The organism is Klebsiella sp. HMSC16A12 (genome assembly GCF_001808265.1).
Taxonomy (GTDB): Bacteria; Pseudomonadota; Gammaproteobacteria; order Enterobacterales; family Enterobacteriaceae; genus Klebsiella; species Klebsiella pneumoniae.
In genome coordinates this window covers 1-57,671 of sequence record NZ_KV792604.1, presented here as the reverse complement: position 1 = coordinate 57,671, position 57,671 = coordinate 1, and the positions used below count along the sequence as shown (strand labels likewise).

50 protein-coding genes are annotated in these 57,671 nt (G+C 58.1%); 15 read left to right on the top strand and 35 right to left on the bottom strand.

The annotated features are described in order from the left end of the window. The first annotated feature begins 99 nt into the window (after positions 1-99). The 5 genes from greB to feoC all read left to right on the top strand — a co-directional run bounded on the left by greB (position 100) and on the right by feoC (position 6,240). On the top strand, positions 100-573 hold the full coding sequence (gene greB, locus HMPREF3140_RS11095) for a transcription elongation factor GreB (protein ID WP_002920503.1): 474 nt from the start codon (positions 100-102) through the stop codon (positions 571-573). 100 nt (positions 574-673) lie between these two features. Beyond that, positions 674-3,004, top strand: coding sequence for a Tex family protein (locus tag HMPREF3140_RS11090; protein ID WP_004150056.1), 2,331 nt, complete (start codon positions 674-676; stop codon positions 3,002-3,004). 412 nt (positions 3,005-3,416) lie between these two features. Then, entirely contained in the window at positions 3,417-3,644 is a 228-nt protein-coding gene (gene feoA, locus HMPREF3140_RS11085; protein WP_002920506.1) for a ferrous iron transporter A, read from the top strand. 28 nt (positions 3,645-3,672) lie between these two features. Continuing rightward, positions 3,673-5,991 (top strand): Fe(2+) transporter permease subunit FeoB, encoded by a 2,319-nt coding sequence (gene feoB / locus HMPREF3140_RS11080; protein WP_032412516.1) that lies wholly within the window; start codon positions 3,673-3,675, stop codon positions 5,989-5,991. Between the two features lie 9 nt (positions 5,992-6,000). Next, the gene (gene feoC / locus HMPREF3140_RS11075) at positions 6,001-6,240 is read left to right on the top strand and encodes a [Fe-S]-dependent transcriptional repressor FeoC (protein ID WP_002920509.1); all 240 of its coding nucleotides are present in this window, start codon (positions 6,001-6,003) and stop codon (positions 6,238-6,240) included. Between the two features lie 88 nt (positions 6,241-6,328). Here the strand turns inward: feoC and HMPREF3140_RS11070 are convergent, their stop codons facing one another. Both HMPREF3140_RS11070 and bioH read right to left on the bottom strand, forming a co-directional pair. Beyond that, positions 6,329-6,598 carry a YdgH/BhsA/McbA-like domain containing protein gene (locus HMPREF3140_RS11070; RefSeq protein WP_002920510.1) on the bottom strand — a complete coding sequence of 90 codons (270 nt, stop codon included), beginning with the start codon at positions 6,596-6,598 and terminating at the stop codon, positions 6,329-6,331. 120 nt (positions 6,599-6,718) lie between these two features. Then, a complete protein-coding gene (bioH, locus tag HMPREF3140_RS11065) occupies positions 6,719-7,492 on the bottom strand; it encodes a pimeloyl-ACP methyl ester esterase BioH (protein ID WP_004174021.1) in 774 nt (257 codons plus the stop codon). 38 nt (positions 7,493-7,530) lie between these two features. On the opposite strand from bioH, the gene gntX reads away from it, so the two are divergent. From gntX to gntT, 3 genes are all read left to right on the top strand, one after another. Continuing rightward, positions 7,531-8,205, top strand: coding sequence for a DNA utilization protein GntX (gene gntX, locus HMPREF3140_RS11060; protein ID WP_004185961.1), 675 nt, complete (start codon positions 7,531-7,533; stop codon positions 8,203-8,205). Between the two features lie 58 nt (positions 8,206-8,263). Beyond that, positions 8,264-8,839 (top strand): Fe-S biogenesis protein NfuA, encoded by a 576-nt coding sequence (gene nfuA / locus HMPREF3140_RS11055; RefSeq protein ID WP_002920540.1) that lies wholly within the window; start codon positions 8,264-8,266, stop codon positions 8,837-8,839. A gap of 336 nt (positions 8,840-9,175) precedes the next feature. Further along, positions 9,176-10,492: a gluconate transporter gene (gene gntT / locus HMPREF3140_RS11050; RefSeq protein ID WP_002920542.1), complete on the top strand. Its 1,317-nt coding sequence runs from the start codon at positions 9,176-9,178 to the stop codon at positions 10,490-10,492. Between the two features lie 102 nt (positions 10,493-10,594). On the opposite strand, the gene malQ is transcribed toward gntT, so the two are convergent. Together malQ and malP are read right to left on the bottom strand one after the other, a co-directional pair. Further along, positions 10,595-12,688 carry a 4-alpha-glucanotransferase gene (gene malQ / locus HMPREF3140_RS11045; RefSeq protein WP_004185965.1) on the bottom strand — a complete coding sequence of 698 codons (2,094 nt, stop codon included), beginning with the start codon at positions 12,686-12,688 and terminating at the stop codon, positions 10,595-10,597. Between the two features lie 10 nt (positions 12,689-12,698). Continuing rightward, on the bottom strand, positions 12,699-15,089 hold the full coding sequence (malP, locus tag HMPREF3140_RS11040) for a maltodextrin phosphorylase (RefSeq protein ID WP_019725404.1): 2,391 nt from the start codon (positions 15,087-15,089) through the stop codon (positions 12,699-12,701). 624 nt (positions 15,090-15,713) lie between these two features. Here malP and malT point away from each other — a divergent pair. Continuing rightward, positions 15,714-18,419 carry an HTH-type transcriptional regulator MalT gene (malT, locus tag HMPREF3140_RS11035; protein WP_002920545.1) on the top strand — a complete coding sequence of 902 codons (2,706 nt, stop codon included), beginning with the start codon at positions 15,714-15,716 and terminating at the stop codon, positions 18,417-18,419. Between the two features lie 15 nt (positions 18,420-18,434). Here the strand turns inward: malT and HMPREF3140_RS11030 are convergent, their stop codons facing one another. The 3 genes from HMPREF3140_RS11030 to glpE are packed head-to-tail and all read right to left on the bottom strand — an operon-like array spanning position 18,435 to position 20,453. Then, a complete protein-coding gene (locus HMPREF3140_RS11030; RefSeq protein ID WP_002920548.1) occupies positions 18,435-19,193 on the bottom strand; it encodes a DeoR/GlpR family transcriptional regulator in 759 nt (252 codons plus the stop codon). 49 nt (positions 19,194-19,242) lie between these two features. Continuing rightward, positions 19,243-20,073: a rhomboid family intramembrane serine protease GlpG gene (gene glpG, locus HMPREF3140_RS11025; RefSeq protein ID WP_004151408.1), complete on the bottom strand. Its 831-nt coding sequence runs from the start codon at positions 20,071-20,073 to the stop codon at positions 19,243-19,245. 50 nt (positions 20,074-20,123) lie between these two features. Next, a complete protein-coding gene (gene glpE / locus HMPREF3140_RS11020) occupies positions 20,124-20,453 on the bottom strand; it encodes a thiosulfate sulfurtransferase GlpE (RefSeq protein ID WP_002920552.1) in 330 nt (109 codons plus the stop codon). Positions 20,454-20,657: 204 nt separating this feature from the next. Here glpE and glpD point away from each other — a divergent pair, with 204 nt between their 5' ends. After that, positions 20,658-22,166 (top strand): glycerol-3-phosphate dehydrogenase, encoded by a 1,509-nt coding sequence (glpD, locus tag HMPREF3140_RS11015; protein ID WP_002920554.1) that lies wholly within the window; start codon positions 20,658-20,660, stop codon positions 22,164-22,166. Between the two features lie 62 nt (positions 22,167-22,228). Here glpD and HMPREF3140_RS11010 read toward each other — a convergent pair whose 3' ends face one another. The 8 genes from HMPREF3140_RS11010 to asd all read right to left on the bottom strand — a co-directional run bounded on the left by HMPREF3140_RS11010 (position 22,229) and on the right by asd (position 33,829). Further along, positions 22,229-22,528 carry a helix-turn-helix domain-containing protein gene (locus tag HMPREF3140_RS11010; RefSeq protein ID WP_002920557.1) on the bottom strand — a complete coding sequence of 100 codons (300 nt, stop codon included), beginning with the start codon at positions 22,526-22,528 and terminating at the stop codon, positions 22,229-22,231. Further along, positions 22,528-22,875: a type II toxin-antitoxin system RelE/ParE family toxin gene (locus tag HMPREF3140_RS11005; RefSeq protein ID WP_016529833.1), complete on the bottom strand. Its 348-nt coding sequence runs from the start codon at positions 22,873-22,875 to the stop codon at positions 22,528-22,530. The genes HMPREF3140_RS11010 and HMPREF3140_RS11005 overlap by 1 nt, the downstream gene beginning before the upstream one ends. A gap of 175 nt (positions 22,876-23,050) precedes the next feature. Beyond that, positions 23,051-25,498: a glycogen phosphorylase gene (gene glgP / locus HMPREF3140_RS11000; RefSeq protein WP_070552986.1), complete on the bottom strand. Its 2,448-nt coding sequence runs from the start codon at positions 25,496-25,498 to the stop codon at positions 23,051-23,053. Positions 25,499-25,515: 17 nt separating this feature from the next. Continuing rightward, complete coding sequence (gene glgA / locus HMPREF3140_RS10995; protein WP_002920564.1) at positions 25,516-26,949, bottom strand: glycogen synthase GlgA; 1,434 nt, start codon at positions 26,947-26,949, stop codon at positions 25,516-25,518. After that, complete coding sequence (gene glgC, locus HMPREF3140_RS10990; protein ID WP_032412520.1) at positions 26,949-28,244, bottom strand: glucose-1-phosphate adenylyltransferase; 1,296 nt, start codon at positions 28,242-28,244, stop codon at positions 26,949-26,951. The genes glgA and glgC overlap by 1 nt, the downstream gene beginning before the upstream one ends. 80 nt (positions 28,245-28,324) lie before the next feature. Beyond that, complete coding sequence (gene glgX / locus HMPREF3140_RS10985) at positions 28,325-30,301, bottom strand: glycogen debranching protein GlgX (RefSeq protein ID WP_032412522.1); 1,977 nt, start codon at positions 30,299-30,301, stop codon at positions 28,325-28,327. Further along, the gene (gene glgB, locus HMPREF3140_RS10980) at positions 30,298-32,484 is read right to left on the bottom strand and encodes a 1,4-alpha-glucan branching enzyme (protein ID WP_004150069.1); all 2,187 of its coding nucleotides are present in this window, start codon (positions 32,482-32,484) and stop codon (positions 30,298-30,300) included. Before glgB ends, glgX begins: the two co-directional genes overlap by 4 nt. 238 nt (positions 32,485-32,722) lie before the next feature. Further along, positions 32,723-33,829 (bottom strand): aspartate-semialdehyde dehydrogenase, encoded by a 1,107-nt coding sequence (gene asd, locus HMPREF3140_RS10975; protein ID WP_002920570.1) that lies wholly within the window; start codon positions 33,827-33,829, stop codon positions 32,723-32,725. A 103-nt stretch (positions 33,830-33,932) separates the two neighbouring features. On the opposite strand from asd, the gene HMPREF3140_RS10970 reads away from it, so the two are divergent. Then, positions 33,933-34,295 carry a hypothetical protein gene (locus tag HMPREF3140_RS10970; protein ID WP_020325126.1) on the top strand — a complete coding sequence of 121 codons (363 nt, stop codon included), beginning with the start codon at positions 33,933-33,935 and terminating at the stop codon, positions 34,293-34,295. Here the strand turns inward: HMPREF3140_RS10970 and gntU are convergent. From gntU to HMPREF3140_RS10945, 5 genes are all read right to left on the bottom strand, one after another. After that, positions 34,292-35,632: a gluconate transporter gene (gene gntU / locus HMPREF3140_RS10965; protein WP_002920773.1), complete on the bottom strand. Its 1,341-nt coding sequence runs from the start codon at positions 35,630-35,632 to the stop codon at positions 34,292-34,294. The genes HMPREF3140_RS10970 and gntU overlap by 4 nt on opposite strands. Beyond that, positions 35,632-36,162 carry a gluconokinase gene (gene gntK, locus HMPREF3140_RS10960; protein ID WP_002920775.1) on the bottom strand — a complete coding sequence of 177 codons (531 nt, stop codon included), beginning with the start codon at positions 36,160-36,162 and terminating at the stop codon, positions 35,632-35,634. Before gntK ends, gntU begins: the two co-directional genes overlap by 1 nt. A 180-nt stretch (positions 36,163-36,342) precedes the next feature. Then, positions 36,343-37,338: a gluconate operon transcriptional repressor GntR gene (gene gntR / locus HMPREF3140_RS10955; RefSeq protein WP_002920777.1), complete on the bottom strand. Its 996-nt coding sequence runs from the start codon at positions 37,336-37,338 to the stop codon at positions 36,343-36,345. A 113-nt stretch (positions 37,339-37,451) separates the two neighbouring features. Next, the gene (locus HMPREF3140_RS10950) at positions 37,452-38,147 is read right to left on the bottom strand and encodes a pirin family protein (protein WP_002920779.1); all 696 of its coding nucleotides are present in this window, start codon (positions 38,145-38,147) and stop codon (positions 37,452-37,454) included. A 121-nt stretch (positions 38,148-38,268) separates the two neighbouring features. After that, positions 38,269-39,306: an oxidoreductase gene (locus tag HMPREF3140_RS10945; protein ID WP_004174013.1), complete on the bottom strand. Its 1,038-nt coding sequence runs from the start codon at positions 39,304-39,306 to the stop codon at positions 38,269-38,271. A 264-nt stretch (positions 39,307-39,570) separates the two neighbouring features. On the opposite strand from HMPREF3140_RS10945, the gene HMPREF3140_RS10940 reads away from it, so the two are divergent. Together HMPREF3140_RS10940 and yhhY are read left to right on the top strand one after the other, a co-directional pair. Further along, positions 39,571-40,224: a bactofilin family protein gene (locus HMPREF3140_RS10940; protein ID WP_015959101.1), complete on the top strand. Its 654-nt coding sequence runs from the start codon at positions 39,571-39,573 to the stop codon at positions 40,222-40,224. 239 nt (positions 40,225-40,463) lie between these two features. Continuing rightward, positions 40,464-40,940 carry an N-acetyltransferase gene (gene yhhY / locus HMPREF3140_RS10935; protein WP_072145336.1) on the top strand — a complete coding sequence of 159 codons (477 nt, stop codon included), beginning with the start codon at positions 40,464-40,466 and terminating at the stop codon, positions 40,938-40,940. Between the two features lie 89 nt (positions 40,941-41,029). Here yhhY and ggt read toward each other — a convergent pair whose 3' ends face one another. Continuing rightward, positions 41,030-42,775 carry a gamma-glutamyltransferase gene (gene ggt, locus HMPREF3140_RS10930; RefSeq protein ID WP_009484082.1) on the bottom strand — a complete coding sequence of 582 codons (1,746 nt, stop codon included), beginning with the start codon at positions 42,773-42,775 and terminating at the stop codon, positions 41,030-41,032. A gap of 123 nt (positions 42,776-42,898) precedes the next feature. Here ggt and HMPREF3140_RS10925 point away from each other — a divergent pair, with 123 nt between their 5' ends. After that, entirely contained in the window at positions 42,899-43,219 is a 321-nt protein-coding gene (locus HMPREF3140_RS10925; protein WP_004185983.1) for a DUF2756 family protein, read from the top strand. Positions 43,220-43,242: 23 nt separating this feature from the next. Here the strand turns inward: HMPREF3140_RS10925 and ugpQ are convergent, their stop codons facing one another. The 12 genes from ugpQ to livK all read right to left on the bottom strand — a co-directional run bounded on the left by ugpQ (position 43,243) and on the right by livK (position 54,077). Further along, positions 43,243-43,983, bottom strand: coding sequence for a glycerophosphodiester phosphodiesterase (gene ugpQ, locus HMPREF3140_RS10920; protein ID WP_032412524.1), 741 nt, complete (start codon positions 43,981-43,983; stop codon positions 43,243-43,245). Further along, entirely contained in the window at positions 43,980-45,050 is a 1,071-nt protein-coding gene (locus HMPREF3140_RS10915) for a sn-glycerol-3-phosphate import ATP-binding protein UgpC (protein WP_004150074.1), read from the bottom strand. The genes ugpQ and HMPREF3140_RS10915 overlap by 4 nt, the downstream gene beginning before the upstream one ends. 1 nt (position 45,051) lies before the next feature. Next, entirely contained in the window at positions 45,052-45,897 is an 846-nt protein-coding gene (ugpE, locus tag HMPREF3140_RS10910) for a sn-glycerol-3-phosphate ABC transporter permease UgpE (protein WP_004145129.1), read from the bottom strand. Further along, positions 45,894-46,781, bottom strand: a complete 888-nt coding sequence (gene ugpA, locus HMPREF3140_RS10905; RefSeq protein ID WP_002920792.1) for a sn-glycerol-3-phosphate ABC transporter permease UgpA — start codon at positions 46,779-46,781, stop codon at positions 45,894-45,896. The genes ugpE and ugpA overlap by 4 nt, the downstream gene beginning before the upstream one ends. 106 nt (positions 46,782-46,887) lie before the next feature. Continuing rightward, entirely contained in the window at positions 46,888-48,204 is a 1,317-nt protein-coding gene (gene ugpB, locus HMPREF3140_RS10900; protein ID WP_002920796.1) for a sn-glycerol-3-phosphate ABC transporter substrate-binding protein UgpB, read from the bottom strand. A 272-nt stretch (positions 48,205-48,476) separates the two neighbouring features. Then, positions 48,477-48,845, bottom strand: coding sequence for a type II toxin-antitoxin system death-on-curing family toxin (locus tag HMPREF3140_RS10895; RefSeq protein ID WP_021312828.1), 369 nt, complete (start codon positions 48,843-48,845; stop codon positions 48,477-48,479). Then, positions 48,842-49,063 (bottom strand): type II toxin-antitoxin system Phd/YefM family antitoxin, encoded by a 222-nt coding sequence (locus HMPREF3140_RS10890; protein WP_004174006.1) that lies wholly within the window; start codon positions 49,061-49,063, stop codon positions 48,842-48,844. The genes HMPREF3140_RS10895 and HMPREF3140_RS10890 overlap by 4 nt, the downstream gene beginning before the upstream one ends. Positions 49,064-49,226: 163 nt before the next feature. Beyond that, positions 49,227-49,940, bottom strand: a complete 714-nt coding sequence (livF, locus tag HMPREF3140_RS10885; RefSeq protein WP_004145133.1) for a high-affinity branched-chain amino acid ABC transporter ATP-binding protein LivF — start codon at positions 49,938-49,940, stop codon at positions 49,227-49,229. A gap of 1 nt (position 49,941) precedes the next feature. Further along, positions 49,942-50,709, bottom strand: coding sequence for a high-affinity branched-chain amino acid ABC transporter ATP-binding protein LivG (livG, locus tag HMPREF3140_RS10880; protein ID WP_002920803.1), 768 nt, complete (start codon positions 50,707-50,709; stop codon positions 49,942-49,944). Next, positions 50,706-51,983 (bottom strand): branched chain amino acid ABC transporter permease LivM, encoded by a 1,278-nt coding sequence (gene livM / locus HMPREF3140_RS10875; protein ID WP_004174005.1) that lies wholly within the window; start codon positions 51,981-51,983, stop codon positions 50,706-50,708. The genes livG and livM overlap by 4 nt, the downstream gene beginning before the upstream one ends. Further along, positions 51,980-52,906 (bottom strand): high-affinity branched-chain amino acid ABC transporter permease LivH, encoded by a 927-nt coding sequence (gene livH / locus HMPREF3140_RS10870; protein ID WP_002920807.1) that lies wholly within the window; start codon positions 52,904-52,906, stop codon positions 51,980-51,982. The genes livM and livH overlap by 4 nt, the downstream gene beginning before the upstream one ends. Positions 52,907-52,967: 61 nt before the next feature. After that, positions 52,968-54,077 (bottom strand): high-affinity branched-chain amino acid ABC transporter substrate-binding protein LivK, encoded by a 1,110-nt coding sequence (gene livK, locus HMPREF3140_RS10865; RefSeq protein ID WP_002920808.1) that lies wholly within the window; start codon positions 54,075-54,077, stop codon positions 52,968-52,970. 422 nt (positions 54,078-54,499) lie between these two features. On the opposite strand from livK, the gene panM reads away from it, so the two are divergent. Further along, entirely contained in the window at positions 54,500-54,883 is a 384-nt protein-coding gene (panM, locus tag HMPREF3140_RS10850) for an aspartate 1-decarboxylase autocleavage activator PanM (RefSeq protein ID WP_032412526.1), read from the top strand. Between the two features lie 145 nt (positions 54,884-55,028). Here the strand turns inward: panM and livJ are convergent, their stop codons facing one another. Together livJ and HMPREF3140_RS10840 are read right to left on the bottom strand one after the other, a co-directional pair. Beyond that, on the bottom strand, positions 55,029-56,132 hold the full coding sequence (gene livJ / locus HMPREF3140_RS10845) for a branched chain amino acid ABC transporter substrate-binding protein LivJ (protein WP_002920812.1): 1,104 nt from the start codon (positions 56,130-56,132) through the stop codon (positions 55,029-55,031). A 257-nt stretch (positions 56,133-56,389) separates the two neighbouring features. Then, positions 56,390-57,634, bottom strand: a complete 1,245-nt coding sequence (locus HMPREF3140_RS10840; RefSeq protein WP_070552987.1) for an aromatic amino acid transport family protein — start codon at positions 57,632-57,634, stop codon at positions 56,390-56,392. Positions 57,635-57,671 lie beyond the last annotated feature (37 nt).

The following is a 57,671-nucleotide window of genomic DNA, read 5'->3' as shown; positions in this document are numbered from 1 at the left end:
AGTATACATTTAATCATAAGACACAGTATTTATCCTGTCGGTATTATTACGCGCTACAAATTGTGCGCAACGACAGACAGTCAGAAGGTTGAACTCACGATGAAAACGCCGCTGATCACCCGCGAGGGATATGAAAAACTGAAGCAGGAGATGGACTACCTGTGGCGCCAGGAGCGTCCGGAAGTGACCAAAAAGGTGACCTGGGCCGCCAGCCTCGGCGACCGCAGCGAGAACGCGGACTACCAGTACAACAAAAAGCGCCTGCGGGAGATCGATCGCCGGGTCCGCTATCTGACCAAATGTCTGGAACAGTTGAAAATCGTCGATTACTCGCCGCAACAGGAAGGTAAAGTCTTCTTCGGCGCCTGGGTAGAGATTGAAAACGATGAAGGCGATATCAAGCGCTTTCGCATCGTCGGTTACGATGAAATTTTTGGCCGCAAAGACTATATCTCCATCGACTCGCCGATGGCGCGCGCACTGTTAAAAAAAGAGGTTGGCGATCTGGCCATCGTCAACACGCCGGCGGGCGAAGCCAGCTGGTATGTCAACGAGATCGAATACGTTAAATAGACAAGAACTTTCCGAGAGACGCCCGGCGCGGCTGGTATTTTTAGCCGTCAGTCCGTATAACTAGTCCCTGTTTTTTGACCCTAAAGATGAATTAAAAGCCATGATGAATGATTCGCTCTGCCGCATTATTGCGGGTGAACTTCAGGCCAGAGCCGAACAGGTAGAAGCTGCCGTTCGCCTGCTTGATGAAGGGAACACCGTGCCGTTTATTGCACGTTATCGTAAAGAAGTCACCGGCGGTCTGGATGACACGCAGCTGCGTAATCTGGAAACTCGCCTCGGCTATCTGCGCGAACTCGAAGACCGTCGTCAGGCGATCCTCAAATCCATCGCTGAACAGGGCAAACTGACCGACGCGCTGGAAAAAGCCATCAACACCACGCTCAGCAAAACCGAACTGGAAGATCTCTACCTGCCCTACAAGCCGAAGCGCCGTACACGCGGCCAGATCGCTATCGAAGCCGGGCTCGAACCGCTGGCTGACCTGCTGTGGAATGAACCGGCCCACGATCCGGAAGCGGAGGCCGCAAAATATATTGATGCCGATAAGGGCGTAGCCGACAGCAAAGCGGCCCTGGACGGCGCGCGCTATATTCTGATGGAGCGGTTTGCCGAAGACGCCGCGCTGCTGGCGAAGGTCCGTGACTATCTGTGGAAAAACGCCCACCTGGTCTCCACCGTCGTCAGCGGTAAAGAAGAGGAAGGCGCTAAATTCCGCGACTACTTCGATCACCATGAACCGATCGCCACCGTGCCGTCGCATCGCGCGCTGGCGATGTTCCGCGGTCGCAACGAAGGCGTCCTGCAGCTCTCTTTAAACGCTGACCCGCAGTTTGACGAGCCGCCGAAAGAGAGCCACGGCGAGCAAATTATTATCGACCACCTGGGCCTGCGCCTGAATAACGCCCCGGCGGACAGCTGGCGTAAAGGCGTCGTCAGCTGGACCTGGCGGATCAAAGTCCTGATGCATCTCGAAACCGAGCTGATGGGCACCGTGCGCGAACGCGCGGAGGACGAGGCAATCAACGTCTTCGCCCGCAACCTGCACGATCTGCTGATGGCCGCGCCCGCCGGGCTGCGCGCCACCATGGGACTCGATCCGGGCCTGCGCACCGGGGTGAAAGTGGCCGTCGTCGACGCCACCGGTAAACTGGTCGCTACCGATACCATCTATCCCCACACCGGCCAGGCCGCCAAAGCGGCCGTCGCCGTCGCCGCGCTGTGTGAGAAGTACAACGTTGAGCTGGTGGCCATCGGCAACGGTACCGCCTCGCGTGAAACCGAGCGTTTCTTCCTCGACGTGCAGAAACAGTTCCCGAAGGTCACCGCCCAGAAGGTGATCGTCAGCGAAGCCGGGGCTTCCGTTTACTCCGCCTCCGAGCTGGCGGCGCAGGAGTTTCCGGACCTCGACGTGTCGCTGCGCGGCGCGGTCTCCATCGCCCGCCGTCTGCAGGATCCCCTGGCCGAGCTGGTGAAAATCGACCCGAAATCCATTGGCGTCGGCCAGTATCAGCACGACGTCAGCCAGACCCAGCTGGCGCGTAAGCTGGACGCGGTGGTGGAAGACTGTGTGAACGCCGTCGGCGTTGACCTGAACACCGCCTCCGTTCCGCTGCTGACCCGCGTCGCCGGCCTGACCCGCATGATGGCGCAGAACATCGTCGCCTGGCGCGACGAGAATGGTCAGTTCCAGAACCGCCAGCAGCTGCTGAAAGTCAGCCGTCTGGGGCCGAAAGCCTTTGAACAGTGCGCGGGCTTCCTGCGTATCAACCACGGCGACAACCCGCTGGATGCCTCCACCGTTCACCCGGAAGCTTACCCGGTGGTCGAACGTATTCTGGCCGCCACCCAGCAGGCGCTGAAAGATCTGATGGGCAATAGCAGTGCGCTGCGCCACCTGAAGGCAGTGGACTTCACCGATGAGAAGTTTGGCGTCCCGACGGTCACCGACATTATCAAAGAGCTGGAAAAACCGGGCCGCGATCCGCGTCCGGAGTTTAAGACCGCGAAGTTCGCCGATGGTGTGGAGACCATGAATGACCTGCTGCCGGGAATGATTCTGGAAGGTGCCGTCACCAACGTCACCAACTTCGGCGCGTTTGTTGATATCGGCGTTCATCAGGACGGACTGGTACACATTTCGTCGCTTTCTGACCGGTTTGTTGAGGATCCGCACACCGTGGTGAAAGCGGGCGACATCGTCAAGGTCAAAGTGATGGAAGTCGATCTGCCGCGTAAGCGTATCGCCCTGACCATGCGTCTCGACGAGCAGCCGGGCGACAGCAACGCCCGCCGCGGCGGTGGTCAGGAGCGCCCGCAGGGAAATCGCCCGGCCGCGAAAGCCGCCAAACCCCGCGGTCGCGAGGCGCAGCCTGCCGGCAACAGCGCGATGATGGATGCCCTCGCCGCAGCGATGGGTAAAAAACGCTAAACTCTCCCTGCCCCTTTTTCAGGGGCAGTTTTTTTTCATGACCAGGCCATCGCCATCACGCGCAAAACAGCTTCAGTTGTTTCTGATAACCTGCTTTTATTCCACGCCTGAAAGGCAGCGAAATTAATATTTTCATTTCGTTAACTTCAGAAACCTTAATTAAACATTAGATCGCCGAAATAATATTTCGCGCATTTTTGATTACAGGCTGACTTTGCGGCATATCAATAAAAAGGTGATTTTCACTTTAAAAATAGCCTGCAGCGCATCATATGTATTGATGATAAAAACCATTCTCATTATCATCGATTACAGAACGTTTTTTCTTTTTTCGTTGGCTACGGTCCCCGGCGCAACTGCCTCCAGGCGTCCGGAAAATTCTTCTTCGGTTAGCGATAGACAAGTAGGCCCTATGCAATTCACACCTGATAGTGCGTGGAAAATTACCGGTTTTTCTCGCGATATTAGCCCAGCATACCGTCAGAAACTGCTCTCCCTCGGCATGCTGCCCGGTTCCTCTTTTCATGTGGTTCGCGTGGCGCCGCTCGGCGATCCTGTTCATATTGAAACCCGACGCGTCAGTCTGGTATTACGCAAAAAAGATCTCGCCTTAATCGAACTGGAAGCGGTTGCACAATAACGGCTGGCCCGGCACAAGAGTCTGAAATATGCAAAAATTAACCGTTGGTTTAATTGGTAATCCTAATTCCGGCAAGACCACCTTATTTAATCAGCTGACCGGCGCTCGCCAGCGCGTGGGCAACTGGGCTGGGGTGACCGTTGAGCGTAAAGAGGGGATTTTCGCCACCACTGACCACCAGGTCACGCTGGTCGACCTCCCGGGAACCTACTCCCTGACCACCATCTCCTCGCAGACCTCGCTGGACGAGCAGATTGCCTGCCACTACATCCTGAGCGGCGACGCCGACATGCTGATTAACGTGGTCGATGCCTCCAACCTCGAGCGCAACCTCTATCTGACGCTGCAGCTGCTCGAGCTGGGGATCCCCTGCGTCGTCGCGCTGAACATGCTGGATATCGCCGAAAAGCAGCAGGTGCGGATCGATATCGACGCCCTCGCCGCCCGTCTCGGTTGCCCGGTCATTCCGCTGGTATCGACTCGCGGACGGGGGATCGAAGCGCTGAAGATCGCCCTCGACCGTCATCAGGCGAACAGCGATATTGAGCTGGTCCACTATCCGCAGCCGCTGCTGCGCGAAGCTGACCTGCTGGCGCAGCAGATGTCAGCGCAGATCCCGACCCGGCAGCGGCGCTGGCTGGGTCTGCAGATGCTGGAGGGCGATATCTACAGCCGGGCCTATGCCGGCGACGCCGCCGATAAACTGGATATCGCTCTGGCGAATCTCAGCGACGAGATCGACGACCCGGCGCTGCACATCGCTGACGCGCGCTATCAGACCATCGCCGCCATTTGCGACGCCGTCAGCAATACCCTGACCGCCGAACCAAGCCGCTTCACCGCCGCGATGGACAAAGTGATCCTCAACCGCTTCCTCGGGTTGCCGATTTTTCTCTTTGTCATGTACTTGATGTTCCTGCTGGCGATCAACATCGGCGGCGCGCTGCAGCCGATTTTCGATGCCGGCTCGGTCGCGATCTTTGTGCATGGCATTCAATGGCTGGGTTACACCCTGCACTTCCCGGACTGGCTGACCGTGTTCCTCGCCCAGGGGATCGGCGGCGGTATCAACACCGTGCTGCCGCTGGTGCCACAGATCGGCATGATGTATCTGTTTCTCTCCTTCCTTGAGGACTCCGGCTACATGGCGCGCGCCGCCTTTGTGATGGATCGCCTGATGCAAGCCCTCGGCCTGCCGGGGAAATCCTTCGTCCCGCTGATTGTCGGTTTTGGCTGCAACGTGCCGTCGGTGATGGGCGCCCGCACCCTTGACGCGCCGCGCGAGCGTCTGATGACCATTATGATGGCGCCGTTTATGTCCTGCGGCGCGCGGCTGGCGATCTTCGCCGTCTTCGCGGCCGCCTTCTTTGGGCAGAACGGCGCGCTGGCGGTCTTCTCGCTCTATGTGCTGGGCATTGTGATGGCCATCCTCACCGGCCTGATGCTGAAGCACACCATTATGCGCGGCGAAGCCTCGCCGTTCGTGATGGAGCTGCCGGTGTACCACGTCCCGCATATCAAAAGTCTGATTATCCAGACCTGGCAGCGCCTGAAAGGCTTTGTGCTGCGCGCCGGGAAGGTGATCGTCATCGTCAGCATCTTCCTCAGTGCGCTGAACAGTTTCTCACTGAGCGGTAAGGTCGTCGACAACATCAACGACTCCGCGCTGGCCTCGGTGAGCCGGGTCATTACGCCGGTGTTTAAACCGATCGGCGTGCATGAAGATAACTGGCAGGCCACCGTCGGCCTGTTTACCGGCGCGATGGCGAAAGAGGTGGTAGTGGGTACGCTGAACACCCTCTATACCGCCGAAGATATCCAGAATGAGGAATTCAATCCGCAGACCTTCAGCCTCGGCGAAGAACTGCTCGCCGCCGTCGATGAGACATGGCAGGGACTGAAAGACACCTTCAGCCTCAGCGTCCTGGCCAACCCCATCGAAGCCAGCAAAGGCGATGGCGAAATGGCCACCGGCGCCATGGGGGTGATGGGCAGTAAATTTGGCAGCGCGGCGGCGGCATACAGCTACCTGATCTTCGTCCTGCTCTATATTCCCTGCATCTCGGTGATGGGCGCCATCGCCCGCGAATCAAGCCGCGGCTGGATGACCTTCTCCATCCTGTGGGGGCTGAATATCGCCTATTCGCTCTCGACGCTCTATTACCAGACCGTTAGCTTTAGCGATCACCCGCGCTACAGTCTGGTGTGTATCCTGGCGGTAGTGTTGTTCAACGTGGTGCTCTTTGGCCTGTTGCGCCGGGCGCGCAGCCGGGTGGACGTCTCGCTGCTGGCCACGCGAAAAACGCCGGCCTCCTGCTGTTCCAGCCCGGCTGGCGATTGCCACTAAGGAGGGACTGTGGCGTCGTTAATGGAAGTCCGCGATATGCTGGCCCTGCAGGGCCGCATGGAGGCGAAACAGCTCAGTGCTCGCCTGCAGACACCTCAGCCGCTGATTGACGCCATGCTTGAGCGAATGGAAGCCATGGGTAAGGTGGTCCGGATCAGCGAAACGAGCGAGGGCTGCCTCTCCGGCAGCTGTAAAAGTTGCCCTGAAGGGAAAGCGGCGTGCCGGCAGGAGTGGTGGGCGCTGCGATGAAAGGAGTCAGGCCAGGTCGCGCAACGAGGTAAAACGAGTAAGACAGCTATGAAAAACGGGCCAGCAGGCCCGTTTTCTTATGACTGGATTATTTATAAACGTCAGCGTTCGCGTGTACGGTTTTTTCGTTTTTCTGCCCGGCAATCACAACAAAGTATTTCCCACCCAGCTCATCGGCTTTTTTCGACAGATCGCGGCGGGCGTCCATCGGCGACGTCGTCCTGGAGGTCGTAATGCTACCGACCTTGGTCAGATTCATCTTCGCCACGTCTTCTTTTTGGATCTCTTTCGCGGCGAATGCGCCGAAAGAGAGGGTGCCTATCACCAGAGATGCAACCATTCCTGTAACAAGTTTCATAGCCTCTACTCTCCATAAGGTTGTTATTGTAGGTCACGGTGGCGGATTGAAATAATCAACCACCGTAACAACCTAAGTATTGCTAGAAATGGCCCTTTTACCATGGCGCGGCAAAAAAAATTACCCCAGCCGCGTCTTCAGCGCCAGCAGCGGCTCGCAGAAGGCCGCGGGATGGGAAACAAACGGCGCATGCGCGGCCTTATCGAAGAGGATTGACTCGCTTTCCGGCCACAGGTCATCCAGCAACGGGACGATCTTGCGCGGCACCAGTCCATCCAGCCGGCCATACAGCCGCAGAAACGGCATCGGCAGCCTGACCAGCGCCTGACGCAGATCGACGGTTCTGAGGATCTCCAGTCCGCCATTCAGCGCCTCGGCGGAAGGCATCGGCAGCGAGAGCACCGCCTGCTTTAACGCCCGCGCATCCTGACGCGCGCTCTCTGTGCCCATGGTTTGCAGGGCGAGGAATCGCTCGACGGTGCGCTGGAAATCGTCGCTCAGCTGCTGCTGAAATCCGGCCAGCACCTCGGGCTTGATGCCGGGCCAGTCGTCACGAGCCGCGAAACAGGGGGAAGAGGCAACCGTCACCAGCGCCTGCACGCGTTCCGGACGCATAATCGCGACCTGGCTGGCCACCAGCCCGCCCAGGCTCCAGCCCAGCCACACCGCCTGTGGAGGGGCCTGCTCCAGCACCCGCTGCGCCATCGCCTCCAGCGACATCGCCCCAAACCCGCCGCTGCGGCCATAGCCCGGCAGATCCACCAGGTGGAGGGTAAAATGCGAAGCCAGCTGCGGCGTGATGCAATCCCATACCTGAGCGTTCAGCCCCCAGCCGTGCAGCAGCACAAGATGACAATCTCCTTCGCCGATTGTTTGCCACCAGATGTCGTTCATCCGTTACCGTTCTCTTTTTACTGGACAGAAGGCCAAATATGCTAACAGCACACAGCTTATGCTGGCTATGCCAAATGCCGCTGGCAGTCGCCCGCTGGGGGATCTGCTCCCGCTGCAGCCGCGCCCTGCTCGCCTGTCCCCCGCTCTGCCCGCAGTGCGGCCTGCCGGCGGCGGCATCCCGTCACCCCTGCGGCCGCTGCCTGCAAAAGCCGCCTCCCTGGCATCGGCTGGTGGCGGTCAATGACTATCGCCCGCCGCTGAGCGGTCTGGTGCAGCAGCTGAAGTTTCACCATCGCCCGGAGCTGGGCCCCGCCCTCGCGCGTCTGCTGCTGCAGCGCCTTCTGCAGCGTGACGATTTGCCGCCAGTAGACGCTCTGGTCGGCGTGCCGCTATGGCATCGCCGTCGCTGGCGCCGGGGTTATAATCAGTGCGACGAACTGTGCCGACCGTTAGCCCGCTGGCGAGGATGCGTCTGGCATCGCGAAGGCCTGACTCGCCAGCGAGCCGGCGCCGTCCAACATTCGCTCAATGCCCGCCAGCGCAGGCAGAACCTGAAAAATGCCTTTCAGCTTGAATTTGCCGTGCAGGGACTCCATATCGCTCTGGTGGATGATGTCGTCACGACCGGCAGCACCGTCGCCGAGATATCCCGCCTGCTTTTGCGAAACGGCGCCGCGACGGTTCAGGTATGGTGTTTGTGCCGTACCTTGTAGACCCCCGCTGATGGGCGTATTATAACCCAGTAAAATAGTCAACTATTAGGCCAACGCTATGATCCGTATTTCCGATGCTGCACAAGCGCACTTTGCCAAACTGCTGGCAAATCAGGAAGAAGGGACGCAAATTCGCGTATTTGTGATTAATCCCGGCACCCCAAACGCTGAGTGCGGCGTATCCTACTGCCCACCGGATGCGGTGGAAGACACCGACACGGCGCTGAAATTTGAACAGCTGACCGCCTATGTCGATGAGCTCAGCGCGCCCTATCTGGAAGACGCTGAAATTGATTTCGTCACTGACCAGCTCGGCTCGCAGCTGACGCTGAAAGCGCCGAACGCCAAAATGCGCAAAGTCTCTGACGATGCCCCGCTGATGGAGCGCGTCGAGTACCTGCTGCAGTCGCAGATTAACCCGCAGCTGGCAGGCCACGGCGGCCGCGTATCGCTGATGGAGATCACCGACGACGGTCTGGCTATCCTGCAGTTCGGCGGCGGATGCAACGGCTGCTCGATGGTCGACGTGACCCTGAAAGAAGGTATTGAAAAACAGCTGCTGAACGAGTTTCCGGAGCTGAAAGGGGTTCGCGATCTGACCGAGCACCAGCGCGGCGAGCACTCCTACTACTAAACCCTTCCTCCGGCGGCAGCCTGCCGCCGGATCGCCGTGATCCATTCTGTGTTACCGCGCAACATCTCCCGCTAAATGACCGGCAAAAACCGGGGAAAGAGTATGACTTAAGTCTCATATTTAACATTTTCCCCCGTCAGGTGATTCTCAACCCTCACATGTTACCCGTATCATCCATTTCAGGCGCCACCGGCAAAAAAATAGCCAGCTATCCTTTCTCTGGGTAAGGATAATGCAAGCGTTTACGGTGCCAGACTATTTTGCTCCCTGACGGAGCGGATGCTCTACAGGTTCGAACTTTGACGTTACCCATAACAAATTAAGGCCAGGTAAATCATGCCATTAGTCATCGTTGCTATCGGGGTTGCCCTGTTGTTGCTGTTAATGATCCGTTTCAAAATGAACGGCTTCATTGCGCTGGTTCTGGTGGCGCTCGCCGTCGGATTAATGCAGGGTATGCCACTGGATAAAGTGATCGTCTCCATCAAAAACGGCGTTGGCGGCACCCTTGGCAGCCTCGCGCTGATCATGGGCTTCGGCGCTATGCTCGGTAAGCTGCTGGCAGACTGCGGCGGCGCCCAGCGTATCGCCACCACGCTTATCAATAAGTTCGGTAAGAAGCATATTCAGTGGGCGGTGGTCCTGACCGGCTTCACCGTTGGCTTCGCCCTGTTCTATGAAGTGGGCTTCGTGCTGATGCTGCCGCTGGTGTTCACCATCGCCGCCTCGGCCCGTATTCCGTTGCTGTACGTCGGCGTACCGATGGCAGCCGCGCTCTCCGTCACCCACGGCTTCCTGCCGCCGCATCCGGGTCCGACCGCGATCGCCACCATCTTCCATGCCGATATGGGCAAAACGCTGCTCTACGGCACCATTCTGGCTATCCCGACGGTTATCCTGGCGGGACCGGTGTTTGCGCGCTTCCTGAAAGGGATAGATAAGCCGATCCCGGAAGGCCTGCATAACCCGAAAGTGTTCACTGAAGAAGAGATGCCAGGCTTTGGCGTCAGCGTCTGGACCTCGCTGGTTCCGGTGATCCTGATGGCGATGCGCGCCGTGGCTGAGATGATCCTGCCGAAAGGCCACGCCTTCCTGCCAATTGCCGAGTTCTTCGGCGACCCGGTGATGGCCACCCTGATTGCGGTACTGATTGCCTTGTTCACCTTCGGTTTGAACCGCGGCCGCTCCATGGAGCAGATCAACGATACCCTGACCTCTTCGATTAAAATCATCGCCATGATGCTGTTGATTATCGGCGGCGGCGGCGCCTTCAAGCAGGTGCTGGTGGATAGCGGCATGGATAAATACATCGCCTCTATCATGCACGAATCGAACATGTCTCCGCTGTTTATGGCGTGGTCTATCGCCGCGGTGCTGCGTATCGCGCTGGGTTCGGCGACCGTGGCCGCCATCACCGCGGGCGGGATCGCCGCGCCGCTGATCGCCACCACCGGCGTCAGCCCGGAGCTGATGGTTATCGCCGTTGGCTCCGGCAGCGTTATCTTCTCCCACGTCAACGATCCGGGCTTCTGGCTGTTCAAAGAGTACTTTAACCTGACCATCGGCGAGACCATCAAGTCCTGGTCGGTGCTGGAAACCATTATCTCAGTCTGCGGCCTGGTGGGCTGTCTGCTGCTGGGGATGGTGGTGTAAGGTCACTCCCGCCACAGAAAAAGGCCGGTCCGCGTGAAGCGGGCCGGCCTTTTTTATCGGACATGCTCTTCGCCGCGCAGAGGAGCGCGCGGCAGGAAGTTATCAGGAGGCGGCTTTCTTGCTCGCGGCCTTGCGCCGTTTATCCAGATCCTTAATCAGCTTATTGACCCGTTCATCGGCAAACATCTGCTCCAGGGTGACGGACAGCTTCCGGCGCCAGTTCGGGTACTCGGTGCTGGTGCCCGGAATGTTAACCGGCGTCGCCATCTCCAGCCAGTCTTCCGGCTGCAGGCCCAGCAGGGCGCTATTGCTGTCGGCAATATAACGCTGCATCCCCCGGTTGAGGATCCCCGTCATGCTCATCAGCGAGGCCTTATGGCCGGCGCGCTTGGGCAGACAGCCGTACTTATGCAGCGCGTCCAGCAGCCCTTGTTTCGCCAGCTCGCGGTCCTGGTACAGTCCGCGCAGCACCACCTCATCAGGATAGAGGCCCAGCGCTTTACCTAACGTCAGATCGCCGCTTTCCCAGTAGCCGCGGAGAGTGGGCAGGTCGTGCGTCGTCGCCACAGCCATTGATTGCTCCGGGTACAGCGCCGGCGCGCGGAACGTTTTCTCTGCATCACTCTCAAAATAGAGCACCTTATAAGAATAGACGCCGCTGTTGCGTAACTTGCTGACGATCTCCACCGGTACCGTGCCCAGATCTTCACCGATCACCATGCAGCGATGACGCTGGCTTTCCAGCGCCAGAAGCGACAGCAGATCGTCGACCGGATACTGAACGTAAGCGCCATGGTCGGCGGTTTCACCATACGGGATCCACCACAGACGCAGCACAGACATCACGTGATCGATGCGCAACGCGCCGCAGTTCTGCATATTAGCGCGCAGCAGGTCGATAAACGGCTCATAGGCGCGGGCGGCAATGATATGCGGATCCATCGGCGGCAGGCCCCAGTTCTGGCCCAGCGGGCCCAGAATATCCGGCGGCGCGCCTACGGATGCTTTCAGGCAGTACAGTTCACGATCGCACCAGGTTTCCGACCCGCCCTCGGCGACGCCCACCGCCAGGTCGCGGTAGAGGCCGATCGGCATGCCGTCACGCTGGCTGGTTTCCCAGCAGGCGGCAAACTGACTCCAGGCCAGCCACTGCAGCCAAAGATAGAAACTGACGTCATCCTCATGCTCGACGCAGAAGGCTTTCACCTCCGGGCTGTCGATATCCTGAAAGGCCTTCGGCCAGGCCGGCCAGCCCCAGCGCAGCGGGTCCTGTTGTACCTGCCAGGCGTGCAGCGCATCGAAAGCCGCCTGCCAGTAGAGGCTTTCCCCTTCGCGCAGAACAAACTCGCGGAACGCTGCCATCTGCTCATCTTCACGACGAGAGAATTGTTTCCACGCCATACGCAGCGCGGTCATTTTCAGCGTAGTGACGGCGGTATAATCCACGTCGTCCGTTTCCCGCGCCGCCTGCAGTGCCTGCTGCGTTGCCGGAGACTGCCACCACGCCTGCGCCTCTTCGCTACGCTGGAAATCTTCAACCGCGTTGACGTCGATATAAATAACGTTCAGCCAGCGACGTGAAGACGGGCTATAGGGGCTGGCGCTCTCCGGGTTCGCCGGATAGAGGGCATGAATCGGGTTAAGGCCAATAAACGACCCGCCGCGGCGGGCGATTTCCGGCAGCATGGCCCGCAGATCGCCAAAATCGCCGATCCCCCAGTTTTTCTCGGAGCGCAGGGTATACAGCTGCACGCAGGTGCCCCACAGCTTTTTCCCCTCTTTCAGCGGCTGCGGCTCATAGCAGCGGGCTGGCGCGACGATAGTCCGGCAGTGCCAGCGCTCCCCCTCCTGGGTGAGGGTCAGGGAGTGGTACCCCTCCGGCAGTTTGGCCGGCAGCGGCAGCGTCTCGCCGCCGCGGGTTTTCCCTTGATACTGCTTACCATCCTCAGTAGTCAGGATCCACTGATACTCACCGCGTCCTGCCACCGGCAGCGACATTTTTTTGCCGTGAGTGAAAATTTTCACGTTCGGCAGCGGGTTAACCGCCACTTTCGTGGCGGCGGTAGAGCGATGCATCGCATCCAGCAGGCGCTGTTTGGTGACAGCCGCGATAGACTGCGGCTTGCCGTGCGCGTTGATATAGCTGGGGCTGATGCCCGCCGCCAGCGCGGCATTATCGAGGCGTTTACTCTCCATAGGCCTTCCTTTAGCGTTTCGCCTGCCAGATACGTTGCTGATAATCGCGGATCGAGCGGTCGGAGCTGAACATGCCGCAGCGCGCGGTGTTGAGGATAGCCGCGCGGGTCCAGGCCTCCTCGTCGCGATACAGCTCATCTACCCGTTTTTGCGCCGCTACGTAGGCTTCGAAATCGGCCAGCACCAGGTACGGATCGCCGCCCTGCAGCAGGCTGTGCAGCATCTGATCGAAGGCATGCTTGTCGCCGTTGCTGTAGGTGCCGTTCTCCAGCTCCTTAAGCACCGCATCGAGCAGCTTGTCTTTTTTACGCCATTTCAGCGGATCGTAGCCTTTCGCTTTCAGGGCTTTCACCTCTTCAACCGTGTGGCCGAAGATAAAGATGTTCTCCTCGCCCACCTGCTCAGCGATTTCCACGTTAGCGCCATCCAGCGTCCCGACGGTCAGCGCGCCGTTCAGCGCCAGCTTCATGTTGCCGGTGCCAGAGGCTTCTTTACCCGCGGTGGAGATCTGCTCGGAGATATCCGCCGCCGGGATCAGTTTTTCTGCTGCCGATACACAATAGTCCGGCAGGAAGACCACCTTCAGCTTATCGCCGACTTTCGGGTCGTTGTTGATCGCTTCCGCTACCTTATTGATGGCAAAAATAATGTTTTTCGCCAGATAGTAGCCCGGCGCCGCTTTCGCGCCGAACAGGAAGACGCGCGGTACGCGGTCGGACTGCGGGTTTTCGCGGATCTCTTTGTACAGCGCAAGGATATGCAGCAGGTTAAGGTGCTGACGCTTATACTCGTGCAGACGTTTGATCTGGATATCGAAGATCGCCTGCGGGTTGATCTCAATCCCGGTACGCTGCTTCACAAACTCAGCCAGATGAACTTTGTTGGCCTGCTTGATATCGCGATAAGTCTGACGGAACGCCGCATCGTCAGCATATTTTTCCAGGTTGATCAGCTGGTCGAGGTCATTGGCCCACTCTTTTTTCAGCGTCTCATCCAGCAGCGAGGCCAGCGCCGGGTTGCACTGCTTGATCCAGCGGCGCGGCGTGATGCCGTTGGTCACGTTATGGAATTTGTTCGGCCACAGCTGGTTATATTCCGGGAACAGATCTTTTACCACCAGATCCGAGTGCAGCGCCGCCACGCCGTTGACAGCAAAGCCGCCCACCACGCACATGTTGGCCATCCGAACCTGTTTGTCATGCACCACCGCCAGCTTCGCCCAGACCTGCTTATCGCCCGGCCAGGTTTTGTCCACCAGCTGTTTAAAGCGGTCGTTGATCTCTTTAATGATCTGCATATGGCGCGGCAGCAGCGCTTTTACCAACTTCTCATCCCAGCATTCCAACGCTTCCGGCATCAGGGTGTGGTTGGTGTAAGCAAAGGTTTTGCTGGTGATCGCCCAGGCGTCGTCCCAGCTCAGCTGGTGCTCGTCGATCAGCACGCGCAGCAGCTCCGGGATGGCGATGGTCGGGTGCGTATCGTTCAGCTGGATCACTTCGTAATCCGCCAGCTCGGCCAGCTTGCGGCCTGCCAGATGATGACGGCGCAGGATATCGGCCACTGAGCAGGCGCACTGGAAGTACTGCTGCATCAGGCGCAGTTTTTTACCGGCCTGATGGTTGTCGTTCGGGTACAGCACCTTGGTCAGTTTTTCCGCGTCGATGCCCTGCTGCTCGGCGCGCAGGAAATCGCCATCGTTGAATTTGGTCAGGTTGAACGGATGAGCGTGTTTGGCCTGCCACAGACGCAGCGGCTGGGCGACGTTGTTGCGATAGCCAAGCACCGGCAGGTCCCAGGCTTCGCCGGTAATGACGAACGCCGGCTGCCATTCGCCTTTTTTGCTGACTTTCCCGCCGATACCTACCTGGACATCCAGCGCTTCGTTATGACGGAACCACGGGTAGCTGCTGCGCCCCCAGTCGTCAGGGGCTTCCATCTGCTGGCCATCGTCAAATGACTGGCGGAACAGGCCATACTGGTAGTTGAGACCGTAACCGGTCGCCGACTGCCCCACCGTCGCCATGGAGTCGAGGAAGCAGGCTGCCAGACGTCCCAGGCCGCCGTTACCCAGCGCCGGGTCAGTCTCTTCTTCCAGCAGATCGGTGAGGTTGACATCGTAGCCTTTCAGCGCGTCGCTGACGCCCTCGTACCAGCCCAGGTTGAGCAGGTTGTTGCCGGTCAGACGACCAATCAGAAACTCCATTGAGATGTAGTTAACGTGACGCTGTCCTTGCGCCGGTTTCGCTACCGGCTGCGCCGCCAGGAGTTCCGCCAACGCTCCGCTGACTGCGCGCCACCATTGACGCTGTGTCATCTCGGAAGCGGACTGTAAACCAAAATGCTGCCACTGACGCGTCAGTGCAGCCTGAAACTGAGCTTTGTTAAATGTAGTCTGTGACATAATGAGATCCGGGTCCTTTACTAAAACGATGGCGCTAGTGTGCCGACCTCCCGATTCATCGTCCTCATCCTGACGGGGATTAGACAGGGAGGAGTGGCGGGGATGAGCGAAAAGTGTGATCCTGAACACTATAGTGTGGGTGAGAAGGCAAAAATATGCTGTAAAAATCACCGCGATATGACAATTGAGAGGTTACCTCCGGTAGCTAAAAATTTGTTACAGGCCAATACGCGTAAAAAATCTTCCAGTTCCTCGCCACGTTATTAACAAAATAAATAGAGGCCCCTGAAGAAATAAGCACCTTTCATCGCATTGACCCGCAAAAAAGATTACTTCTAAGAAATCGCTGACAATAATTTAATAAAAACAAACAACTACTCTTAGCGTAAAATAAATCCACCCACACTCCGCCAGCTACCGCCTGAAAACCGCGGCCGACCAGTCCTGCCTGCGATTTTTTCCCATTCTCAGCCAATGTCGAAATTTGTGACATAGAGCAAATTCAAGAGCATAAACTTCGGACATAACTTGCAATAAATTTCATAATCACCGACCTTATTAGATATTAATTACGAAGCGCAAAAAAAATCGCAACCTCTCTCTTGCACAGCGAAATGTAGAACTATGTTGATTCCGTCCAAATTAAGTCGTCCGGTCCGCCTTGAACACACTGTGGTTCGTGAGCGCTTACTGGCGAAACTTTCCGGCGCGAACAATTATCGTCTCGTGCTGATCACCAGTCCTGCCGGGTACGGTAAAACAACGCTCATTTCTCAGTGGGCCGCGGGTAAAAACGATCTTGGGTGGTTTTCGCTGGACGAAGGCGACAACCAGCAGGAGCGTTTTGCCAGCTATCTGATCGCGGCGATTCAGCAGGCTACCGGCAACCACTGCGCGGCCAGTGAAGCGATGGTGCAAAAACGCCAGTACGCCAGTCTCTCCTCTCTTTTTGCGCAGCTGTTTATTGAACTTGCCGACTGGCAGCGCCCGCTGTATCTCGTCATTGATGATTACCATCTGATCAATAATCCGGTGATCCATGACGCGATGCGCTTTTTCCTGCGCCATCAGCCGGAGAATATGACCCTGGTGGTCCTGTCGCGTAACCTGCCGCAGCTGGGCATTGCCAATCTGCGCGTCCGCGATCAGCTTCTGGAGATTGGCAGTCAGCAGCTGGCCTTTACCCACCAGGAGGCGAAACAATTTTTCGACTGTCGTCTGACATCGCCTATCGAAGCCGACGACAGTAGCCGGCTGTGCGACGATGTCGCCGGGTGGGCCACCGCGCTACAACTCATCGCCCTCTCCGCCCGCCAGAATAACTCCTCCGCCCAACACTCCGCCCGCCGCCTCGCCGGGATTAACGCCAGCCATCTGTCGGATTATCTGGTGGATGAAGTACTGGATAACGTTGACGCCCGCACGCGCAACTTTTTGCTGAAGAGTTCTCTGCTGCGCTCAATGAACGACGCGTTAATCGTGCGCGTCACCGGCGAAGAGAATGGCCAGATGCAGCTGGAGGAGATCGAACGCCAGGGGCTGTTCCTGCAGCGGATGGATGATTCCGGCGAATGGTTCCGCTATCACCCGCTGTTTGGCAGCTTCCTGCGCCAGCGCTGTCAGTGGGAGCTGGCGGTTGAACTACCGGAGATCCACCGCGCCGCGGCGGAAAGCTGGATGGCGCAAGGTTTCCCCAGCGAGGCCATCCACCATGCGCTGGCGGCCGGCGATGCCAAAATGCTGCGCGATATCTTGCTCAATCATGCCTGGGGCATGTTTAACCATAGCGAGCTGGGGCTACTGGAGCAGTCGCTGGCGGCGCTGCCATGGTCCAATCTGCTGGAAAATCCGCGCCTGATCCTGCTCCAGGCCTGGCTGATGCAGAGCCAGCATCGCTACAGCGAAGTCAATACCCTGCTGGCGCGCGCCGAGCAGGAGATGAGTGTGGAAATGGACACCGCGATGCATGGCGACTTCAACGCGCTGCGCGCGCAGGTGGCGATTAACGATGGCGACCAGGACGAGGCGGAACGTCTGTCAATGGTGGCCCTGGAAGAGCTGCCGCTGGCCAACTATTACAGCCGCATCGTCGCCACATCGGTGCATGGCGAAGTTCTCCATTGTAAGGGGAAGCTGACCAAATCCCTCGCCGTGATGCAGCAGACCGAACAGATGGCCCGCCGTCACGACGTATGGCATTACGCCCTGTGGAGCATCATTCAGCAAAGCGAAATCCTCTTCGCCCAGGGCTTCCTGCAGGCCGCCTGGGAGAGCCAGGAGAAAGCCTTCCAGCTGGTACGCGAACAGCATCTTGAGCAGTTGCCGATGCATGAGTTCCTGCTGCGCATCCGTTCTCAGCTGCTGTGGGCATGGGCGCGCCTCGACGAGGCTGAAGCTTGCGCCCGCCAGGGGATGGACGTGCTATCCACCTATCAGCCGCAGCAGCAGCTGCAGTGCCTGGCGCTGATGGTCCAGTGCTCACTGGCGCGCGGCGATCTGGATAATGCCCGCAGCCACCTGAACCGGCTGGAAAACCTGCTCGGTAATGGTCACTATCACAGCGACTGGGTCTCCAACGCCGATAAGGTGCGAGTGATCTACTGGCAGATGACCGGTGATAAAACCGCGGCGGCCAACTGGCTGCGCCAGACGCCAAAGCCGGAGTTCGCCAACAACCACTTCCTGCAGAGCCAGTGGCGCAACATCGCCCGGGCGCAGATCCTGCTGGGCGATTTCGAACCGGCGGAAATGGTGCTGGAAGAGCTGAACGAAAATGCGCGTTCGCTGCGTTTGATGAGCGATCTCAACCGCAATCTGCTGCTGCTCAACCAGCTGTACTGGCAGTCGGGACGCAAGAGCGAAGCGCAGAAAGCCCTGCTGGAAGCCCTGACGCTCGCCAACCGCACCGGTTTTATCAACCACTTTGTGATTGAAGGCGAGGCGATGGCCCAGCAGCTGCGCCAGCTGATCCAGTTGAACACGTTGCCGGAGCTGGAGCAGCATCGCGCCCAGCGTATTCTGCGCGACATCAACCAGCATCATCGCCACAAATTCGCCCACTTTGACGAAGGGTTCGTCGAGCGACTGCTGAATCATCCGGAGGTGCCGGAGCTTATCCGCACCAGCCCGCTGACCCAGCGCGAGTGGCAGGTGCTTGGCTTAATCTATTCCGGTTACAGCAACGAGCAGATTGCCGGCGAGCTTGACGTGGCGGCCACCACCATCAAGACCCACATTCGCAACCTGTATCAGAAACTGGGCGTCGCCCACCGGCAGGACGCGGTACAGCATGCCCAGCAGTTACTTAAGATGATGGGATACGGCGTCTGACGACGCCGTTGCCGTTTAGCACAGCTCCAGCTGAAGGTTGTTATCAGTGATCACCTTCAGCACGCCGGCCGGCGGCAGCACGTCGGTATAGACCGCATCGACCATACTGATGCTGCCCATGTTGACCATCGCATTGCGGCCAAACTTGGTATGGTCCACTACCAGCATCACGTGGCGTGAATTCTCAATGATCGCCCGCTTGGTACGCACTTCATGATAATCAAACTCCAGCAGCGAGCCATCGCTGTCTACGCCGCTGATGCCGAGAATGCCGAAGTCGAGGCGGAACTGCGAGATAAAGTCGAGGGTGGCTTCCCCAATAATCCCGCCGTCCCGGCTACGCAGTTCGCCGCCGGCGAGAATAATGCGGAAGTCCTCTTTCACCATCAGCGTGTTGGCGACGTTAAGGTTATTGGTCACAATCCGCAGATCGTTGTGATCGAGCAGGGCGTGCGCCACCGCTTCCGGCGTGGTGCCGATATCAATAAACAGCGTCGCCCCGTCCGGGATCTCGCTGGCCACCCGCCGGGCGATACGCTCTTTCTCCGCCGTCTGGGTCGCTTTGCGATCGTGCCAGGAGGTGTTCACCGAGCTGGAGGGCAGCGCCGCGCCGCCGTGATGGCGGAGGATCATTTTCTGTTCGGCTAAATCGTTCAGGTCGCGGCGGATGGTCTGCGGGCTTACCGCGAACTGCTCAACCAGCTCTTCCGTGCTGACGTAACCCTGTTTTTTTACCAGCTCGATAATGGCGTCATGACGTTGTGTTTGTTTCATGAAATATCCCTGGAAAAATGTCGCCTACCCGACCCCTGTCGGTAAGTCTTTATGCGCGTTTTCGCCCATGTAAGGTATCAACAAACGCCATCGCCAGGCCGGTCGCCAGACCAGCCACGTGCGCGCCGTTGGCGATCGCCATGCCGAAAACGTCAAACCAGCCAGCAATTAACCACACTAAAGAGAAGAGTATCAACCCGCGCTGCAGATAAATACCGCTCTGCGGATCGCGCTCGCCCCGCAGCCAGACGTAGCCCATCAGCGCGTAGACCACGCCCGACAAGCCACCAAACCACGGGCCGCTAAACTGGTGCTGCACGAAGCCGCTCAGCAGAGCGCTGATGACGGTGATCACCACCAGCTTGCCGCTGCCGATGCGCTTTTCCACCGCGCCGCCAAGATACCACCACCATAGCAGGTTGAAGAGAATATGCATCAGCGAGAAATGCATGAAAGCATGGCTGAAATAGCGCCAGGCTTCGAACTGCAGCGAAGGATCGTAGGGCCAGGCCAGCCAAATCATCACCGGCTGATCGCCCAGCAGATTTTGCAGGATGAACACCGCGATGCAGATCAGCAGAATCGCCCAGGTGAACGGACCGGCGTTATGCCGCAGCGTGGCAAAGAAAGGAAAGCGCTGATAGCGCAACCCGCTATTGGTCTGTCCGGACTGCCAGCTCGCCGCCAGATAGCGCGGGTCCGCCGGGTTTTCGAGAAAACGCGCCAGCTCAGCCCTGACGCGCCCGGCCTGACTCTCATCAGCCAGCCAGACGTCGCTCTGGGTATGCTGCTGGATGGTCAGGATAATCCCCTGCGTCGCCATATAATCGACAAACGCCTGGGCCACCCGCGGGTTGGCAAAAGAGGTAATCATTAACATGCAGCGAATCGCTTATTCCACACAAAGGGGGATAGTATACCTGCCAGTCGTTAAAACGTCCCGCGCGCCACTTCCGCCGGGAAATGGCGATGCCAGGCGTCGAACCCGCCGTCAACGCTATAGACCTTATCAAACCCCTGCTGCAGCAGATATTGCGCGGCGCCCTTGCTGCTGTTGCCGTGATAGCACATCACCATCACCGCCGTGTCAAAGTCGTTGTCACGCATAAACGCGCCCAGCGTATCGTTGGTCAGATGAAACGCGCCCGGCGTATGACCCATCGCATAGCTTTGCGGATCGCGGATATCGACCAGTACCGCCGTCTGCTGATGCAGTTTCTGGTGCGCTTCTTCAACATTGATGCATTCAAACTGTTCCATGATTCTCTTCTCTTTCTCGTCATGACGGGCGATGGCCGACCCAATTTTACCCTGTAGTGTACCGTCAGGCGGTAAAGAAACGCCAATATGTTACACCCATCACTTCAAAATGTTTTTTTGATGTTACCAAAAGCGCGTTTGTTTGCTATAGTGAGCGATATCGAGCATTTATGAGCTTAAACGAAAGTGTGAGAGGGTAAGAACGTGGAAACCAAAGATCTGATTGTGATAGGCGGAGGCATCAACGGTGCCGGTATCGCGGCAGATGCCGCCGGGCGTGGTTTATCCGTACTGATGCTGGAAGCGCGCGATCTCGCCTGCGCCACCTCCAGCGCCAGTTCCAAACTGATCCACGGCGGGCTACGCTACCTCGAACACTATGAGTTCCGTCTGGTCAGCGAAGCGCTGGCCGAGCGTGAAGTGCTGTTAAAAATGGCCCCGCATATCGCCTTCCCGATGCGCTTTCGCCTACCGCATCGCCCGCATCTGCGCCCGGCATGGATGATCCGTATCGGCTTGTTTATGTACGATCATCTGGGCAAACGCACCAGCCTCCCGGGATCCACCGGGTTGCGTTTTGGCGCAGAATCGGTACTTAAACCGGAAATTGTGCGCGGTTTCGAATATTCCGACTGCTGGGTCGACGATGCCCGCCTGGTGCTGGCCAACGCGCAGATGGTCGTCCGCAAAGGCGGCGAAGTGCGTACCCGCACCCGCGCTATCTCGGCGAAACGTGAGAATGGCCTGTGGGTGGTGGAAGCGGAAGATATTGATAGCGGTGAGAAGTTTACCTGGAAGGCGCGCGGCCTGGTCAATGCCACCGGCCCATGGGTCAAACAGTTCTTCGACGAAGGGATGCATCTGCGCTCGCCTTACGGCATCCGTCTGATCAAGGGCAGCCACATCGTGGTGCCGCGGGTGCATACCCAGAAACAGGCTTATATTCTGCAGAACGAAGATAAACGCATAGTGTTTGTTATTCCGTGGATGGATGAGTTCTCTATCATCGGCACGACGGACGTCGAGTATAAGGGCGATCCGAAAGCGGTGGCCATTGATGATAAAGAGATCAACTATCTGCTGAACGTCTATAACGCGCACTTTAAAAAGACCCTCAGCCGGGACGATATCGTCTGGACCTACTCCGGCGTCCGTCCGCTGTGCGACGACGAGTCGGATTCGCCGCAGGCCATTACCCGCGACTATACCCTGGATATTCACGATGAGAACGGTCAGGCGCCGCTGCTGTCCGTCTTCGGCGGCAAGCTGACCACCTATCGCAAACTGGCCGAGCATGCACTGGAAAAACTGACCCCCTATTACAAAGGGATCGGCCCGGCATGGACCAAAACCGCGGTGCTCCCCGGCGGCGATATCGGCGGCGACCGCGACGACTACGCGGCAAAACTGCGCCGTCGCTTCCCGTTCATCAGTGAATCACTGGCCCGCCATTATGCCCGCACCTACGGGAGCAACAGCGAGTGGATCCTGAAGGAAGCCAGCGCCCTGAGCGATCTCGGGGAAGATTTCGGCCACGAGTTTTATGAAGCCGAGCTGAAATATCTGGTGGAGCACGAGTGGGTGCGCAGCCTGGATGACGCCATCTGGCGTCGAACCAAACAGGGTATGTGGCTGACTGCCGAGCAGCAGGCGCGCATCAGCGAATGGCTGGCGCAGCATGCGGGAAAGTCTGAACTGTCGTTAGCGTCCTGACATCGCGTGGCGCCAGGAGAGAAATACCCGGGCTATGGCTTGCGCTTGGCCCGGATACCTGTTCACAAATTAAACGAGACTTTTTTTCCAGTCGGCAATGTGACATTTATACTGAGTTCTCCCCCCAATGCCGCAATGTAGCGTTTTAGGGTCGAAAGCCGAGGGTCGTTATCTGCCTGTTCCATTTTAGCGATCGTTGGCTGCTTTACCCCCATAGCCGCAGCCATCTCTGTTTGCGACATTTGCAACTCTTCTCGAAGCAAGTTTAAAGCGACAGACTGGCGTATCTCTGCCGCTTTCGCTGCAATACGCTGCTGGCTATCAGGACTCTGTTTCGCCATGAGTTCTTTTAGCGTGGCCATTATCGCTCCTTAGTCAGGTGTTGGCTGAATTCTCTGTCAGCCAGAGTAATCATCTCTTTGTAAAAACGTTTCTCATTCATGCCATCCTTATCGCCCGCACATAAAACGATAGCTTTCCGCAGAGGATCAAAAGCAAAAAAGGCGCGGATGGGGAGCCCATGATGCTGAACCCGCAGTTCTTTCATATTCTGAAACGTTGAATCTTTCACCGTATCAACATACGGGCGCCCAAGCTGCGGAGCAAACTCAGACAGGATGAGCATCGTGGCCAACATATCCTCTTTTAAAGCTCTACTTTGTAATTCGAACCAGGTATCAAACGTATCCGTCGTTTCTACATCCCACATAGGCTATGAACGTAAACTTATTGAGCATTTATCGTACTGCTGGCGAATTCACGACAATAGTATATTCCCGCAATAGCCTGAATCCTCCCCGGCACTTTTCCGAATAAAACGTTCGCCACACAACACAACGGGGCCAAATGGCCCCGTTGTGTTGTGTGGTGTTGCATTGACTGGCTTACAGCCTTACCGGGTCGATATGCCAGATATATTTCGCGTACTCCTGGATCGTCCGGTCAGAAGAGAAGTAGCCCATGTTGGCAATATTCAACATCGCCTTATAGGCCCACTCTTCCGGGTTTTGATACAGCTCGTCGACGCGATCCTGGCAGTCCACATAGCTACGATAGTCCGCCAGAACCTGGTAGTGGTCGCCAAAGTTAATCAGCGAATCCAGCAGGTCGCGGTAGCGCCCCGGTTCTGCCGGGCTGAAGACGCCGGTACCGATCTGCGTCAGCGCCTGGTGGAGCTCTTCATCCTGCTCGTAATATTCGCGTGGTTTATAGCCGCTGCGACGTAGCTCCTCCACCTCTTCCGCGGTGTTGCCGAAGATAAAGATATTCTCTTCGCCCACGTGCTCCTGCATCTCCACGTTTGCCCCATCAAGGGTGCCGATAGTCAGCGCGCCGTTAAGGGCAAACTTCATATTACTGGTGCCGGAAGCTTCAGTGCCTGCGAGGGAGATCTGTTCCGACAGGTCTGCCGCCGGAATGATCAGCTGCGCCAGGCTAACGCTGTAGTTGGGGATAAAGACGACCTTCAGCTTGTCGCCAATCTGCGGATCGTTATTAATCACCGCCGCCACATCGTTGATCAGGTGAATAATGTGCTTGGCCATGTAGTAGGCCGAGGCCGCCTTACCGGCGAAAATATTTACCCGCGGCACCCACTCGGCCTGCGGATCGGCCTTGATCCGGTTATAGCGGGTGATGACGTGCAGCACATTCATTAGCTGCCGTTTGTATTCATGGATACGTTTGATCTGCACATCAAACAGCGCCTTCGGATTGACCACCACATTGAGCTGTTGAGCAATATAGCTGGCCAGCCGCTGTTTGTTCTCAAACTTGGCCTGACGCACCGCCTGATTGACCATCGGGTAGTCGATATGCTGTTTCAGCTCATCAAGCTGACTCAGATCGGTCCGCCAGGTGCGGCCGATATGCTCATCCAGCACTTTCGACAGCGGCGGGTTGGCCAGCGCCAGCCAGCGGCGCGGCGTCACACCGTTGGTCACGTTGATAAAGCGCATTGGGAAGATTTTGGCGAATTCGGCAAACAGTGACTCCACCATCAGTCGGGAATGCAGCTCGGACACCCCGTTGACCTTGTGGCTGACCACTACCGCCAGCCAGGCCATCCGCACACGGCGGCCGTTAGACTCGTCGATAATCGAGGTGCGGCTGAGGAGGTCGGTATCGTTCGGATACTGCTCCTGCAAGGTCTTGAGGAAATAGTCGTTAATCTCGAAGATAATCTGCAGATGGCGCGGCAGAATTTTACCCAGCATATCCACCGGCCAGGTCTCGAGCGCTTCGCTCATCAGGGTGTGGTTGGTATAGGAGAAGACCTGGCAGGTCGCCTCGAACGCCTCGTCCCAGCTGAACTTATGTTCGTCGATAAGCAGACGCATCAGCTCCGGTATCGACAGCACCGGGTGGGTGTCATTCAGGTGAATGGCAATCTTGCCCGCCAGGTTGTCATAGGTCTTATGCAACATGTAATGGCGACTCAGGATATCCTGCACCGTGGCCGACACGAGGAAATACTCCTGGCGCAGGCGCAGCTCGCGGCCGGAGTAGGTCGAGTCGTCCGGATAGAGCACGCGGGAGACGTTTTCGGAGTGGTTTTTATCCTCTACCGCGGCGAAGTAGTCGCCCTGGTTGAATTTACCGAGGTTAATTTCGCTGCTGGCCTGCGCGCTCCACAGACGCAGCGTGTTGGTGGCGTCGGTGTCAAAGCCGGGGATGATCTGGTCGTAGGCTTCCGCAATGATCTCCTCCGTCTCAATCCAGCGGGTTTTCTTTCCTTCCTGCTGAATGCGGCCGCCGAAGCGCACTTTATAGCGGGTGTTGTGGCGCTCAAACTCCCACGGGTTACCGTACTCCAGCCAGTAGTCAGGAGACTCTTTTTGCCGGCCATCGACAATATTCTGTTTAAACATCCCGTAGTCGTAGCGGATGCCGTAACCGCGTCCCGGCAGACCCAGCGCCGCCAGGGAGTCAAGGAAGCAAGCCGCCAGGCGGCCCAGACCGCCGTTGCCAAGCCCGGGGTCATTCTCTTCATCGATCAGCTCTTCGAGATCGAGCCCCATCTCCGCCAGCGCGCTGCTCACATCGTCATAAATGCCCAGCGACAGCAGCGCATTCGAGAGGGTGCGGCCGATCAGAAACTCCATCGACAGATAGTACACCTGGCGCACTTCCTGGGAGAGCTGCGCGCGGTTGGAGCGCAGCCAGCGCTCCACCATGCGATCGCGAACGGCAAACAGCGTGGCGTTAAGCCATTCATGCTTGTTGGCGATGGCCGGATCTTTACCGATGATAAACATCAGTTTATAGGCAATAGAATGCTTTAACGCCTCAACGCTCAGCGTCGGTGATGCATAGCTAAAGGGTACATTCATAACAATGACTCCAGTGGTTACATCAAGCGTTGATAAAGTTCGCGATAGGAGTTCGCGGCAACCTGCCAGCTAAAATCCATATTCATCGCCTGACGCTGCACGTAGCGCCAGAGCGACGGGCGCGACCAGAGGACAAAGGCGCGACGGATAGCGCGCAGCAATGACAGCGCATTGCTGTCCTCAAAGACAAACCCTGTCGCCAGACCATCGGCCAGATTCTCCAGCGAACTGTCAGCGACGGTGTCCGCCAGACCGCCGGTGCGGCGCACCAGCGGCAGCGTCCCGTATTTCAGACCATACAGCTGAGTCAGGCCGCAGGGTTCAAAGCGGCTCGGGACCAGAATGACGTCGGCGCCGCCCATAATGCGGTGGGAGAAGGCCTCATGGTAGCCAATCTGCACACCCACTTTGCCCGGGTGTTCGGCGGCGGCGGCGAGGAAACCTTCCTGCAGCACCGGATCGCCGGCGCCCAGTAGCGCCAGCTGGCCGCCCTGCTCAAGCAGACCCGGCAGCGCTTCAAGCACCAGGTCCAGCCCTTTCTGGCTGGTAAGACGGCTGACGACGGCAAACAACGGCGCTTTATCATCGACCTTCAGGCCCATGGCAATCTGCAGCTGACGCTTGTTCTCCGCCTTCTCCTCCAGCGTGTCGCGATCGTAGCGCATCGGCAGCAGCAGATCGTTTTGCGGGCTCCAGATACCGTCGTCAACGCCGTTGAGAATTCCCGACAGCCGACCTTCATGATGGCGCTGGCGCAGCAGCCCCTCCATGCCGTAGGCGTACTGCGGCTCGGTGATCTCGCGCGCGTAGGTCGGGCTCACCGCCGTAATATGGTCGGCGTAGTAGAGGCCGGCCTTGAGAAACGAGATCTGCCCGTTAAACTCGAGGCCATGCATGTTATAGAACGACCAAGGCAGCTCAATGTCATTCATATGCCAGGAGTAAAACATCCCCTGGTACGCCAGGTTGTGCACGGTAAACACCGATTTAGCCGGGCGTCCGCGCGCCGCCAGGTAGGCCGGCGTCAGGCCGGCGTGCCAGTCATGGGCATGCACCACATCCGGGCGCCAGAACGGATCCAGTCCGCTGGCCATTTCACTTCCCACCCAGCCCAGCAGCGCAAAGCGCAGGACATTGTCGGGATAAGCGTGCTGGTTGGTATCGTGGTAAGGGCTCCCCGGACGGTCATAGAGATGCGGGGCGTCTATCAGGTAGATCCCCACGCCGTTAAAGTGGCCGTACAGCAGCGTGATCCGCCCGGCGAAGGTATCCCGGCGGGTCACCACCTGGGCATCCACCACGCCGCGACGGATATCGGGAAACGCCGGCAACAGCACGCGCGTATCGATACCCTCCGCGATTTGCGCCGCCGGCAGTGCGCCGATGACGTCCGCCAGACCGCCCGTCTTTAACAGCGGGAACATCTCAGAACATACATGTAAGACCTGCATTAGCGCTCCTGTTTGTGCCCTAATTTCCGCAGCATGTCGCGGGTCACCAGCACGATACCTTCCTCTGAGCGATAGAAGCGGCGTGCATCCTCTTCCGCATTCTCACCAATCACCATTCCTTCCGGGATAACACAGGCGCGGTCAATCACGCAGCGACGCAGGCGGCATGAGCGCCCCACCCAGACATCTGGCAACAAGACTGCCGAATCAATGTTACAGAACGAATTCACCCGCACGCGCGGGAACAGCACCGACTGCACCACCACCGACCCGGAGATAATGCACCCCCCGGAAACCAGCGAGTTCAGGGTCATGCCGTGGCTACCGGAGCGGTCCTGCACGAACTTCGCCGGCGGCAGCGATTCCATATGGGTGCGGATCGGCCAGTTCTGGTCGTACATATCCAGCTCCGGCGTGACTGACGCCAGATCGAGGTTAGCCTTCCAGTAGGCTTCCAGCGTCCCCACGTCGCGCCAGTAAGGTTCGGCGTTCGGGTCGGACTGCACACAGGAGAGCGGGAAAGGATGTGCATAAGCCATGCCAGCTTCGGTGATCTTCGGAATGATGTCTTTGCCGAAATCGTGGCTGGAGTGCTCGTTGCGATCGTCTTCTTCCAGCAGCTCATAAAGATAGGCGGCGTCAAAGACATAAATGCCCATGCTGGCCAGCGATTTGGTCGGGTCGGTCAGCATCGCCGGCGGGTTGGCGGGTTTCTCGACAAACTCAATGATTTTTTCGTTTTCGTCGACCGCCATGACGCCGAAGGCGGATGCCTCTTCAATGGGCACCGGCATACAGGCCACGGTGCAACGCGCCCCTTTTTCGACATGGTCGATCAGCATGCGCGAGTAGTCCTGCTTATAAATATGGTCGCCCGCGAGGATCACCACGTACTCGGCCTTGTAGCGGCTGATGATATCCAGGTTCTGCGTCACCGCATCCGCCGTGCCGCGATACCAATTTTCGCCATGCACGCGCTGCTGAGCCGGCAGCAGATCGACAAACTCGTTCATCTCTTCGCTGAAGAACGACCAGCCGCGCTGGATGTGCTGCACCAGCGTGTGCGACTGATACTGGGTAATAACGCCGATGCGGCGGATCCCTGAGTTAATGCAGTTAGATAATGCGAAATCGATAATACGGAACTTGCCGCCAAAGTGAACGGCAGGTTTCGCACGCTTAATGGTGAGATCCTTCAGCCGGGTGCCACGCCCGCCCGCGAGGATCAACGCCACGGATTTGATGGGTAATTGACGCGCCAGCATCAGCGGATCGTTTTTTTCAAGCCTAACCATGATTAACTCCTTTTTACACCCCCGCTTTCCAGCTCATCCCGCCGCGCCGCCGCCACGGGTCCAACCGAAAGCTTCAGGGCTTACGACCTTTGAAATACGCACACTCCGTGCGCGGGCCCATGCCAGACAGCCATGATGACCGGATTATCCTCTCCGGCGAATGGAGGAACGGCGCGCCATTCCCCCTCGGGTAAAACCATATCGACCACCTCTGCGGTGGCGTTCAGCGTGAGCAGCCAGCGATCCGACAACTGGATCTGCATACACGCGGCCCCCTGCTGCCACTCCGCGGCAGTCAGGGGCTGGGCGTTGCGATTAAGCCAGCGGACGTTGCCATCCCCCTCCTGCCACCAGCGGTTGCGGGTGAGCGCCGGAATACGACGCCGCAGGTGGATCAGCGCCGCGGTAAAGGCGGTTAATCCCGGGTTCGCCTGGCGCCAGTCCAGCCACGTCAGGGCGTTGTCCTGGCAGTAAGCATTATTGTTACCGTGCTGGCTGTGGCCCTGTTCATCGCCCGCCAGCAGCATTGGCGTCCCCTGAGCCAGCAGCAGCGTCGTCAGCAGCGCATGCGCGCTGGCGCGCCGCCGTTCAATCACCGCAAAATTCGCTTCTAATCCTTCTATACCATGATTGTTGCTGTAGTTATTGTTAGTCCCATCGCGATTCTCCTCCCCGTTTGCCTCATTGTGTTTCTGATTGAAACAAACGCAGTCGCGCAGCGTGAAGCCATCGTGGGCCGTCACCAGGTTGACCGTCGCCGATGGCGGCTTGCCATCGCGGGCAAAGAGATCGCTGGAGGCCGCGAAACGTTGGGCAAAATCCCCCAGGGAGACATTTTGCTGTAGCCAGAAGCGTCGGGCGCTATCGCGAAAATGGTCATTCCATTCAGCGAACAGCGGTGGGAAATTACCCACCTGATAGCCGCCCGGGCCGATATCCCAAGGTTCCGCAATCAGTTTCACCTGCGACAGCACGCTGTCGCGGCGGATAGCCTCGAACAGCGGCGCATCCTGGCGGAATTCCGGCGTCCGCCCCATCACTGAGGCGAGGTCGAAGCGAAAGCCGTCGACATGGCACTCATCCACCCAAAAGCGCAAACACTGGCGCGCCCACTCCACCACGCCGGGGTGGCTAAGATTGAGCGTATTACCGCACCCGGTCCAGTTGTGATAATCGCCATCCTCCCTTACCCAATAATAGCTACGGTTGTCGATTCCGCGCAGGGAGACGGTGGGCCCTTCGAGATCGATTTCCGCACTATGGTTGAGCACGATATCCAGAATCACTTCGATACCGGCGGCGTGCAGCGCCTTAACCGCATCGCGAAACTCATCCAGGGCGCGATCCGGGTCGCTGGCGTAGCGCGGATCCAGCGCGAACCACGCCAACGGGTTGTAGCCCCAGTAGTTGCTTAACCCCATCCGCTGCAGTCGCGGCTCGCTGGCGAACTGCGCCACCGGCAACAGCTCAAGGGCGCTGATGCCCAGCGATTTGAAGTAAGCGATCATCGCCGGGTGGCCCAGCGCTTTATAGGTTCCGCGAATGGCTTCCGGTAGCTGCGGATTAAGCAAGGTGAGCCCTTTCACGTGCGCTTCATAAATCACCGTTTCCCCCCATGAGGTACGCGGCGGTTTATCGCCACGCCAGTCATAGCGCAGATCCACCACCTGCGATTTTGGCGCGACCGCGGCGCTGTCGCGACGATCGGGCTGCCACATGCCGCCGTGCAGGCGCTCATCGTCAGGCAGATCGCCCTCGACCCGGTGGGCGCTGGGATCGATCAACAGCTTGGCCGAGTTAAAGCGGTGCCCCTGCGCCGGATCCCAGGGACCATGTACCCGATAGCCGTAGCGCAGGCCCGGCCCGGCGGCGGCCAGCCAGCCGTGCCAGATGTCGCCGCTGCGCGCCGGGAGATCGAAGCGTTGCTCGTTGCCCTGCTCGTCGAATACGCACAGCTCCACCCGCTCCGCATGGGCGGAGAAGAGGGCGAAATTCACCCCCTTGCCGTCATAGCTGGCGCCCAATGGCGCAGGTTTGCCTGCCGCGAGTGAGGTCATTGCGCCTCCCGGACCAGCCAGATCGTCGCCAGCGGGGGCAGGGTCAGCGACAGCGAATGTTCGCGGCCATGGCTGGCGATAGCGTCGCTTTCCACCACGCCGCCATTGCCCTGATTGCTGCCGTGATAGTGCATGGAGTCGGTATTTAGCGCCTCGCGCCAGCGGCCCGGCTGGTTAATGCCGAAGCGGTAGTCGTGGCGCGGCACCGGCGTGAAGTTGCTGGCGACGATAATCTCGTTGCCCGCCCGGTCACGGCGTACAAAGACAAACACCGAGCGCTCATGGTCGTCGACCACCAGCCATTCGAAGCCGTAGGGGTCAAAATCCAGCTCGTGCAGCGCTTTATGATGACGGTAGGTATGGTTCAGGTCGCGCACCAGCCGCTGGACGCCGTGGTGCCAGTTGTCGCCGCCCTCCAGCAGATGCCAGTCGAGGCTAACGTCATGGTTCCACTCGCGGCCCTGAGCGAACTCATTGCCCATAAACAGCAGCTTTTTCCCCGGGAAGGCGAACAGCCAGCCGTAGTAGGCGCGCAGGTTGGCGAACTTCTGCCAGGCATCGCCCGGCATGCGGTCGAGAATCGATTTTTTGCCGTGCACCACTTCATCGTGGGAGAGCGGCAGCACAAAATTCTCGGTGTAGTTGTAGAGCATGCCGAAGGTCATTTTGTCATGATGGTAGCGGCGATGCACCGGATCGAGCTTCATGTAATCCAGGGTGTCGTGCATCCAGCCGAGGTTCCATTTGAACCAGAAACCGAGGCCGCCGCCGGCTGGCGGACGGGTCACCCCGGCAAAATCGGTGGACTCTTCCGCCATGGTGACCGCGCCCGGCGTCTGTTCGCCAAGGATGCGGTTGGTGTTGCGCAGAAACTCAATGGCTTCCAGATTCTCCCGCCCGCCGTATTCGTTAGGGATCCACTCTCCCGCCTTGCGGCTGTAATCGCGATAGATCATCGAGGCCACCGCGTCGACCCGCAGCGCATCGATGCCGAAGCGTTCGATCCAGTACAGCGCGTTACCCACCAGGTAGTTGCTGACTTCCCGACGTCCGTAGTTGTAGATCAGGGTATTCCAGTCCTGGTGATACCCCTCGCGCGGATCGCTGTGCTCATACAGCGAAGTGCCGTCAAACGAGGCAAGGGCAAAATCATCCGCCGGGAAGTGGCCGGGCACCCAGTCAAGAATGACGTTCAGCCCGGCGGCGTGCGCGGCATTGATAAAGTAACGGAAATCGTCGCGGGTGCCGAAGCGGCGGGTCGGCGCATAGAGCCCGGTGGGTTGATAGCCCCAGCTGCCGTCGAACGGGTGCTCGTTAACCGGCAATAGTTCGAGATGGGTGAAGCCCATCCATTTCGCATAGGGCACCAGCTGGTCGGCCAGCTCGCGGTAGCTCAGCCAGAAATTATTATCGGTATGACGGCGCCAGGAGCCGAGATGCACTTCATAGATAGAGATCGGGGCATCAAACTGGTTCGCCGCTCTGCGGTCCGCTGGCTGTTCCACTTTGGGCGGCAGGTCGCAGATAAGCGAGGCGCTTTCCGGACGCATTTGCGACTCAAAGGCGTAAGGGTCGGCTTTGACCCGCAGATTGCCGTGGGCGTCAATCAGTTCGAATTTATACAGCTGGCCATTGTGCGCGCCGGGAACGAACAGCTCCCAGATCCCGGACTCTTTGCGGAATCGCATCGGGTGGCGACGGCCATCCCAGTAGTTAAACTGCCCCACCACCGATACGCGGCGGGCGTTCGGCGCCCACACCGAGAAACGGGTACCGGTGACGCCGTCCATGGTGGCAGCGTGCGCGCCCAGCGTTTCGTAAGGGCGCAGGTGGGTCCCTTCCGACAGCAGCCAGACGTCAAGGTCCTGTAACAGCGGACCAAAGCGATAAGGATCATCGATCAGATTCTGCTGCCCGTGCCAGGTGACGGCCAGCTGATAGCGAAAAGCGTTTTTACGCCGCGGCAGGACGCCGCTGAAGAAACCACGCGAGTCGAGACATTCGAGCTTGCCGACTTTGCGTCCGGTTTTCGGTTCAATAACCCACACGTCGGTGGCATCGGGTAATAATGCGCGCACTTCCAGCCCGGCGTCAGTACGGTGCATGCCGAGCACGGAAAAGGGATCCGCGAAATGACCGGCGATTAGCGCATTAATCACGTCTCTATCAATATGATTAGACATGCTTTCATCCTGTTGTAAGTGTCGCTCATTCCTATAACTGGCGACTTTTTTTGACCTGAACGGCGCAGTGCTCTCAGCATCCTCCTGCTCCGTCCCACCTTCAGGTAAGGAATTCCTTACTTAAAGCATAGCCAAGGCTGAGTTACCTCCGTGGGGAAAAATCTAACATCCGCGTTTACTCCTTGTATTACGCAAAAAAAAAGGGGGCTTGAAGACCCCCTTTCTGTTCATCCTGGGCTTACGCCAGCTGGCGAAGCATCCGGCGCAGCGGCTCCGCGGCGCCCCACAGCAGCTGGTCGCCAACGGTAAAGGCCGATAGATACTCCGGCCCCATATTCAGTTTACGCAGGCGTCCTACCGGGGTGGTCAGGGTGCCCGTCACCGCGGCTGGGGTCAGCTCGCGCATGGTAATCTCACGATCGTTCGGTACCACTTTGGCCCACGGGTTGTGCGCGGCCAGCAGCTCCTCAACGGTCGGGATAGAAACATCTTTCTTCAGCTTGATGGTAAACGCCTGGCTGTGGCAGCGCAGCGCGCCAACGCGAACGCAGAGGCCGTCTACCGGGATAACGGACGAGGTGGCGAGGATCTTGTTGGTCTCCGCCTGGCCTTTCCACTCTTCGCGGCTCTGACCGTTATCCAGCTGTTTGTCGATCCACGGGATCAGGCTGCCCGCCAGCGGTACGCCAAAGTTATCGACCGGCAGCTCGCCGCTGCGGGTCAGCGACGTCACTTTGCGCTCAATATCCAGGATGGCGGAAGCCGGGTCCGCCAGCTCCGCGGCCACATGATTATGCAGCTGCCCCATCTGGCTCAGCAGCTCACGCATATGACGCGCGCCGCCGCCGGAAGCCGCCTGGTACGTCGCCACGCTGACCCACTCCACCAGATCCTGAGCAAACAGGCCGCCGAGGGACATCAGCATCAGGCTGACGGTGCAGTTGCCGCCGACAAAGGTTTTCACGCCGTTGTTCAGGCCGGCGGTGATCACATCCTGGTTAACCGGGTCGAGGATAATGATCGCATCGTCCTTCATGCGCAGCGAAGAAGCCGCGTCAATCCAGTAACCCTGCCAGCCGCTTGCGCGCAGCTTCGGGTAAATCTCGTTGGTGTAATCGCCGCCCTGGCACGTGACAATAATGTCCAGCGCCTTCAGCGCGTCCAGATCGAACGCATCCTGCAGCGTGCCACCGGTGCTACCGCCGAATGACGGCGCTGGCTGTCCCAGCTGGGAGGTAGAGAAGAACACCGGGCGAATGGCGTCGAAATCGCGCTCTTCAACCATGCGTTGCATGAGAACAGAGCCGACCATTCCGCGCCAGCCGATAAAACCAACATTTTTCATAACGTATTCCTGCGAGGTGTGTGCTGTTTGTGCCTGGCCAGTTTCCAACTGGATTATCCCTCACCTTACAAAATGCAGCTAAAGTCGCAAGTGAAATTAATCAATGATTGCTGAACAATCAGAAAAGCAACTTATCCTGCACATTGTCCACCGTCGCTGGTCGTCGTCAAAAGCGCAACGATTATCGGGGAAATCCCCCGGGGAATGGAATATTTTCCGTCGCTATTTTATTGATCCTGATTATGGATTAAGCGTGAAATCTGGTGCTTTTCCGCTTGCCAAAAAAAAGCGACAAACCCAGTCACAGCAAGGGCTGACGAGGGATACGAGCATCGTCGTAGCGCTAATAAGGGCCAATAGCTGGCAAGGAAAAGAGGGAAAAAGGGCGGCTTATTGCAAAGAAGCCAGGGTAAGCAGCGTTACCCTGGCTTTTTATTTCCCGCGAGCGGGAGATGAGCGGGCTTAGCTCAGCAGCTGGAAGGCGATCATACCGACAATCGCCCCGGTGGTGCCAAGGATGGTTTCCATCATGGTCCAGGTCTTCAGCGTCTGGGCTTCACTGGCGCCGGTAAATTTACCAAACAGCCAGAAGCCGGCGTCGTTCACGTGGCTTACCACAATCGAGCCGCCGGCGATACAGATAGACAATGCCGCCATCTGCGCGCCGCTGTAGTTCAGCTGCTCAATCACCGGCATCACCAGGCCGACCGCCGTCAGGCACGCCACGGTGGCAGAGCCCTGAATGATACGCACCGCCGCCGCCAGTACGAAGCAGGTAATAGCGATCGGCAGCCCCATTCCGGTCAGCGCTTCACCAAGCGCCGGGCCAACGCCGGAGTCAACCAGCACCTGCTTGAAGACGCCGCCAGCCCCGATCACCAGCAGAATAATCCCGGCCGGCTGCAGCGCGTGGCCGCAAATCTCCATCACCCGGTCTTTCGCCATTCCCTGACGTACCGCCAGACCGTAAATCGCCACCAGGCAGGCCACCAGGATCGCGGTGAACGGGTGGCCGATAAACTCGAACCATTCGTAGGCAGTGGAACCCACCGGCACAAAGCGCGCGGCGATGGTTTTCAGGCCAACCAGCACCAGCGGCAGCAGGATCAGCGCCAGGCTGAAGCCGAAGGAGGGCATTTTGCCTTCCCCGAGATGCGGTTCCGTGACGTCGTCAGGAATATGCAATTCGACGTAGCGGCTGATGAAGTTGCCCCATAGCGGACCGGCGATAATCATCCCCGGAATGGCCGCACACAGGCCAATCAGGATCATCCAGCCAAAGTCGGCGTGCATTTGCGACGCCAGCAGCATCGGCGCCGGTCCAGGCAACAGAAACGCCGCGGCGGCGGCAACGCCGGCAAACAGCGGGATCACCAGCTTCACGAGGTTAGTACCGGTATGGCGCGCCATCGAGAAGGCGACGCTAATCAGCAGTACGATCGCCACTTCGAAGAACAGCGGCAGCGCGCAGATGAGACCGGCGAGACCAATCGCATAGTGCGCGCGATTGTGGCCAAAGGATTTGAGCATCTTGACGGCAATCTGATCGACCGCCCCCGTTTCATGCAGGATCTTACCGAACATCGCGCCGAGCGCGACGACGATCGCCAGGAAGCCCAGCGTACCGCCCATCCCTTTTTCCATCGTCGCCGCGATTTTATCCAGCGGCATGCCGGAGAAGAGGCCGGCGCCAATAGAAACCACCATCAAAGCCACGAAGGCGTGCATTCGCGCCTTCATGACTAAAAACAGCAGCAGCAATACCGAGCCGACTGCTGTTAAAACAAGCGTTAAAGTACTCACTAGTGACTGCCTTTGTTGATCACCTCGATGGTGCTGGCCACCACGCCTTCCAGCGGCTGGTCGATATCGACGATAAGCACATCGCTCTCGTCGGCGCCTGGTTCCTGCAGCGTTTCAAACTGCGTCACCAACATTTGGGTTTTAAAGAAGTGCCCTTTACGCGCCTTCAGACGGCTTTCGATCACGTCGAAATCGCCTTTCAGGTAGATGAAGGAGAGGTTCGGGTTGCCCTTGCGCAGAATGTCGCGATAGCTCTTCTTCAGCGCCGAGCAGACGATCAGTGACACCTTGTTGGTACGCTGCATGGCGAACGCGGCGTCATTTAGCGCCTGCAGCCACGGCGTGCGGTCGTCATCGTTGAGCGGCTCGCCGGAGGCCATCTTGGTGATATTGCTGCGCGGATGGAGAAAGTCGCCGTCAAGAAACGCGGCATGCAGTTGATGCGCCACTTCGCTGGCGACAGCGGATTTTCCGCTGCCGGAAACGCCCATCAGGACATAGACGTGGTGATCATGGTTAGTCGTGCTCAAAGCGTCCTCCCACTGGACTGGTACGCCGCGCCGGGGCTGACTCATCCAGCGCGAAGGCGGCGTATCGGTTAATTGTTACGGGTAACTGTTATCGGTAACATTGTCATGCCGGACCTGTGGAGAAGCAATATCCATTCGTGCCAGATGTGAATATGTGTGATCTACTTCAAACTTGTCAGTTTAAATTGATCCGCCCGGTGACAATGTGAAACCTAAATCTAACATCTTAGGGGTAATCGCTTCACCACGAATGCGCGCCAGCAGCCGTTCGGCGCCGATGCGCCCCATCCGCTCGCGCGGGGTCAGAACGCTGGCCAGCCGCGGCTCCATCACCTGGCCGATATCATGGCCGTGGAACCCGGCGATCGCCATATCATCGGGGATCTTCAGCCCCAGACGCTGGCACTCGAACGCCGCGCCGACCGCGAGGTCATCGTTGGTGCAGAAAATGCCGTCGAGCTGTGGATATTCGCGGCGCGCCTGGCGCATCAGCTCAATCCCCGAAGAATAGGACGAGGATTGCTCCACCATCACGCTGTAGGGCGTCATCCCGGCGTCAAGCATCGCCTGCTCGTACCCCTTCTGTTTGATGATAGTACGTTCATCAAGACGCGCCCCCAGATAGGCGACATGGCGGTGGCCGCGGGCGATGATCGCCGCGGTCATCTGCCGGGCGGCTTCAAAGTTATCAAACCCGACGGCAATATCGAGACACGGCGACCGGCTGTCCATCAGCTCCACCACCGGAATGCCGGCGACTTCGATCATCTTCAGGGTGCGCGGCGTATGGGTGCGTTCGGTGAGGATCAGGCCATCAATGTTCCAGGAGAGCATCGATTCGAGGCGTTTCTCTTCCATTTCCGGCTTATAGCCGTAGTGCGCCAGCATGGTTTGATAGCCGAAGGCGTCGGTGACGCTTTCGATACCGCGCAGTACTTCCGAAAAGACCTGATTGGTTAACGACGGCAGCAGCACGCCGATGGCGCGGCTGGTGGCGTTGGAAAGAATGTCAGGGGCGCGATTGGGAATATAACCCAGTTCATCGAGGGCAACGGCAATCTTGCCACGCAGCGCTTCGGAGACCTGCTCCGGGTTGCGTAAATAGCGACTGACCGTCATTTTGGTCACGCCGACAAGATCGGCTACATCCTGAAGTACGGGTCTTTTCTTTTTCATCGTCCTGACTGTGATCAACGGGAAACATTTTCTCAGTTTATCACGGACAAAGCGCAACCTTCCCTAACATGAGGGAAGGCTGCGCAATTTATTTAACCTGGCTCAGATAACTATCAAACCGGCGGCAGATCGAACAGCAGGATCTCGCTATCGCTGTCGGCATGAACCGAAATCGCCTGCTCGTCCCAGATGGCCAAACCGTCGCTGGTGGTGGCTTTGGTACCGTTGATGGTCACTTCGCCTTTGACCACCTGGATCCACACGCGGCGTTCCGCGGCAATCTGGTGAACCGACTGCTCATCTTTCAGCAGCGCCCAGCGATAGAGTTCCATATCCTGGTACACCTTCAGCGAGCCATCTCGCGCATCCGGCGACAGCACCAGCTGTTTGCCCTGGGCGGCGTCGAAGCGGCGCTGCTCGTAGCGCGGGGTAATGCCGGTTTCTTCCGGAATAATCCAGATCTGATACAGACGCAGACGATCGGTTTTGCTCGGGTTGTACTCAGAGTGGCGCACCCCGGTACCCGCGCTCATGATCTGGAACTCGCCCGCCGGCACCTGCTCTTTGTTGCCCATGCTGTCCTGGTGCTCCACCGCCCCTTCCAGCACATAGGTCAGGATCTCCATGTCTTTGTGCGGGTGGGTACCGAAGCCCTGACCGGCGTCGATGACGTCGTCGTTAATAACCCGCAGGGCGGAGAAGCCCATAAAGTTCGGGTCATAATAGTTGGCGAAAGAGAAAGTATGCCAGGAATCCAGCCAGCCATGGTTAGCGTGGCCACGTTCGTTCGCTTTGCGTAAATAGATCATGTTGCACCCCCGTATGTTGTCGATGGAGTCAGTGTGGACCCATTTCGCCGGCGATCATAGAGGGTGAAAATTGACTCCTCTGTTCAAAAAATATGAACAAGCGCAGAGGAGCCAATTTGACTTATCGGGTAAGGGTAATGGTGGCCGGTGAAGGCTGCTCAAAGCCGCGCTGCAGGATCTCCATATTGGTGAGAACGTCAGTTTCCTTGACGTAATTCGGCTGGCCGTTGACGAGGGTGTCGTACAGCGCGTCGTACACCCGACCATAATCGCCGCTCTCCAGCGGCACCGCTTCGCGCACCATCTCCCCTGCCTCGTTGACATACACCAGCTCGCCAACGCTGTCGTCCGCGCCAAATCCCGGCTCGCCCGGCATGATATTGGCCTTCAGGCTGGTCTCCTGCTGGTCAATGCCGTACTTCACAAACGAACCTTTGTGCCCGTGAACGATAAATTTCGGGTAATCGATCTGCACCAGATGGCTGGTCTTAACGATGGCCTTCATATCGCCGTAGAACAGCTGGGCTTCAAAGGTGTCATCCGGGTTGGCTTTATTGCGCAGCGAGCGCAGATCGTAAGAGACATGGTCCGGGCGGCCGAACAGCGAAATGATCTGATCCAGGGTATGCACGCCAAGGCCATAGAACTCGCCGTTTTGCGGACCGCCGGGGTTGGTCTCCGCCAGCGGGCGATAATTATCAAAATGGCTTTCGATCTCCACCAGTTCGCCGAGTTTCCCGCTCTCAATCACCTTTTTGGTGGTCAGGAAGCAGGAGTCGAAACGGCGGTTCTGATAGGGCGTCACCGTCAGGCCTTTGCTGTTCGCCAGGGCAAACAGAGTTTTTGCTTCCTCCAGCGTCGGGGTGAACGGCTTTTCCACCAGCACGTTTTTTCCTGCCTCCAGCGCCTTTTTCGCATATTCAAAATGGCTGTCGGCGTGAGTGCAGACCACCACCAGCTTGACCAGTGGATCGTTTAATACTTCTTCAAGGTCGCTGGTGAAATGAATATGGGAATACTGCGGCGCCTGCTCCTCGGGCTTCGCCCGGCGGCGGTAAATGTGCGCTACCTGCCAGCGGTCTTTGCGGTGCAAAACGTAAGGAAGGTGATAGCGGGTGGTGCTTTTACCAAAGCCAATAAATGCGCAGTGCAGAGTCATAACGCTGTCCTTAGTTAATGAGCTACCTTCAACCATAGCGCAAGCCGGTCCCTCACTTCATCCTCTCTGTTTGCTTGCAGTGAAGATTCGTTAGGAAAATAGTTCGAGTATCACTCATACGTAATTATTAATAACTTATTGATTAATAAGTGATTAAATCAGCAGTTTTCGGCAAAAAACCTTGATCGCCATGGCAAAACTGCGGATAAGTGGAGAGCAAACCAGGAGGTTGCTGATGACTAACGGAGTAGCCAGCCACTGCTGATGGACAAACAGTATCTCGCCATAAACGGCGCCCTTTTTTTCTGGCTTCTCGCGCTGATCGCCTGGTCTGTCGATGCAAGCGCGCTGGCGCGCCTGGCGGCCGCCTGCGCGCTTATCGCTTTCCTCCTCCATAGCCAACGGAACAAGATTAACGCGATGTTTATTAAGAAAAATAAAACGGAACCTCAGATATCAGAAGCAGCCACGCCTCCGGCAATTAACCCAGAACCCGAAGCGGTCGCCAGCAAAAAACACGAGACTACGGTCATCGCCAGCGGGGTGCATTTCGTCGGCAATATAGTCGCCAGCGGCCATGTCTATATCCACGGTCAGGTCACCGGCAACATTGAGGCCAAAGAGCATTTGATTAAGGTAATGCGTGAAGGCCAGGTGGAGGGCAACGTCAGCTGCCGGGAGCTAATAATTGACGGCAAGGTGCAGGGGCAGTGTCATGGCGACAGCATCACCATCGAGGAGCACGGCCATCTGGAGGGTACCCTCGCCTATCGCGCGCTGGCGATCAAGAAAGGCGGCGTTTTTAGCGGTCGCGCTGAACTGCTGGCCGCCGCGGAGAACAAAAGTCATATTCTCGGTCTGGTAGCAGACGCACCCTCCAAAGCCGACGCGGAGCCCGTCAGGCCGCAGAGCGCCTGAGATAGCAGCAAAAAAAAAGCCAGCACCCGGCTGGCTAAAGTAATACTGGAAGCAATGTGAGCAATGTCGTGCTTTCAGGCTTTCCGCAAGGGTCTCCCTGAATGCAGGACAATAATAATCATTCTCATTCGCACTTGTCTACTTTTTTTTGCAAAAAACAACATTGACTCCCCGGCCGCCGTCAGAGATTGTGAAGGGGAATCAGTAACCAAAAAGAGGATAAGGGAATGAGTGACATAGTGATACGCCATGCCGAACCGCGCGATGCTGAACCTTTACGTATGCTGATGGCGCACCCGGAGGTCTATCATGACACGCTACAGATCCCCTATCCATCGATGGAAGCCTGGCAGGAGAAGCTACAGCCCAGACCCCATACCTTTCATCTGGTGGCGACACTGGACGAGCAGGTCGCCGGACATCTGTCTCTCCATGTTGAGCCGCGCCCTCGGCGCAGCCACGTCGCAACCTTTGGCATGGCGGTTGCCGCCGGCCATCAGGGTTGCGGCATCGGCAGCGCGCTGATGCGCGAGATGATCGACCTGTGCGACAACTGGCTGCGCGTCGAGCGTATTGAGCTGACGGTGTTCGCCGATAATGCCCCGGCGATTGCGGTGTATAAGAAGTACGGCTTTGAGATCGAAGGCACCGGCAGGCGTTACGCGCTGCGCAACGGTGAGTATGTGGATGCGTATTATATGGCGAGAATGAAGTAGCGTGTTGCCGGGTGGCGGCTTCGCCTTACCCGGCCTGCGTTCGCACAGTTGTAGGCCCGGTAAGCGCAGCAGCGCCACCGGGCAACACATCAATACCCCGCCGTTAAATCATCCGGCGAACGCGGATCGGAGGCGCCATACAGCATGCCGTCCGGTCCCACCATGATGCTCTGGGTACTGCCCATCGCCTCTTTCAGCGCCACTTTCTGCCCCTTCGCCTCCAGCAGCTTCAGGGTATCCGGGCTAAAGCCTTTCTCCACCCGCAGCTCATCCGGCAGCCATTGATGATGGAAACGCGGCGCGTTGGTGGCTTCCGCGACGTTCATCCCGAAATCGATGGTATTGACCACCATCTGCAGTACGGTGGTGATGATCCGACTGCCGCCCGGGCTGCCGGTTACCAGCCAGGTTTTGCCGTCTTTCACCACAATGGTCGGCGACATCGACGACAGCGGGCGTTTTTTCGGCTCCACCGCATTGGCGTCGCCGCCCACCAGACCATAGACGTTAGGCACGCCGGGCTTCGCCGAGAAATCATCCATCTGGTTATTGAGCAGAATGCCGGAATCACCGGCCACAATGCCGGTACCGAAGGTGGTATTCAGCGTATAGGTCACCGCCACCGCATTGCCGTCTTTATCGACCACCGAGAAGTGGGTGGTCTGGTTGCTTTCATAGGGCGCCAGCTTGCCCGGACGGATCTGACTGGAAGGCTTCGCCTTGTTGACATCAATCTCGGCGGCGATCGCTTTGGCGTAAGCCTTGCTGGTCAGCGCCTGCCACGGCACGTTGACGAAGTCAGGGTCGCCGAGATATTCAGAGCGGTCGGCGTAGGCGTGTTTCTCTGCCTCCGCCATCACCTGCATGGCGTCGGCGCTGCCAAAACCATATTTCTGCATATCGAAGTTTTCGAGGATATTGAGGATCTGCACGATATGGATCCCGCCGGAGGACGGCGGCGGCATAGAGTAAACCTCATACCCGCGATACTCGCCGCTAACCGGCGTACGCTCCACGGCCCTGTAGTTGGCGAGATCGGCTTTGGTGATTAGCCCGCCGTGCTTTTTCATCTCGTCAGCGATCTGGTCGGCGATGGCCCCTTTATAGAAGGCGTCCGGGCCGTGCTCGGCAATCAGCTCCAGGCTCTTACCGAGGTTCTTCTGCACCAGGCGATCGCCCTTCTTCAGCGGCTCGCCGTTCTTCCAGAAGATCGCTTTACTATTTTCATGCTGCGGGATCACTTCGCTGCCGTAGGTCTTCAGATCGTCCGCCAGCGCATCGTTAACGATAAACCCCTCTTCCGCCAGCTTAATCGCCGGACGGATCACTTTGTTCAACGGCATGGTGCCATACTTTTCCAGCGCGAGGGAGAAACCGGCGACGCTGCCTGGCGTGCCGGAGGCCAGATGCGAAGTCAGTGATTTTTTACTGTCCGGGTTGCCCTGGTCGTCAAGGAACATGTCGCGGGTGGCCTGCTCTGGCGCCATTTCGCGGAAATCGATCGCCGTGGTCTTGCCGTCTTTAGTCCGCAGCATCATAAAACCGCCGCCGCCAATATTCCCGGCCTGCGGATGGGTGACCGCCAGCGCGTAGCCTACCGCTACCGCCGCATCGACAGCGTTACCGCCCTGGCGCAGGATATCCACGCCGACGCGGGTCGCCAGCGCGTCCACCGAGGCCACCATCCCCTGCCGGGCGCGTACCGGGTGGAACACATCTTCCTCTACGCCATAAGAGACCGGCGGCGGCGGTGGCGGATTGGCGGCGACGGTAAAGCTGCCCCCCGCCAGCAACGCAGCGATGACCACCTGACGCCATATTGTTGTTTTTATCATTGTCTTACTCCTGAAAGGTAGGTTTCATTCCCCGCTTAAGCCTGGTTGATAACTCCTAAAAAATCATTGTTATGGCAGATTCGAGGTACACTTAAGTGATCCCACGCACGGGAGGAGAAAACCATGAAAGCGATTCTGTTTCTGGCGGCGCTGATGCCGCTTGGCGTATTAGCCCAGCCGATCAATATTAATAACAACCCTAACCAGCCGGGTTACGTGGTCCCCAGCCAGCAGCGCATGCAAAATGAGATGAAGGTGCAGCAACAGCAGCAGCAAAGCATGCTGAAGCAGGATCTGAACAATCAGACCCGCTCGCAGCAGCAGCATTTGCAAAACCAGCTGCAGACTAATCAGCAGCGTGCGGCCCAGGGCGGCAATCTGAATGCGCCGCAGCAGGTGCGGCCAAATAACAACGGTGGGATGCTGCGGCAGACTAATCCGTAAAGGTCGTCCGCCGCAAATCCGTCTTAAGACTGGAAATTCGGCCCGATGACATCAATGGCATCGGTGCAGATGCAGTCTACGCCCCAGCGCAGCAGTTCGGCGGCGCGCTGGGGTTTATTGACCGTGTACACCAGAATGTGCAGGCCGGCCTGTTTCAGGCTCGCCACCCGCGCCGCATCCAGCAGTTTGTGATTGAGGTGAATCGACACGCAGCCCAACCGGGTGGTCAATTCGCGCCAGTCATCGCGCCACTCATCCAGCAGCAGCCCGCGCGGCAGCTCGGGCGCGGCTTCCTGCGCCGCCTCCAGGGCGTCGATTTCAAAAGAGGAGAGCAGCGGCGCGGTCATGCCTTGCCATAGATCGCGCGCGGCCAGCGCCACCACTTTCCCGGTCTGCGGCCCCAGCCCGGTGGTCGGCTTAATTTCGATATTCGCCATCATGCCGTGACGACGGCAGCGCTCCGCCACCTGGGAGAGCAACGGCAGCGGCTCGCCCTTAAATTCACGGCTGAACCAGCTACCGGCATCGACCTTCAGCAGATCGTCCCACGCCAGCTCGCCCGCCACGCCCCAGCCATTGCTGGTGCGTTCGAGATTATCGTCATGCAGCAGAAAGATCTGCCCGTCCTTCGACAGCTTGGCGTCAAATTCAATCATCGTGTGCCCGTAGCGGGCGCCGACGTCGATAGCCGCCAGGGTGTTCTCCGGCGCCAGTTTACCGCCGCCGCGATGGGCGACGATGCGGGGATAAGGCCAGTTACTCATGCGCGTTGTCCTGTTTCACCATCAAAGAGGTGCAGATGTTCCAAAGGCAGATGCAGCCATAGCGTGCTGCCTGCCGCCGGGCGCTGCTGGTGCGGCAGTCTGACCACCAGCTTCTGTTCGCCCCAGCGCCCGTGAGCGAGGTTATCGGCACCTAAAATTTCCAGGGTGTCCATCAGCAGCGGAATACCACCTTGCGCCTGCGAGCTTAAGATAAAATGCTCCGGACGGATACCGAGCGTCATTTTACGCCCAGCGTGGCGCCGGTGCTCATGATTCGTCGGCAGCTGCATGCCGCCCGCCAGCTCAAAGCGACCGCCGTCATCGCTGATGCGCCCTTCCAGCAGGTTCATGGCCGGGCTGCCGATAAAGCTCGCCACAAAGCGGCTGGCTGGCTTCTCATACACTTCCACCGGGGTGCCGATCTGCTCGGCAACGCCTTTGTTCATCACCATCACCCGCTGGGCGAGGGTCATCGCCTCCACCTGGTCATGGGTGACGTACAGCGAGGTGGTTTTCAGGCGGCGATGCAGCTGCTGCAGTTCCAGACGCATCTGCACGCGCAGCTTGGCGTCGAGGTTTGACAACGGTTCGTCGAACAGGAATACCGCCGGATCACGCACGATGGCGCGGCCCATCGCCACGCGCTGGCGCTGGCCGCCGGACAGTTCCCGCGGGCGGCGCTTGAGCAGACCATCCAGCTCAAGAATGCGCGCCGCCTCCTGCACCCGCTCGGCGATCAATCCCTTACCCATGCCGCGAATCTTCAGCCCCCACGCCATGTTCTCTTCCACGCTCATATGCGGATAAAGGGCATAGTTCTGGAACACCATCGCGATGCCGCGATCCTTCGGCTCCATCTCGGTCACCCGTTTACGATCGATCCAGATATCGCCGCTGGTCACCCGTTCAAGTCCGGCGACCATCCGCAGCAGCGTTGATTTCCCGCAGCCCGACGGGCCGACCATAACGATAAATTCCCCGTCCGCCACGTCCAGCGTCAGCGGTTGAATTACCTGGGTTTTGCCATCCCAGCTTTTGCTTACTGCCTGTAGTTTTAAACCAGCCATTTTATTTCTCACTATCGACCAGGCCGCGCACAAACGCGCGCTGCATGGCTAAAACGATGACGACCGGCGGGATCAGGGTCAGCAGCATCGCCGCCATCACCTGATTCCACTGGGTAGTACCTTCGCCGGTGGCGATCATGCCTTTAATACCGGCGACGGCGGTGCCAAGATTCACATCCTGAATAATCAGCAACGGCCACAGATACTGGTTCCAGCCGTAGATAAAGGTGATGACGAACAGCGCGGCGAGGTTGGTTTTCGACAACGGCAGCACGATGTCGCGAAAGAAGCGCATCGGCGAAGCGCCATCGATACGCGCCGCTTCAATCAGCTCGTCCGGCAGGGTCATAAAGAACTGGCGGAACAGGAAGGTAGCGGTGGCCGAAGCCATCAACGGCAGCGTTAACCCGGCATAGCTGTCGAGCATGTTGAGGTTGGCGATCACCTCCACCGTCGGGAAAATACGCACCTCGACCGGCAGCATCAGGGTGATAAAGATCATCCAGAAGAACAGGTTACGCAGCGGAAAGCGGAACCAGACGATAGCGAACGCCGAAAGCATCGACACCACGATTTTGCCGACCGTAATGGCGAACGCCATGATGAAGCTGTTGAGCATCATCAGCCAGAACGGCGCGCTGTTGACGCCGACGCCGTTCACCCAAATGGTCTTCATGTTCTCCAGCAGATGTCCGCCGGGGATCAGCGTCATCGGCGTTTCAAATACCGATTTGTTATCCAGCGTCGCCGCCACGAAGGCGACGTACAGCGGGAATAAAATGACGGCGATACCCAGGATCAGCATGGTGTGGCTGAAAATCGTCAGCCCGCGACGGTTCTCAATCATTGGTAACGCACCTTACTTTCAACGTAACGGAACTGCACCACCGTCAGGATAATGACGAGGAACATCAGCACCACCGACTGCGCGGCGGAAGCGGATAGATCGAGCCCGGCGAAACCTTCGCGATAGATTTTGTAGATCAGAGTGGTGGTCGCCTGCACCGGGCCGCCAGCGGTGGCGGCATCGATCACCGGGAAGGTGTCGAAGAAGGCATAAACCAGGTTGACCACCAGCAGGAAGAAACTCACCGGCGCAATCAGCGGCAGCGCCAGCTTAAAGAAGCGACGAATCGGTCCGGCGCCGTCGATGGCGGCGGCCTCAACCAGCGAACGCGGAATCGACTGCAGCGCGGCGAAGAAGAACAGGAAGTTGTAGCTTATCTGCTTCCACACCGAGGCGAAGACCACCAGAAACATCGCCTGGCCGCTGTTCTGCGCATGGTTCCAGTCATAGCCCAGCTCGCCGAGGAAATGGGTGATCAGCCCGCGCCCGGGGTTAAAGAGGAAGATCCACAGCACCGCCGCGACGGCGGGGGCCACGGCGTACGGCAGCAGCATCAGCGTTTGATAAAAGCGGCTGCCGCGCACCACATAGTCGACCAGCGCGGCGAAAAACAGTGAAATGAGCAGGCCGCTGACGGTCACCAGGGCGCTGAATTTTATGGTGGTCCAGAACGAGTCCAGGTAGTACGGATCGTGGAACAGCGCAACGAAGTTATCCAGGCCGACGAACTGGCTGGAAAGGCCAAAGGGATCGACGCTCTGCAGCGAGTACCACAGCGCTTCGCCTGCGGGCCAGATAAAGAAAATCAACGTGATAATCAGCTGCGGCGCGACCAGCACATAGGGCAGCCAGCGCGAGCGGAATACCGGACGGGATGATGACATTGAGATTGGGTTCCTGAACAATGCCGGGTGGCGGCTACGCCTTACCCGGCCTACATAGGGCACATCGTAGGCCCGGTAAGCGCAGCGCCACCGGGCAAGTTACAGATTACGATTTGGTCGCTTGCTCGAAGCGACGCAGCAGCTGGTTCCCGCGCTGCACGGCGGAATCCAGCGCCTGCTGCGGGGTTTTCTTGCCGGTCCACACGCTCTCCAGCTCTTCATCGACGATGGTGCGGATTTGCGGCATGTTGCCCAGGCGCAGACCTTTGGTGAACGGCAACGGCGGCTTGTTCAGCATCTGGCGGGTAGCGATATCGGCGCCCGGGTTCTTATCATAGAAGCCCTGCTGACGCGTCAGATCGTAGGCCGCGGTAGTGATCGGCAGGTAGCCGGTTTTCTGGTGCCACTCGGCGGCGTTTTCCGGTTTGGTCAGGAAGTCGAGGAACTTCGCCACGCCGGTGTAGGTCTCTTTGTCTTTGCCCTGCATCACCCACAGGCTGGCCCCGCCGATGATGGCGTTCTGCGGCGCGCCTTTCACGTCGGCATCGTAAGGCATCATGCCGACGCCGTAGTTAAATTTGGCGTACTGGCGGATATCGGCCAGCGAGCCGGACGAGGCAGTGGTAATGGCGCAGTCGCCGTTATAGAACTTTTCGGTAGACTCGTCTTTACGCCCGAAGTAGCTGAAATCGCCCTTCTTGTTCATCTCTTCGAGCAGCGCGATATGCTTCACCTGCTCCGGCTTGTTGAACTCAAGAACCGCGTCGGTACCGTCGAAGCCGTTATTCTTCGTGGCCACCGGCAGACCGTGCCAGGCGCTGAAGTTTTCAATCTGGATCCAGCCCTGCCAGCCACTGGCGTAGCCGCACTTCATCCCGGCGGCTTTCAGCTTCGCGGTATAGGCCGCCAGATCCTGCCAGGTCTTCGGCGGCTGATCCGGATCTAAGCCGGCTTTTTTGAAGGCGTCTTTGTTGTAGTAGAGCACCGGGGTAGAGCTGTTAAACGGCTGGGAGAGCAGATGGCCGGTTTTCGAATCGGTGTAATACCCGGCCACCGTCGGTACGAACTGCGATTCATCAAACTTGATGCCCGCCTCGCTAAACACCTGGTAGACCGGCTTAATGGCTTTTGACGCCATCATGGTGGCGGTGCCGACTTCATACACCTGCAGGATAGCCGGCGCGTTGCCGGTACGGAAGGCGGCGATACCGGCGCTCAGGCTCTGCTCGTAGTTGCCTTTGTATACCGGAACGATTTTGTAATCAGGATTGGCCGCGTTAAAGCGTTGCGCCAGAGAATCCACTTCTTTACCCAGCTCGCCTTCCATTGAGTGCCAGAATGGGATGGTGGTAACCGCCAGGGCCTGACCGGCAAAAGCCAGGCTCAGCGCCAGTCCTAAAGCTGTATGTCGTAACGATATCATCGGTTATCTCTCTTGTTGTGCCGGATGCGCGATTTCACGCGTTTTATGCTCGCGGGGTAACATGACATGTTCGAATTACAGAAAAATAACTTTTTTATTACAAAAAAAAGATAGTAACGGGTCAGAGAGATGACAAGCCGATGAAAGGACGGGGGAAGTAAAGTGGGAGCTGAGACACGGATAATATTCGTGCGGTCGGCTCCCGGGGTCGGCGCAAGCGCCTCGCCCGGGCTACAAACCGGCAAAGCCGCCGGGTTGCAACGAGTTAACCGTCATCCACGCAAACGCGCGACAATCTGTTCCAGGGTAAGTTGCCCTGCTGCTGCCTCGACGGTCATGCCGACGAAGTCTGGATTCGCTGGCAATATAATTCCATTTCGCTTTAAAAAAAGCAGGGTGATAAACAGTGCCGTACGCTTATTACCATCATTAAATATATAACCGCGAGAAATCGCCAGCAGATGCATCGCAGCGAGTCGCCACACGTCTGTCACACCTTCATATTCAATTTTGTTTAGCACCCTATACATTATCGCTTCGGCACGCCCCGGATCGGGCATACCGGCAACGCCAGGCGTGACGCGGAGCAGCCTGTCGTGAAACTGTATTATCTCTTCCGCTGAGATAATCTGCAGCGTCATTTATCCGCAAGCTCCCTGATCTCATCACCATGAACCGCCATGATAGCCGCGAACTCATCATCCATTCTGGCCGCCTGGTAGCGTTCAAACTCTTCTGCACTAATGATGACTGCAGATTTATGCCCACGACGGGTAATGGTCACAGGTACACCTGTCACTGCGCTTTCCAGCACATCGGCCAGATTTTGCCGGGCTTCGCTATAGTTAACCGTTCTCATAAAAACCTCCAAAGCTGTACTCTTTTATTGTACAACATACATGTACAAAAAAAGAGCCAACAGGCTCTTTTAAATGTATTCGTGCGATCGGCTCCCGGGGTCGGCGCAAGCGCCTCGCCCGGGCTACAAACCGGCGAAGTGAACGACGCCGGGTTGCGATGAATTAACCGCCGAGATAGGCGCTGCGCACCGCCTCGTTGGCCAACAGCGCGTCGCCGGTGTCCTCCAGCACCACGTGGCCGTTCTCCAGCACATAGCCGCGGTCGGCCAGCTTCAGCGCCTGGTTGGCGTTCTGCTCAACCAGGAAGATCGTCATTCCCTGCTCGCGCAGCTGCTCGATGGTGTCGAAAATCTGCTGAATGATAATCGGCGCCAGCCCCAGCGACGGTTCATCCAGCAGCAGCAGGCGCGGTTGGCTCATCAGGGCGCGACCGATCGCCAGCATCTGCTGCTCGCCGCCGGACATGGTGCCGGCGCGCTGAATACGGCGTTCATGCAGACGCGGGAACAGCTCATACACCCATTTGATGCGGGTCTGGAACTGATCGCGGTCGGCAAAAAAACCGCCCATCGCCAGGTTCTCTTCCACCGTCATACGCGAAAAGACGCGCCGCCCTTCCGGAACGATCGCCACCGCCTCGCGCATGATCTTCGCGGTTTGCCAGTCGGTAATATCCTTACCGTCAAAGACAATGCGCCCGCTGGAGGCGCGCGGGTCGCCGCACAGCGTGCCGAGCAGGGTGGTTTTCCCCGCGCCGTTGGCGCCGATAAGCGTGACGATCTCGCCCTGTTTGATATGCAGGCTGACGTTGTGCAGCGCCTGAATCTTGCCGTAGTGGGCGCTGACGTTGTCAAAAGTTAACATCGCGTTTTCCATCTTATGCCTCACCAAGGTATGCGCGGATCACGTCCGGGTTATTACGAATCTCTTCCGGCGTCCCGTTGGCCAGCGGTGTTCCCTGGTTCACGACGTAGATGCGATCGGAAATGCCCATCACCAGCTTCATATCGTGTTCGATAAGCAGGATGGTGGTGTTGTGATGGTTACGCAGCTCGGCGATAAGCTCGTCCAGCTCTTTGGTCTCTTTCGGGTTAAGCCCCGCCGCCGGTTCATCGAGCATCAGAATTTCCGGCTGGGTCACCATGCAGCGGGCAATCTCCAGCCGACGCTGGTCGCCGTAGGCCAGGTTGCTGGCCTGACGGTTGGCATGCTCCAGCAGGCCGATACGCTCCAGCCAGGTGGCGGCCCTGTCCAGCGCTTCGCTCTGCGCCCGACGGAAGGCCGGCGTTTTCAGCAGGCCGGAGAAGAGCCCGGTTTTCAGCTGCTGATGCTGCGCCACCAGTAGGTTTTCAATCACCGTCATTTCGCGGAACAGGCGCACGTGCTGGAAGGTCCGCACCACGCCCATCCGCGCAATCTGCTGACCCGGCAGCCCTTCCAGGTGCTGGTCGCGCAGCAGAATAGTGCCGCCGGTGGGCTTGTAAAAACCGGTCAGGCAGTTAAAGACGGTGGTTTTCCCGGCGCCGTTGGGGCCGATCAGCGAGACGATCTCGCGCTCTCTGAGCTCCAGCGACACATTGTTGACGGCCAGCAGACCGCCGAAACGCATCATCAGGCCGCTTACGGATAATAATGGCTGACTCATGCCTGCTCTCCTTTCGCCTGACCGTTTTTCAGCTTCAACTGCACGCGCGTCATTGGCAGAAGCCCCTGCGGACGCCAGATCATCATCAGCACCATCAGGCCGCCGAGCATTAACATGCTGTATTCGTTGAAGTCACGCATCAACTCGCGCGAGACCACCAGCAGAATAGCCGCGAGGATCACCGCGAACTGCGAGCCCATCCCGCCCAGCACGACGATCGCCAGCACAAAGGCTGACTCGGCGAAGGTAAAGGATTCCGGGCTGACGAAGCCCTGGCGCGCGGCGAACAGCGTGCCGGCGAAGCCAGCAAACGCGGCGCTGATGGTAAAGGCGGTCAGCTTGATGCGCGTCGGGCTCAGGCCCAGCGAACGACAGGCGATCTCATCTTCACGCAGCGCTTCCCACGCCCGGCCCAGCGGCATTCGCAGCAGGCGGTTGATGACGAACAGGCTGAGCACTACCAGCAGCAACGCCACCAGGTAGAGGAAAATCACCCGGTCGGAGGGATCGTATTTGACGCCGAAGAAGTTGCTGAAGGTATCCCAGCCGCCTTCGCGGGCGCTGCGGCTAAATTCGAGGCCAAAGAAGGTCGGTTTCGGGATCTGGCTGATGCCGTTCGGCCCGCCGGTGATCTCGGTATTGTTGAGCAGCAGAATGCGCACGATCTCGCCGAAGCCTAAGGTCACAATCGCCAGGTAATCGCCGCGCAAACGCAACACCGGGAAGCCCAGCAGGAAACCGGCCGCCGCGGAGACCAGGCCGGCCAGCGGGAGACAGGTCCAGAAGCCGAGACCGTAATAGTGGTTCAGCAGCGCAAAGGTATACGCGCCGATGGCATAGAACCCGCCGTAGCCCAGCACCAGCAGGCCGGAAAGGCCGACCACCACGTTCAACCCGAGGCCGAGGATGATATAGATCATCGTCAGGGTGGCGATATCCACCGTGCCGCGCGACACCATAAACGGCCAGGCCACGGCAATCACCAGCAGGGCGATCAGGAACAGCTTCTGCTTCACCGTCGACCCGTCAATCGCCGGCATAATAAATTTCGGCCCGGAGACGTTCTTAACCGCTTTCTGGAACAGCGGCCGCAGCAGCTGGAAGAAAAAGACCACCGCGGTACCGATGAAGATCCACTGCCAGCGAATATCGGCGGCGGTATCGACCACCAGTTTGGTGCCGTTCAGCTCCAGCTGCACGCCCATAAAGACGCCCGCCAGAATGAAGAACATCACGGCAGAGAGCAGCGCCATTGCAATTTGCATCGGTTTCATACTTTTTCCACCTCCGGGCGGCCCAGAATGCCGGTCGGCATCACTAACAGCACCAGAATCAGCAGCGCGAAGGAAACGACGTCCTTATATTCGGTGCTGAGATAGGCGGAAGAGAGCGCCTCGGCAATACCCAGGATCAGGCCGCCGATCATCGCGCCAGGGATACTGCCGATCCCGCCGAGCACGGCGGCGGTGAACGCCTTCATCCCGGCCATAAAGCCGATGTAGGGGTTAATCACGCCGTAGAACTGCCCCAGCAGCACGCCGGCCACCGCCGCCATCGCTGCGCCGATGACAAAGGTCAGGGCAATGACGCGGTCGGTGTTAATCCCGAGCAGGCTGGCCATTTTCAGATCTTCCGCGCAGGCGCGGCAGGCGCGCCCCATCCGCGAGTAGCGAATAAACAGCGTCAGGGCCAGCATGGCGATAAAGGTCACCACCCAGATCACCAGTTGCATGGTGGTGATCGTCGCGGAGAAGCTGTCGCTGTGGCCGACGACCCACTGGCCGTTAAACAAGCTCGGCAGCGCCACGTCGCGGGAGCCCTGGGTCAGGCTGACGTAGTTCTGCAGGAAGATAGACATCCCGATGGCGGAGATCAGCGCAATCAGGCGCTTGGAGTTACGCACCGGCCGATAGGCCACGCGCTCAATGCTCCAGCCGTAGGCGCTGGCAATCACAATGGCGCCCACGAATCCGGCGGCGACCAGCAGCCAGCTAGTGTCAATGCCCATCATCATCAGCGCGGCGATGATCATGAAGGAGACATAGCTGCCAATCATATAGACCTCGCCGTGGGCGAAGTTGATCATGCCGATAATGCCGTACACCATCGTATAGCCGATGGCGATCAACGCATAGGTACTGCCCAGCGTGACGCCGTTAAACATCTGCTGCAGAAAATAGAGAAACTGCTCGGACATAAGGTAACCTTTTTCAAACCGCCCGCGGTTCGCAGGCGGAGGGATAACTCGTCTTCAGCGCTTATTTCGCCGCGCTCGAAGAGCCGTCGGCGTGCCACTGGAAGACACCAAACTCAAATCCCTTCAGATCGCCTTTTTCATCCCAGGTCAGCGGCCCAATCACGGTTTTCGCCCCGTGCGCTTTCAAATCTTTGATTAAATCCAGCGGCTGCTGGCTGCCGGTTCTGTCCATCGCCTGCGCCAGCGACTGAACGGCGGCATAGGTGATCCAGACGTACGGTCCGCTCGGATCTTTCTTCTCCGCTTTCAGCGCGTTGACGATGGCGCTGTTGGCAGGGTCCTGATCGTAGCGTTTTGGCATTGTCACCAGCATGCCTTCCGCCGCGGCGCCCGCGATATTGGACAGCGAGGCGTTGCCGACCCCTTCCGGCCCCATAAACACGGTTTTCAACCCGACGGAGCGCGCCTGGCGCAGCATCTGGCCCATTTCCGGGTAGTAGCCGCCGTAGTAGACGAAGTCGATGTTCTCTTTCTTCAGGCGCGCCAGCAGGGCGGAGAAATCTTTTTCCCCCGCGGTGATGCCATCGAAGAAGACGATGTTGGCCCCGGCTTTCTTCAGGTTGTCCTGCACCGAACGCGCCAGCCCTTCGCCGTACTGCTGCTTGTCATGAATGATGGCGATACGCTGCGGTTTGACTTTCTCGACGATATATTTCGCCGCGGTCGGCCCCTGCGAGGAGTCGAGGCCGGCGGTACGCATGATGTACTGGTATCCGCGCTGGGTCAGCTCCGGGTTGGTCGCCCCGGGGGAGATCATTAGGATGCCTTCATCCTCATAGATGTCGGAAGCCGGCTGGGTGGAAGAGGAGCACAGGTGGCCGATAACGTACTGAATGCCGTCGTTGACGATTTTGTTGGCCACCGCGACCGCTTGCTTCGGATCGCAGGCGTCGTCATATTCGACGGCCACCAGCTTGTCGCCCTTAATGCCGCCGCTGGCGTTGATGTCTTTAATCGCCTGACGCGCGCCATTGAACTCCATGTCGCCCCACTGGGCCACTGGACCCGACATCGCGCCGACCACGGCGACCTTAATATCCTTGGCCATCGCCGCGTGCGACATCGCTAATGCGACAATGCCCGCGACGATGGTTTTCGCGTTCCTTTTCATGCTGCAGAACCCCGTTCGTGATGTGGTGTAAATGTTTTGTATTTTTATGGTTAAAAAGCATTCTGTGCTTTTATTAAACAACGCCATTTTTACCATTGAGTTTAATGGTTTAGCGCAGTTTTTCACTAAAAAACAGATTAAAACCTCTATTTTTCAGTCGATTAAGCAAAGATAATATTCTGTATTTTGGTGAAGATAAACAAAAAAAAGTCCATCCTGCAGCATAAAATAACGAACATAAGGCGGAATAAAACGCTGCACATTAGGTTAAAATTCTGCTTATTTTTCGATCCATGACGGATTGCGCTACCCTGACAACGCCAGGAAAACGAATCCCCTGATGTACGCGCAAAAAACAGCGCTCCGCCAGACAGCAATTTTGGGTACACTGGCGCCTCTGTTTTGCACTGGATTTGCCGCCCATGAAACTGACCATTATCCGTTTACAGCACTTCAGCGATCAGGATCGCATTGATCTGGGGAAAATCTGGCCGTCGCAGGATCTGTCGACGCTGACCCTTGATGAAAACCATCGTCTCTACGCCGCCCGCTTTAACGAGCGCCTGCTGGGCGCCGTGCGCGTTACCCTGCGCGGCGTCGAAGGTGAGCTCAGCGATCTGTGCGTGCGTGAAGTGACCCGCCGCCGCGGCGTCGGACAATACTTAGTGGAAGAGACGTTGCGTGATAACCCGGCGATCAATTGCTGGCGCGTCGCCGACCATGGGGTGGAGGACCGCGGCGTGATGGCGGCCTTTATGCAGGCGCTCGGCTTTAGCGCCCAGCAGAATGGTTGGGAAAAGCATTAAGCCGTAGCCCCAATAAGCGGAGCATGACCAAGGAAGAACCCGGCGGCACTTCGCTTAGCCGGGCTACCTGGCGACTGTAGCCCCGGTAAGCGCAGCGCGACCGGGGTCAGACAACGCATTTGCAGCGTGAAAGGCGCCGGTTAAATTATTTGGCGTCGGTCGCCGTACCGTTCGCATGCCAGGTAAAGACCCCGAACTCAAAGCCTTTCAGGTCGCCTTTCTGATCCCACGACAGCGGGCCCATCACGGTGTCTACTGTCGCGCCTTTCAGGTATTTAGCGATTTCCGCCGGATCGTCAGACTGATTCAGGCCTGCCTGCAGCGACTGCAGCGCCGCGTAGGTGGTCCACACGAAGGCGCCGCTCGGATCCTGTTTCTTCGCCTTGATCGCATCCACGATCGGTTTGTTCGCCGGCACCTGGTCGTAGTTCTTCGGCTTGGTTACCAGCAGGCCTTCCGCCGACTCGCCGGCGATGTTAGACAGGGAGACGTTCGCTACGCCTTCCGGGCCCATAAACTGGGTTTTCAGACCGGCGGCGCGCGCCTGACGCAGGATCTGGCCCATTTCCGGGTGATAGCCGCCGTAGTAGACGAAATCGATATTCTCTTTCTTCAGGCGCGCCACCAGGGTGGAGAAATCTTTCTCACCGGCGGTGATCCCGTCGAAGAAGACCACGTTCGCCCCGCCTTTTTTCAGGCCATCCTGCACCGCACGGGCCAAACCTTCGCCGTACTGCTGTTTGTCATGTACCACTGCGATACGCTGCGGCTTCACTTTGTCGAGAATGTATTTCGCCGCGGTTGGCCCCTGATCGGAGTCCAGACCGGTGGTGCGCAGGATCAGCTTATAGCCGCGCGCCGTCAGCTCCGGAGCAGTCGCTGCCGGGGTAATCATCAGAATGCCTTCGTCTTCATAGATATCAGACGCCGGCTGAGTGGAAGAGGAGCACAGGTGACCAATGACGTATTTGATGCCGTCGTTGACCACTTTGTTGGCTACCGCTACCGCCTGTTTCGGGTCGCAAGCGTCATCATATTTGACGATCTGCAGCTTATTGCCCTTGATGCCGCCCTTAGCGTTGATATCCGCTACCGCCTGCTCTGCGCCGGTAAACTCCTGGTCGCCGTACTGGGCCACCGGGCCGGACATCGCCCCGACAACCGCGATTTTGATATCTTCCGCCAGCGCCGCGCTGCTCATAACTAAGGCAATACATCCTGCCAGTAACGCTTTACCCTTCATATTCATCCTGAGGCTCCCCATTATTATGGTTTTTGCATTTGTTGTGATGTTGTTTATTAGCGCATTATTTTGTTTATACCGATAGGAAAAGCATATGATAGCTAATCAACCGGGGGCTGCCCGCGCTTTTGCAGCACACTATGCTAAACATACCGTCATTCTGAGGAATTTGAAACGACTAAATTGCGGGCTATGTAACAGATAAGTGACAAATAAAAAAACCGCGCCAGCATGAACCGGACGCGGTGCAAAACAGAGCCTGATTACCAGCCTGCGGGTAGGTAGCCCACCGCGGATGCTATCGCGTAGGCGGCGCTGCAAAGATACAACAACACAATGAAGCATTGGATAAGCGGATGGGTCATCCAGGCCGGACAGGTCCAGCCCGGGGTCAGATCGCCACGCTGGCGGGCGCCCTTGAGCATCAGGATCGGCATAATCGATAAAATGACGCCGCTGAACACCCCGGCAAAATAGAGCGCGTTGACGAAGGAGACCATGCCGCTATAGGCCAGCACGAACGGCGGGATCGCCACCACCAGCAGCACCATCAGGCGCCGTGCGGGCTGTTCGTCATTCCCCAGGCGGAACTGATCGAAGATATTGGTCAGGAAGCTGCCGCCCAGTCCCCAGTAGGAGGTCAGCATCGCGCACAGCGCAAACAGATTGGCTGAGAAGAAGGCCCATTCGCCAAGCGCCCGCCCCCAGGAGATGGTGGCCACATCCGAGATATTGTCCAGACCGTTAAGCGAGATCACCGACAACGGCACCAGCACCAGCAGGGTAAAGGTCAGCGCCATGCCGACCATGATGGCTTTAGGCAATTTTTCCGGTTTGTCGGCGAAGCCCCGCGCCATCTCCGGCACGATATACTGTGCCGAGAAGCAGAATGCTACGACGTTGAAGACCGGAACCATATACAGCCAGTTGCCGTCGAGCAGATAGCCGACGCGGGTGGTCTCTTTCAACAGCGTGGCAATCACCAGCACCGAGATCATCACCACCATGCCGATGCTGATAAATTTCTCACCGCGGCCGATCGCCTTCAGCCCCAGGTAGAGTACCCCTGCCGCCGGAACGAAAAACAGCACGCTGCCCAGCGCCGGCGAGATGCCAAACAGGGAGTGCAGCAGCTTACCGCTGCCGGTCATATACGCCGTCAATGCCCCGACGCTATTGACGCAGACGGAGAGAAACATCATCAGCGCGCCAAAGCCGCCGACGTAGCGCTTCGATAATCCACTGAGCTGCAGATGTTTACGGGTGCGCAGCGTGGATTCCGCGACATAGAGCATAGTCACCGTGGTCAGACTACCCACCAGCACCAGCCAGAACAGCAGTGGTAAAAAGCCCGCTTTGCTTGACGCATAGGCGATAGAGAGGACGCCCGCGCCAATATTGGTACCGACAATCATCGATACCCCTTCGACGAAGCTCAGAGATTTTGCAGGGACAGCCGTACGTTCCCGGCCGGTGAGGACGGGAGAAAAGGTGGAGTTTTCAGACATAATACTTAATGAGATGGTCACTCCCTCCTTCCCGGTA

What these genes read in the sequence shown, in the direction of transcription:
- greB (WP_002920503.1), top strand. Translation starts at nt 100, where the DNA reads ATGAAAACGCCGCTGATCACCCGCGAGGGATATGAAAAACTGAAGCAG.
- HMPREF3140_RS11090 (WP_004150056.1), top strand. Translation starts at nt 674, where the DNA reads ATGATGAATGATTCGCTCTGCCGCATTATTGCGGGTGAACTTCAGGCC.
- feoA (WP_002920506.1), top strand. Translation starts at nt 3,417, where the DNA reads ATGCAATTCACACCTGATAGTGCGTGGAAAATTACCGGTTTTTCTCGC.
- feoB (WP_032412516.1), top strand. Translation starts at nt 3,673, where the DNA reads ATGCAAAAATTAACCGTTGGTTTAATTGGTAATCCTAATTCCGGCAAG.
- HMPREF3140_RS11070 (WP_002920510.1), bottom strand. Translation starts at nt 6,598, where the DNA reads ATGAAACTTGTTACAGGAATGGTTGCATCTCTGGTGATAGGCACCCTC.
- bioH (WP_004174021.1), bottom strand. Translation starts at nt 7,492, where the DNA reads ATGAACGACATCTGGTGGCAAACAATCGGCGAAGGAGATTGTCATCTT.
- gntX (WP_004185961.1), top strand. Translation starts at nt 7,531, where the DNA reads ATGCTAACAGCACACAGCTTATGCTGGCTATGCCAAATGCCGCTGGCA.
- nfuA (WP_002920540.1), top strand. Translation starts at nt 8,264, where the DNA reads ATGATCCGTATTTCCGATGCTGCACAAGCGCACTTTGCCAAACTGCTG.
- gntT (WP_002920542.1), top strand. Translation starts at nt 9,176, where the DNA reads ATGCCATTAGTCATCGTTGCTATCGGGGTTGCCCTGTTGTTGCTGTTA.
- malQ (WP_004185965.1), bottom strand. Translation starts at nt 12,688, where the DNA reads ATGGAGAGTAAACGCCTCGATAATGCCGCGCTGGCGGCGGGCATCAGC.
- malP (WP_019725404.1), bottom strand. Translation starts at nt 15,089, where the DNA reads ATGTCACAGACTACATTTAACAAAGCTCAGTTTCAGGCTGCACTGACG.
- malT (WP_002920545.1), top strand. Translation starts at nt 15,714, where the DNA reads ATGTTGATTCCGTCCAAATTAAGTCGTCCGGTCCGCCTTGAACACACT.
- HMPREF3140_RS11030 (WP_002920548.1), bottom strand. Translation starts at nt 19,193, where the DNA reads ATGAAACAAACACAACGTCATGACGCCATTATCGAGCTGGTAAAAAAA.
- glpG (WP_004151408.1), bottom strand. Translation starts at nt 20,073, where the DNA reads ATGTTAATGATTACCTCTTTTGCCAACCCGCGGGTGGCCCAGGCGTTT.
- glpE (WP_002920552.1), bottom strand. Translation starts at nt 20,453, where the DNA reads ATGGAACAGTTTGAATGCATCAATGTTGAAGAAGCGCACCAGAAACTG.
- HMPREF3140_RS11010 (WP_002920557.1), bottom strand. Translation starts at nt 22,528, where the DNA reads ATGGCCACGCTAAAAGAACTCATGGCGAAACAGAGTCCTGATAGCCAG.
- HMPREF3140_RS11005 (WP_016529833.1), bottom strand. Translation starts at nt 22,875, where the DNA reads ATGTGGGATGTAGAAACGACGGATACGTTTGATACCTGGTTCGAATTA.
- glgP (WP_070552986.1), bottom strand. Translation starts at nt 25,498, where the DNA reads ATGAATGTACCCTTTAGCTATGCATCACCGACGCTGAGCGTTGAGGCG.
- glgA (WP_002920564.1), bottom strand. Translation starts at nt 26,949, where the DNA reads ATGCAGGTCTTACATGTATGTTCTGAGATGTTCCCGCTGTTAAAGACG.
- glgC (WP_032412520.1), bottom strand. Translation starts at nt 28,244, where the DNA reads ATGGTTAGGCTTGAAAAAAACGATCCGCTGATGCTGGCGCGTCAATTA.
- glgX (WP_032412522.1), bottom strand. Translation starts at nt 30,301, where the DNA reads ATGACCTCACTCGCGGCAGGCAAACCTGCGCCATTGGGCGCCAGCTAT.
- glgB (WP_004150069.1), bottom strand. Translation starts at nt 32,484, where the DNA reads ATGTCTAATCATATTGATAGAGACGTGATTAATGCGCTAATCGCCGGT.
- asd (WP_002920570.1), bottom strand. Translation starts at nt 33,829, where the DNA reads ATGAAAAATGTTGGTTTTATCGGCTGGCGCGGAATGGTCGGCTCTGTT.
- HMPREF3140_RS10970 (WP_020325126.1), top strand. Translation starts at nt 33,933, where the DNA reads ATGATTGCTGAACAATCAGAAAAGCAACTTATCCTGCACATTGTCCAC.
- gntR (WP_002920777.1), bottom strand. Translation starts at nt 37,338, where the DNA reads ATGAAAAAGAAAAGACCCGTACTTCAGGATGTAGCCGATCTTGTCGGC.
- HMPREF3140_RS10950 (WP_002920779.1), bottom strand. Translation starts at nt 38,147, where the DNA reads ATGATCTATTTACGCAAAGCGAACGAACGTGGCCACGCTAACCATGGC.
- HMPREF3140_RS10945 (WP_004174013.1), bottom strand. Translation starts at nt 39,306, where the DNA reads ATGACTCTGCACTGCGCATTTATTGGCTTTGGTAAAAGCACCACCCGC.
- HMPREF3140_RS10940 (WP_015959101.1), top strand. Translation starts at nt 39,571, where the DNA reads ATGGACAAACAGTATCTCGCCATAAACGGCGCCCTTTTTTTCTGGCTT.
- ggt (WP_009484082.1), bottom strand. Translation starts at nt 42,775, where the DNA reads ATGATAAAAACAACAATATGGCGTCAGGTGGTCATCGCTGCGTTGCTG.
- HMPREF3140_RS10925 (WP_004185983.1), top strand. Translation starts at nt 42,899, where the DNA reads ATGAAAGCGATTCTGTTTCTGGCGGCGCTGATGCCGCTTGGCGTATTA.
- ugpQ (WP_032412524.1), bottom strand. Translation starts at nt 43,983, where the DNA reads ATGAGTAACTGGCCTTATCCCCGCATCGTCGCCCATCGCGGCGGCGGT.
- HMPREF3140_RS10915 (WP_004150074.1), bottom strand. Translation starts at nt 45,050, where the DNA reads ATGGCTGGTTTAAAACTACAGGCAGTAAGCAAAAGCTGGGATGGCAAA.
- ugpE (WP_004145129.1), bottom strand. Translation starts at nt 45,897, where the DNA reads ATGATTGAGAACCGTCGCGGGCTGACGATTTTCAGCCACACCATGCTG.
- ugpA (WP_002920792.1), bottom strand. Translation starts at nt 46,781, where the DNA reads ATGTCATCATCCCGTCCGGTATTCCGCTCGCGCTGGCTGCCCTATGTG.
- ugpB (WP_002920796.1), bottom strand. Translation starts at nt 48,204, where the DNA reads ATGATATCGTTACGACATACAGCTTTAGGACTGGCGCTGAGCCTGGCT.
- HMPREF3140_RS10895 (WP_021312828.1), bottom strand. Translation starts at nt 48,845, where the DNA reads ATGACGCTGCAGATTATCTCAGCGGAAGAGATAATACAGTTTCACGAC.
- HMPREF3140_RS10890 (WP_004174006.1), bottom strand. Translation starts at nt 49,063, where the DNA reads ATGAGAACGGTTAACTATAGCGAAGCCCGGCAAAATCTGGCCGATGTG.
- livF (WP_004145133.1), bottom strand. Translation starts at nt 49,940, where the DNA reads ATGGAAAACGCGATGTTAACTTTTGACAACGTCAGCGCCCACTACGGC.
- livG (WP_002920803.1), bottom strand. Translation starts at nt 50,709, where the DNA reads ATGAGTCAGCCATTATTATCCGTAAGCGGCCTGATGATGCGTTTCGGC.
- livM (WP_004174005.1), bottom strand. Translation starts at nt 51,983, where the DNA reads ATGAAACCGATGCAAATTGCAATGGCGCTGCTCTCTGCCGTGATGTTC.
- livH (WP_002920807.1), bottom strand. Translation starts at nt 52,906, where the DNA reads ATGTCCGAGCAGTTTCTCTATTTTCTGCAGCAGATGTTTAACGGCGTC.
- livK (WP_002920808.1), bottom strand. Translation starts at nt 54,077, where the DNA reads ATGAAAAGGAACGCGAAAACCATCGTCGCGGGCATTGTCGCATTAGCG.
- panM (WP_032412526.1), top strand. Translation starts at nt 54,500, where the DNA reads ATGAAACTGACCATTATCCGTTTACAGCACTTCAGCGATCAGGATCGC.
- livJ (WP_002920812.1), bottom strand. Translation starts at nt 56,132, where the DNA reads ATGAATATGAAGGGTAAAGCGTTACTGGCAGGATGTATTGCCTTAGTT.
- HMPREF3140_RS10840 (WP_070552987.1), bottom strand. Translation starts at nt 57,634, where the DNA reads ATGTCTGAAAACTCCACCTTTTCTCCCGTCCTCACCGGCCGGGAACGT.